Raw genomic sequence first — 55,954 nt, 5'->3', positions numbered from 1 at the left:
CAGGAAGGCAGTACAACCCTTCGACAAGCTCAGGGTGAGCGGAATATTTTGAATTGACCACTATCCTCGGCCTTGACCCTTCGCTCAGCTGCACTGGCTGGGGCGTGCTGCGCAGTGAAGGCAGCCGGATCAGCCATATTGCCAATGGTCAGATTAAGACGGATGCCAAAGCGCCAATGGCGGCGCGCTTGTCGCATCTGATCACGGCGCTGGATGCGGTGATTGCAGAGCATGATCCAGACCGTGCGGCGGCGGAAGAGATTTTCGTCAACAAAAACCCCCAATCAACTTTGAAACTAGCGCAGGCGCGCGGCGCTGTGCTGGCCGCATGCGGGGCGCGGGGCCTCGATGTGCGCGAGCATGCGGCGCGCTCGGTCAAAAAGGCTGTGGTCGGGACGGGCGCGGCGGACAAAGAGCAGGTTCAGGCTATGCTCAAGGTTTTGCTCCCAAATGCGGTTCTGGTAGGCGCGGATGCGGCCGATGCGCTGGCGGTGGCAATTGCCGATGCGCATCTGTCCTACACGCCAAATGGCAGGTAAGAGTGCGAACTATGATGCGACATTGGGCCAGCCATTGTGATTGTTACGATGCGGAATGCGGGCCAAATGGACGTGTTCCAAAACGTGAAATGTGTTCCAAGAATATGGGTAAGGATTGGGCATGAAACTGCAGATTTACGGGATTCCGAACTGCGATACGGTCAAGAAAGCGCGCAAATGGCTCGATGACAAAGGTCACACTTTCGACTTTCATGATTACAAGAAGGTCGGCGCTGATCCAGCCAAACTGGAGGCATGGATCGCGGACAAGGGCGTTGATGTGGTGCTCAACCGGCGCGGCACGACATTCCGCAAACTGTCCGATGCTGACAAGGCCGACATCACCCCTGCAAAGGCTGTCACATTGCTGCAAGAGCACCCGTCCATGATCAAGCGACCCGTCGCCGAGTATGAGGGCGGCTTGCTGATTGGGTTTAAGGAGGAAGAATGGTCCGCGGCTCTGTCTTAGGTCTGCTCGCATGCGCGCTCTCAGTCATTTCGCCGATCTTGATGTCTGCCTCTGCGGCGGCGCAGTCGGGGTCAGTGCGCGTGGCTGATCGGCCGCTCATCATCGCCCATCGCGGGGCCAGCGGCGACCGTCCGGAACACACGCTTGCCGCCTATGAACTCGCGATCGATCTGGGCGCTGACTACATCGAGCCCGATCTGGTCGCGACCAAGGACCTGGTGCTGGTTGCGCGGCATGAAAACGAACTCTCTGGCACCACGGATGTGGCGAGCCGCGAGGAGTTTGAGGATCGCCGCCGCGACAAGATGATCGATGGCCAATTGGTCGCCGGCTGGTTTGCAGAGGACTTCACCCTCGCTGAAATCCGCACCCTGCGCGCCCGCGAACGCGTGCCGAGCGCGCGGCCCAGCAATACGGCGTACAACGGGCTCTATCAGGTCCCAACCTTTGAAGAAGTGGTCCAGCTGGTGCGGGCCAAAGAGGCGGAGACCGGGCGCAGCATTGGTCTCTATCCAGAACTCAAGCACCCGACCTTCATGCTGCAAGAGGCCGGCATTGATATGGTCGACCTGCTCGTGCGCGATCTGCGCGCCTTGGGTCTGGATAAGGCGGACAGCCGCATCTTTGTGCAGATCTTCGAGGTCGGTCCGCTGCAGCGACTCAATCAGCGCGTGGATGTGCCGCTGGTGCTGCTGATCCATCCAGAAGGCGGCCCCTATGATGAGCCCGAGCTGCGCTGGGCGGACATGGTCACGCCTTCAGGTCTCGCAGAGATCGCTGAGTACGCCGACGGAATTGGGCCGGGGCTGAGCTACATCGTCAACGAAGATGGCTCGCTTACCGATCTGGTCGCCACTGCTCATGCGGCCGGCCTTACGGTGCATCCCTGGACCCTGCGCAAGGAGAACGGCTTTCTGCCTGCCGCTTTGAAGGGGACCGGCGGACCGGCGGGCGATGGGCGCTATCAATGGCTGTGGGGCCGCGCGATAGAGAGCGGGGCAGACGGGTTCTTCACTGACAATGTTGGTGAGCTAATAGAAGTGCTTGAGCAGCAGAAACGCTAGATCCGGCGCGCTGAGAGGATGTAGTTGAGTGCCTCATCATCGGAAAGGTGCAGGCCTTTGCCTGGCCAGTAGGCGATGCCTTGTTGATCGATCAGCTCTAATCCGACGTCTGAGAGCAAGTCTGCGAGCTCCTCAGGTGTGATGAAGTCGGACCAGTTGTGCGTGCCCTTCGGCACATAGCCGATGGCTTCGGCAGCACCGACGAGCAGCAAGCGGCTGGCAGCGGTGCGGTTGGGTGTGGACATGACCAGCAATCCGCCCGGCGCAATCCGTTCGGCCACATTGGCGAGAAACGCGGGCTTGTCCGCGACGTGCTCCACAACCTCGAGGCAGGTAACGAGGTCGAACTGGCCGATATCAAGCCCCGCCAGCTCGCCAGCCATATAGCGAATGTCGAGCCCGACAGCCTCGGCATGTGCTGCAGCGGCTGACACGTTCTCAGCGGCAGCATCGACGCCTGTTACTGCCGCGCCCAATCGGGCCATGGGTTCGCAAACGAGGCCAGCGCCGCAGCCGATGTCGAGCGCGGTCTTGCCTGCAAGAGGCTTGGCATTGCTGGCTGAGCCGCTCCAATGCGCATCGATCGCGCCGCGAATGAACTCCAGCCTCACCGGGTTCACTTGGTGCAAAGAGGCCATCGGCCCTTTCGGGTTCCACCAGTCGCGCGCCAAAGAGGCGAAGTGTTCGGCCTCCTCTGGGCGGATAGTTACACTTGTGACATTTGCCTTTGTCATTCACCGCCCTTAACAGCGCGCAGCACAGTGAACCAGCAGGAGCGAAAATAAATTGGCCAAGAGCGGGCCCAAGAGCGGGCAACGGATCGTGATGAAGTTCGGCGGCACATCAATGGCCGGAACCGAGCGCATTCGCCGCGTCGCCAATCTTGTGCGGGCGCAGGCGGCTGCTGGCAATCAAGTCGCGGTGGTTGTGTCGGCCATGGCCGGCGAGACTGACCGGCTGATCAACTTCTGCCGCGAAGCCAATGCGCTGTATGATCCGGCTGAGTTTGACGTGGTTGTCTCCAGCGGAGAGCAAGTGACCAGCGGACTGCTCGCGCTCACGCTCCAATCATTGGGCACAAAGGCGCGCAGCTGGCTGGGCTGGCAATTGCCGGTGCGCACAATTGAGGCGCACTCAAAAGCGCGGATCGAAACGATCGACGCGCCCGGCCTGATCGAAGCGCTGGAAGATGGTGAGATCGCTGTCATTCCAGGTTTTCAAGGCGTCTCTGAGGAAGGCCGCATCACCACAATGGGGCGCGGCGGCTCAGACACCTCTGCGGTTGGCATTGCTGCTGCGATCAACGCCGATCGCTGCGACATCTACACCGATGTTGACGGCGTCTACACCACCGACCCGCGGATTGTCGCCAAAGCGCGCAAGCTTAAGGCGGTGACTTACGAAGAAATGCTCGAACTCGCGTCGGTCGGGGCCAAAGTGCTGCAAACCAGATCAGTCGGGCTGGCGATGAAAGCCGGGGTGCGCATTCAAGTGCTCTCCAGCTTTGGCGATGATGATGCGGCGAGCGCAGATGAACTGCCGGGAACGCTGATCGTCTCGGATATGGAAATGGATCAATTGGTGGAGAACGGCGATATGGAACGCCAGCTGGTAACCGGTATTGCACACGATAAGAATGAGGCGAAAATCATCCTTACCCGTGTGCCCGATAAGCCTGGCGCTGTGGCCCACATTTTTGAGCCGCTCGCCGATGCCAGCATCAACGTCGACATGATCATTCAAAACGTCGGCCGCGATAAGGGTGAGACCGACGTGACCTTCACCGTGCCTCAAGCGGATCTCGCCCGCGCGCAGGCAATGCTGGAAGACCGGCTTGAGGATATTGGGTTCAACCGGATCATCACGGACAGCCATATTGCGAAGATCAGTGTTGTCGGCGTTGGCATGAAAAGCCATGCCGGTGTCGCCAGCACCATGTTCCGCGCTCTGTCAGATCGCGGGATTAACATTCAGGCGATCTCAACCTCAGAAATTAAGGTCAGCGTGCTGATTGATGAGGATGAAACAGAGCTTGCTGTGCGCGTTTTGCACACCGCCTATGGGCTTGATGCGGTGGAAGAAGCCGTCTGATCGCGCGCTTTTGCGGCGTCTAACTGGTTAAGGTCTCGCTTCATCGGGTTAGGCGTTAGCCGCTAACTACTTCTTAACTCTGCTCGGCAAGATTTGCGGCTCGCAAAGGAGTCGCGACTATGGTGTTGAGAGCACATCTGGGCCCAATTGAGCCTGCCTACAGTTCTGATGGACAACGCGATGAGCCAAGGCGCGAGCTGCGCCTAGAGACCAGCGGCGTGCTGCCTGGCGGTGTGAACGCGAATGTTACCGTCCACAATATTTCGGCAACGGGCTTGCTGGTCGAAACAGGCTTGCCAGTCGTGCGCGGAGAGACGCTGGCTGTGGAGCTGCCACAGATTGGCGAAGTGGTCGCTGAGATCGTCTGGGTCAGCGGTTCTTTGTTTGGATGCGCCTTCGCGAAAGCCCTTAGTCCAGCGGCCTTGGCAGCGGCTGAATTGCGCTCTGACGCACCGCTGCCAGAAGCCATCGGGAGCACTCCCGCAATTCCCGTGATGACCCCCATCACCAATGAGACCCTTGGCCTCAAATTGTCACGCTTGCGCAAAGAGCGCAGCCTCACCCTTGCTCAAGTTGCTGAATATCTTGGGGTTAGCAAACCGACCGTGTGGGCCTGGGAAAAAGGCAAAGCGCGCCCGCTGCCAGATCGGCTTGATGCGATCGCTCAGGTTTTGGGTGTTTCAACCGATGATTTGTCAGGCGCAGCCACCCCAGATGACAGCACTGCGATCATCAATGAGAGCCGTTTACGTATTGCTACCAGCCTCGGAACGACACCCGATAAGGTGCGTATCATGATCGAGCTTTGAGAATATTGTTTTACAAACACAAGACACAGATTGCGGTAGAAGAAGCTCAACATTGATTCGCACATGGCATGCCAAGTGGCGGATTGTTTGAAAATCTTGCGAGTGCATATGAATAGGTATGAATATGATTCTCAATAAATTTTCAGATTGTGGTAAGTATATCTGAGGTTGATTCGTTTTTTAGGTAAGTTAATTTACTAAACTAACAAAACTTCAGAAAAGTAATGCAAGTCTGCGCTTTCTAATAGCGATTACTGGCATTCGTTAGTTTATTTGTTGATCTTAACTATAGAACGGTTTGACCCGGGGGGTGTCAAAGCCGGGGGCAATACGGCAATGGAAATTGGTTTAAGCGCTACAGAGGGTGCCGAGCTGCACGGTCTACTGGCCGAAGCTGCCGGTGACATCGTCGTCAAATTGGATGCGAATGGTTTCATTCAGCATGCATCACCGAACATCAAAACAATGGGGCTTGAGCTCAGTCAGCTCTTGTTCTTGCCGCATATCGCGGATTTGGCCTGTGCCAATTACGTGGATGGCCTGCGCATATTTGTTGCGGCTGCCATGGACGGCAATGCGACAGAGGGACCTTTCGAGTTTCCGATTGCGATACCCGGCGAAACCGGTCTGGCCGACCAAGGCAAATGGCATTCGCTGAGCCTGCGTCCTGTCCTCAATGATGACGGCACGGCCTGCGGCGCTCTTGGCCTGCTGCGTTCGATCGAGCATCGCCGCATGCTTGAAGGCGAGCTTTATGCCAGCGCCACCACCGACCATTTGACTGGCCTGTGCAACAGCAAAGTCTTTGCCGCGAAGTTGCGGCGCGCCAAGAAGAGTGATGAGGGCGGGGCGCTCGCCCTGTTCGAACTCGACCGGTTCCGGGCGATTTTCATGCAGTATGGCCAGAGCGCGGCTGAAGAGGTGCTGTGGGCCTTTGCACAATTCCTCGAAGCAATGTCGCAGCCGGATTATGATCTCGCGCATCTCGATGGCGGCCGCTTTGCCGTCTGCTTGCCCGGCATGTCGTCCGAAGATGCTCGGGTTTGGTGCGAAGATGTGCTCGAAACCTTCGCAGCGCTCGCAATTGGCGCGACGCCAGGCGAACCGCGCCTTTCGGCCAGTGTTGGCCTGACCACACTCAGCTCCAGCGTTAATGAAGCTTTTAAGCAGGCTGAGCTTGCTTTGGTGATGGCGCGCGCAAGCGGCGGTATGCGTGTCGGCGTGAGCGGGGATACCCGCGGGCCAATCGTCTTTCGTGAACGGCCAATGGTCGGCGAGCTTGGAGTCAGCTTCGCAGCCCGCTAAGGGCTAGCCATGGCGTTTACAGCAACAATACTTCTGCTTGGCTCAGGCGAATTGGGCCGCGAGTTTGTCATCTCAGCAAAAAGATTGGGCGCGCGCGTGATTGCCTGCGATGCCTATGACAACGCGCCGGCGATGCAGGTCGCAGACGAGCGTGAGGTTTTTTCTATGCTGGATGGAGAAACACTGAGAGAAGTGGCGACCCGGCACAAGCCCGACTTTATCGTCCCAGAAATCGAAGCGATCCGAACCGAGGTCTTGGCCGAATTGGAAGCAGAGGGCTTCAACATCGTGCCCTCGGCGCGCGCCGCGCTGCTGACTATGAACCGCGATGCCATCCGGGATCTGGCCGCTGATCAACTCGGCCTTACAACCTCGCGCTATCGCTATGCTGAGAGCTTGGATGAAGTGCGCGAAGGCGCCGCCCATGCGGGCTTTCCATGCGTTATTAAGCCAGTGATGTCCTCGTCAGGCAAAGGCCAAAGCAAGGTCGACGATGCGGCTGGATTGGAGGCTGCTTGGAATTATGCAGTGGATAATATGCGCGGCGATAGGCGGCGCGTGATTGTCGAGCAATTCATCGACTTCGACTATGAAATCACCTTGTTGACCGTGCGCCATGCTGGCGGGATCAGCTTCTGCCCGCCCATCGGCCACCGCCAGGAACGCGGCGACTACCAGGAAAGCTGGCAGCCCGCCGCAATGAGCCCAGCTGCGCTCGCCAAAGCACAAGAGATGGCATCAAGGGTGGTGACAGAGCTTGGCGGCAAGGGACGCGGCCTTGGCCTGTTCGGGGTCGAGTTCTTCGTGCGCGGCGAAGAAGTAATCTTCTCGGAGCTGAGCCCGCGCCCGCATGACACCGGCATGGTGACGCTCATCTCGCAAGATCTCAGCGAATTTGACCTGCATGCCCGCGCGATTTTGGGCATGCCTGTTCCGCAAGAAATCACCGCGCGTCCCTCCGCCTCTGCGGTGGTCTTGGCCGACCGCGACAGTTCCGATTTTGACTTTGAGGGCGTTGCTGAGGCGCTCGCTCTCAGCGATGAAAATGTGGATATTCGCATCTTTGGAAAGCCGGTCACGCGGCCCTACCGCCGGATGGCGGTTGCGCTTGCCAAAGCGGACGACACCGATGACGCTCGAAAGCTAGCCGGCGAGGCCGCGAGCAAGGTGCGCATTGCCTATCGCGATTGAGGCCTCTAATCGCCTCAAACATGAGTGATTATTCAAAGAGCGCCGCCCTGATGCAGCGCGGAACCGATTTTCTTGGCTGTGAAACCGCGATCCTTTGCGGCGCGATGAGCTGGGTGTCTGAGCGCAATCTCGTTTCAGCAATTTCGAACGCTGGCGGATTCGGCGTGATCGCCTGCGGCGCGATGACGCCTGATCTGCTCGATGCTGAGATCGCAGCGACGAAAGCGATGACCAGCAAGCCTTTCGGCGTGAACCTGATCACCATGCATCCGCAATTGTTCGATCTGATCGCAGTGTGCGGCAAGCATGGCGTTACGCATGTCGTGCTGGCTGGCGGTATCCCGCCCAAGGGCAGCGTAGAGGCGATCAAGGAATTCGGCGCGAAAGTCATCGTATTCGCCCCGACTTTGGCTCTGGCGAAGAAGCTGCTGCGTTCTGGCGGCGATGCTTTGGTGATCGAAGGCATGGAAGCGGGCGGCCATATCGGTCCCGTTTCAACCAGCGTTCTGGCGCAGGAATTCCTGCCCGAGCTGGCCGAGGATCACCTCGTGTTTGTCGCGGGCGGCATTGGCCGCGGCGAGGCGATTGCGAGCTATCTTGAGATGGGCGCTTGCGGTGTCCAACTGGGCACGCGTTTTGCTTGCGCGACTGAGAGCATTGCGCACCCCGAATTCAAGAAAGCCTTCTTCCGGGCCAAGGCGCGCGATGCCGATGCCAGCGTTCAGATCGATCCGCGCTTGCCCGTGATCCCGGTGCGAGCGCTCAAGAACAAGGGCACGGAAGAATTCACCGCCAAGCAGATCGAGGTTGCCGGCATGCTCGACCGGGAAGAGGTCGATATGGGCGAGGCGCAATTGCAGATCGAGCATTATTGGGCCGGCGCATTGCGCCGCGCTGTTATTGACGGCGATATCGAGAATGGCAGCCTTATGGCCGGTCAGAGCGTCGGCATGGTGAAGGCGGAAGAACCTGCAGCAGATATCATCGCGTCCCTGATGCGCGAATGCGAGGCCGCGCTGGAGGGCAGATAGAATGGCTGCTGCAGGCGATCAGTCTGGCGGTAACGCCTTGATCCTTACGCTTGATTGCGCTGACCAACCCGGCATCACCGCGCGGGTCACGGCGTTTCTGTTTGAGCGCGGCTGTAATATCCTTGAAGCGCAGCAGTTCAACGACCGCACCAGCGATCGTTTTTTCATGCGTGTCGCGTTTGATCCGACTGATCGTTCAAGTGAAGAGCTGCGCGAAGAGTTCAGCGCATTTGCCAGCGACTATGGCATGCACTGGAAGCTTGCGCTGCGCGATCGGCCACGCCGCGTGCTCATCATGGTCAGCAAGTTTGATCATTGCCTCGCCGATTTGCTCTATCGCTGGCGCACGGGCGAGCTGAATATCGAACCGGTTGCGATTGTCTCGAACCACCCGCGCGAAGCGGTGTCGCATAGTGAAATCGGCGATGTGCCGTTTTTCCATCTGCCGATCACCAAAGAGACCAAGCCCAAGCAAGAGGCGCAGATGCGCCAGATTGCTGACGATGTGGGCGCCGAATTGGTGGTCTTGGCGCGCTACATGCAGATTTTTTCAGACGAACAGTCGCTGCATTTTGCCGGGCGCTGCATCAATATCCACCACAGTTTCCTGCCTGGGTTTAAGGGAGCGCGACCCTATTATCAGGCGCATGCGCGCGGCGTAAAGATGATTGGAGCGACCGCACATTTCGTCACGCCAGACCTCGATGAGGGACCGATCATTCACCAAGATGTCGAGCCGATCAGTCATGCCGATCAGCCCGATGATCTGGTGCGTAAGGGACGCGATATTGAGCGCCGCGTTCTGGCTGAGGCCATCCGCTTGTTTGTTGAGGAGCGAGTGCTGCTAAACGACAGTCGGACAGTTGTGTTTAGGGGGTAAGCTCAAAGGGAATCGAATGATGATTGTAGAGCGCCTTGATCACATAAATATCATCACTGACAAGCTGTCTGAGACGGCGCAATTCTATGCCAATCTTCTCGACCTAGAGGAGCGCGACGGACCGCCTCATATGAAGCCGGATCAAGTGCGCTGGATCTATGATCGCAATGATATTGCCATTCTGCATCTCAATTCCGTTGAGTTCCCGCGCGTCTATGACCGCGCGGTTGCCACAGGGCAGGAAACCGGTTCGATCCATCATGTTGCGCTGAGGTGCAGCGATTTTGATCAGGTGAGGGCCCGCCTCGACAAGAACGGCGCCGATTATCAGATCAACGAGGTCCCCTCGATTGGCTTGCGGCAGATCTTCACCGCCGATCCAAACAACGTGCTGCTAGAGCTGAATTTCTTCGGCACATGAGCGGGACGAGTTTGGAGGGGCTATTGTAGACCTCCTGCCTTATCCTCGTTGGCGCGGTGGATCACATAAGCGCGGACGGCTTCGATCTCTTCGGGTGAAAGAGATTCGGCAAAGCTCACCATGCCGTTATCTTTTAATATCCCGTCGCCGACGACCGCCATCCAGCTTTGCTTGTTGCCGAGCGTTCCCGAGCGCCTGAGATCAGGCAGCACGGTAGAACCAACCGCTGCGGGCGCGTGACATACAGCGCAATAGCGAGCGTATTTTTCCGCGCCCAGTGCAATAGTCTGCTCGTCCGCGCGGCTTGCAGGAGGATCAAGCGGCAGCGCGGCGAGTTCGGGCTCCGGTGGCAGCTCCGCTTCACCGCCAAGCTTGAAGACCAACAGCTGCAGCTGATGTTTCGCACAGGCGCAAGATCATTGAGGAGCCCGCCATCAACTGTGATCGCATAAGCGCCGCCCCAACCGGCCAGAACAGCCACATATTGCTCGCCATCAACGGTGTAGGTGATGGGCGGGGCGACCACGCCAGTCTGCGCGCCAAAGCTCCAGACTTTGTCGCCCGTCGCTGCGCTGTAGGCGTTGAACTCGCTGCCCGCTGTGCCTTGGAAGACTAGGCCGCCGCCTGTTGCGAGTAGACCGCCATTCCAGGGGCCGGGATGATCGACGGTCCATTTCGCCTTTTGGCTAACCGGATCCCATGCGACCAGTTTGCCCTTGAGCGTGCCGACAACTTCGCGGCGAATGCCCAAATCGGGCGGCAAGTCGCCTGCCCCTAGATTAAAGCCGACGTTGAAACCGCGCGCGCGGTCTGGCTTCCAATTTGCCTCAGGCGCGTAGACCATCGCGGCCTCGAAAGCCGGGATGTAAACCAGATTTTCGCCCGGGTGATAGGCCATTGGATGCCAATTGTGTCCGCCCAGTGCACCCGGCGTAACAATCGCCGGCTTACCCGTTTTATCGACGCGGGTTTCGGGGTTTTCAATCGGGCGGCCATCTTCACCAATGCCGCTTGCCCAGTTCACTGCAACATAGGGTTCGGCAGAGATAAACTCCCCAGTTGCCCGGTCGATCACGTAGAAAAACCCGTTCTTGGGCGCTTGCATCAGAACCTGACGCTCGCTGCCATCGATCTCCATGTCGGCCAGGATGATGTGCTGGGTCGCGGTGTAATCCCAGGTCTCGCCCGGAGTGGTCTGATAGTGCCAGACATATTCGCCGGTGCTCGGTCGGATCGCCACGATTGACGATAGGTAGAGGTTGTCGCCTTCGCCCGTCCCGTCTTCGCCGGGTGAGCGATAGGCCCGGTTCCAGGGCGATCCATTGCCAACGCCAATATAGAGCAAGTCTAAATCCGGGTCATACGCCATCGAATCCCAGACTGTGCCGCCGCCGCCGATCGCGTCTTCACCGACCAGAGCATCGCCGCTCCAGGTTTCGGCTGCCGCTTTCAGATATTCGGGCGAAGCCTCGTCTTCGTTGCCTTCTGGGACAGTGTAGAAACGCCACAGCTCCTCGCCATCCTCCACATCATAGGCCGCCACATATCCGCGCACGCCAAATTCGGCGCCTCCATTGCCGATGATAACCTTGCCATCGATGATCCGCGGCGCGCCTGTAACAGTGTAGGACTGCGACTGGTCAACAGTTATTGTCTCCCACTCCACTTCGCCGCTGTCGCGGTTGAGCGCGATCAGACGTCCATCAAGCGTGCCAAGGAACAGTTTGTCCCCCCAAGCGGCGAGGCCCCGGTTCACGACATCGCAGCAGGCTTTGACCGCAGTCTCGCCAGGCACCTCGGGGTCGTAGTCCCACAAGGGCTCGCCAGAAGCGGCATCAAAGGCGCGGACTTTGCTCCAAGCGGTAGTAAGGTAGAGCTTGCCATCCATCACCAGCGGGGTGGCTTCCTGACCACGCGCGGTGTCCATATCGGCGAACCATTCGAGCCCCAGATCGCCTATGGTCTCTGCATTGATTTGCTCAAGCGGAGAGAAGCGCTGCTCTGAATAGGTGCGGCCATGGGTGATCCAATCCGCATCATTATCGCCGGCATTGACCAACGAGGCGTGCGTGATCCCGCCTTCTGCCTCGCCCTCTTCGAGCATCCCGCAACTCGCCAAAGCGATCGATGCCGCCAGCGCAAACCCTGTTCTTATCATTCTCGTGCCTCTCCCTCAGTGCAGCATGTTGCCGCGCATTCCTCCGCTTGTCCATCTTGGGAGTATGCTGAGGCAGGTTCGGTTGGGAATGCGGGCCTTTGCTATTGCGCATAGCTGGGTTAGGCTGCGGTAAAGGCAATCCAATGGTTGCCAAGATCAGATCGTAGGGGAGTTTGAGCTCATGGAATACGTACTTGGCGCATTGCTGCTGGTACTAATTGTGTTTCTGGTCATGGGTGTTCTCGTGGTCAAACAAGGCTTCGTCTACACAATCGAGACATTCGGCAAATACACCAAGGCTGCCGAGCCTGGTTTTCACATCATCTATCCGTTCGTGCAGCGAGTAGGGCAAAAGGTGAATGTGATGGAGCAGGTGCTCGACATTCCCGGCCAAGAGATCATCACCAAGGACAACGCCATGGTTGGCGTCGATGCGGTGGTGTTTTTCCAAGTGCTCGACGCTGGTAAGGCAGCCTATGAGGTGGCCAACCTTTACAATGCGATCATGGCGCTGACGACGACCAACTTACGTACAGTGATGGGGTCTATGGACCTTGATGAGACACTTTCTAAGCGTGATGAAATCAATGCACGCCTACTAAGCGTCGTGGATCATGCCACCTCGCCATGGGGCATCAAGATCACGCGCGTAGAGATCAAAGACATTCGCCCGCCACGTGATATTTCAGAGGCCATGGCGCGGCAGATGAAGGCAGAGCGCGTCAAACGTGCAGAAATCCTCGAAGCTGAGGGCGACCGTGCATCGAACATCCTGCGCGCTGAAGGCGACAAGCAATCCGCCATCCTGCAGGCGGAAGGCACGAAAGAAGCCGCATTCCGCGATGCCGAAGCGCGCGAACGCGCTGCTGAGGCAGAGGCGAAAGCTACCCAGATGGTGTCGGATGCAATCGCTTCGTCTGGCAGTCAGGCAATCAACTACTTTATCGCGCAAGAATATACGAAAGCCGTCGGCAAGTTTGCGGACAGCCCCAACGCCAAGACGATCCTGTTCCCGGTTGAGGCAACCCAGCTTATCGGTTCGCTCGGCGGGATTGGCGAATTGGTGCGCGAGGCTGTTACACCTGCTGAAGGCGATGTTACCACCCGGGCGGGGACGCCCTTGCCGCAATCGCGCGCTCGCGCCAGCGTGCCGCGCACAGGCGACCAATAATGGACGATTGGGGTTCTTTCGATCCGCATTGGATCTGGGTCGCTTTCGGCTTGGTCTTGGCCACGCTCGAAATGCTGGTGCCGGGCGTTTATCTCATCTGGCTGGCCGTTGCCGCGATCATCACCGGTCTGCTGACATTCGGTCTTGATCTCGGCCTACCAAGCCAAGTTGTGATCTTCGTATCGCTCTCCTTGATCGCCGTGTTCAGCGCGCGGCGTTTTCTCCGTGATCAACCGATCAAGAGCGCTGATCCGATGCTCAACCATCGCGGTGCGCAATTGGTCGGTCAAAGCGCAGTCGTGACGCAAGCGTTTGAGGGCGGCTCTGGCCGGATCAAGCACGGCGACAGCGAATGGCTCGCCCGCGGGCCTGATTTGGATGTCGGGCAGCGTGTCCGTATTTCTGGCAGCGAGGGAGCTGTGCTGCTCGTTGAGATCGCTCATGCAATCGAAAACGGTTCGCCATCTGAAGCCGATGGAGAGCCCAGCTGACTAGCTGGAAGCGCGCTCATTGCTAAGGCCAAATCGGCCAAACTTCCGGTAACGAACCATCCATTTGTCCAGAAACAGCCCAAGTGGCTTGGGTTCGATGCCCAGCTCTTTGAAACCTGGATGGTCGCCAGAGGTAACAGATCCAAGTTTGAGCAATGTCCACTGGTCCCGGCTCATCGGTGTGCCGGGCAGGGCCGCAAACAGCGCCGAGGCACCATCCGGCATGGCGATGAATTTGCGGGACCGACCCTGAGCAGCGGCAATGCGCTGATTAATTTCCATCATGCTGAGCTGTTCCGGGCCGCCAAGCTCAAAGGTCTTGCCGCCATGCTTGGCCGGATCCTCAAGCGTGCGCAGGACCGCCTCGGCCACGTCATCGACGAACACCAATTGCAGTTTCGCCTCAGGCGCAAAGACGGGGAGCGCCGGCAGGTTCGCAATCATTGAGCCAAACATGTTGAGGAAGTTGTCGTCTTTACCGAAGACAATCGATGGGCGCAGGATGGTAGCCTTGGGAAACGCAGCTGCCACACTCTCTTCACCCTGCGCCTTGGCGCGCGCATATTCGGCGCTGGAATTGGCATCGGGGCCAATCGCGCTGACATGCACAAAGGCTTTTACATCTGCCTGTGCGGCGAGCTTGGCCATGGTGCTAGGTGCCTCGCCCATGACCTTGGACTGGTCGCCATCAAACGTACCAACCAAATTGACCACATAGCTCGCGCCATCAATCGCGGCGGCCACGCTGGCCTCATTGGTGATGTCGCACCGGGCGAACTGAAGCTGACCAAGATTGGCGAGCGGTTTCAGCGAGAACCCATTTTCAGGATTACGGCTCGCAATGCGCAGGCGCGCGCCGCGCTCCAGCAGGCTTTGCGCGACGTAATTGCCGATAAAGCCGCCGCCACCAAATACAGTAACGAGTTTGTCTTGAAAGAGGTCTGATTTGGCCATTTGCCTGTGCTTTCCCAGCCTTAAGTAGTCTCGCTTCCCCATGTCCTAAGCCGCGCAGCACTGCAAGCGTCACGATCACTAAGCGGCTCCGGTATGCGTATTGGCGTTGACAGCAGGGCGCGCACATCGCTATTGGCCCGCCCTCACCGCGAGTACGCTGTTGCAGCGCCGCGAGCAGGTGTGCCCAGATGGCGGAATTGGTAGACGCGCTAGCTTCAGGTGCTAGTATTCGCAAGGATGTGGAGGTTCGAGTCCTCTTCTGGGCACCATTTGTTCTTCCCTTGTTCTCTCAGATAATCTATAAAAACCGCAGAAATCCAAGGGGTTTGGCCCTTGGATCGTCTCGGAATGTTCCGCCCAATCTCGGTCGTTCCAGACAATTTTGCGGGCCTTTTGTGGGCCTTTTGCAAAAGGCCCAAATGAAAAGGCCCACACATGCCTCTGACGGATACCAGACTCCGAGCCCTCAAACCGAAGGCAAAGCCGTACAAGGTCGCTGACGAGCGCGGCCTATATATCGAGGTCACACCCGCTGGTGGCAAACATTGGCGGTTTCGATATCGAATTGGAAAAGCGCAAAAGAAGGTGTCGCTCGGCAGCTACCCTGTGGTTAGCCTCAAGGATGCGCGAGAAGCAGCAATGGAAGCGAGGCAGACCATAGCTTCTGGCGGCGACCCAGCGGTGGAGAAGCGCAAACAGAGGATTAGGGATGAGTTTCTTTCGGCAAGTACTTTCGAGGCGGTCGCCCGCGAGTACATAGAGCAGATCATGGTTCAGAATGGCCGCGCTGAAGCGACTATCGTCAAGGCGAACTACTTTCTTGATAAGCTGACACCAGCGATCGGAAATCGGCCAATCCACGAGATCGAACCTTTCGAAGTGCTTGCGCCTCTGAAGCGTCTTGAAGCTACTGGGAAACACGAGACGGCAAAAAAATGTCGATCGTTTGCAGGACGGGTATTTCGGTATGGGGTGGCGACAACTCGGTGCAAATCTGATCCAACTTCGCTGTTGAAGGGAGCGCTCATCACTCCAAAGCCGACGCACTACGCCGCCATTCTTGATCCAGAGAAGCTAGGCGGGCTGTTGAGAGCTATCGACGACTTTGAAGGTTACACTCTCACAAAGTTTGCGTTGAAGATTGCCCCGCATGTTTTTGTGCGTCCTGGTGAACTGAGGCATGCTGATTGGGCGGAGTTTGACCTTGATGAAGGCGTCTGGCGGATCCCAGCAGGCAAGATGAAAGCGCGGCGCGCGCACGCGGTTCCGCTCTCAAAGCAGGTCATCAGCCTTTTCGAAGAGCTCGGCACCATGATGGGTAAATCAGGTTATGTGTTTCCATCAGCCCGGTCCGGTCTACGTCCCATGAGTGAAAACGCTTTGAACGCAGCCTTTAGAAGGATGGGGTTTAGCAAGGAGGAGGTCACCGCGCATGGGTTGAGGGCGACCGCATCTACCCTGCTCAATGAAAGCGGAAAATGGAGCTCAGACGCGATTGAGCGCGCGCTCGCGCATGGAGACAGTAATGCGATTCGCGGTGTTTATCATCGAGGTAAGCACTGGTCTGAGCGCGTAAAGATGTCGCAGTGGTGGAGTGACTATCTTGATAGCCTCAAGTTGGGCGGTGACTTGGTATTGCTGAAAGCGAGCTAACTCTTGAGCTCCTTCAAGATCGCGCTCATTGTTTGGCGTATGCCATCCATCGCCGGATAACGTTTCTCACATATCCTGGGGTTTCTCGATTTTTCGGAATGCCTCCTGCTCGCGATACGGCACCTGGGCCAGCATTGTAGGCTGCCAATGCGAGATGGATCGCACCGAACTGATCGAGCATCTGCCGTAAATATCTTGCGCCGCCATCGATGTTTTGAGCGGGGTCATGCCGATTGGTAACCCCGAGCTCCCGTGCTGTTGCTGGCATGAGCTGGGCTAATCCAGCCGCCCCTGCTGGGCTGATTGCCATCGGATTGAACCGTGATTCTTGCCAGGCTAACGCTTGGAGGAGCCTTGGCGGCAAGCGGTGACGAGCTTCCGCTTGACGGATCAGAGGCTCGTAGAGCGCCTCTTTGAAGCTTCGTTCAATCTGCGAATTCTGACTTCTAGGATCGTGTTGAACGTCCGCTCGTCGGTCTGACGCGCTTTCAACCGACCCCATATCGTGATCGAAAATCTGGAATTCTTGCGCGATTGCGCAGCTTGGGACTGCCAGTCCTAGCGTACCTATCCCGATCGCTATTTTCGAACTTTTCACTGAGCAATCTCTCAATCTTGATAATTCTGGCGTGAGAACATATTATGAACGCATGGGTGTAGGAAACCATATGATTGGTTGCACCAACAAGAGGAGAGGGAAGCGACAGAAGGGGCAATTGAGCAACTAAGGAGCTCGCATGTCCTTTTCGAATTCCCATCAGTCTCGCGTGTCGTTTGAGGCAACCGCTCGCAAGCTCTGCGAGAGCCGCGGCGGGAAGTGGTCTGGCACCAAGGGCATGGCCCGTTGTCCAGCGCACGATGACCGCACGCCTTCGCTCGGTGTCACGCTTGGCCGAAAGGCGATCCTCCTACATTGTTTCGCAGGGTGTGATCAGGCGCGCGTGCTCGCTGCCCTCGCCCGTGAAGGGATCGAGACCTCAGCTCTATTCTCAGGCTCTTCTGACGAATTTCCGTTCCAGCCGAGGTATTCCAGCAAGCCATCAGCTGCAGCACTCCGCATCTGGCGCGATGCCCGACCCCTGCAGCGAAGTCCTGCCAAGGCATATCTCGAAGAGCGCGGCATCCTCGCAACCTCCCATGCGCTGAGGTTTCATCCGCGCACACCGCTTGGACCGAAAGGTCGCGCGCGCTTCTTGCCGGCGATGATCGCTTCGGTCAGCCTCGACGAGGGGCCGATTGCCGTTCACCGGACTTTCCTGTCGCATTCCGGCGATACGCAGGCATCGTTTGCCAAGCCGAAACGTGCTCTGGGGTCTCTCGGCAAGGCGGCAGTCCGTCTGTTCGCACCCGCCGACGGAAGGCTCGGTCTCGCCGAAGGCATTGAAAGCGCGATGTCGGCCTATGCGCTCACCGGTATCCCAACTTGGGCAACGCTGGGCAATGAACGCTTCGGTTTGGTTAGTATCCCTGAGAGCATCACAGAGCTTCATCTGTTCGTCGACCACGATGCAGGTGGAGAACTCGCGGCAACTCGCGGACTGGAAGCCTACGTTTCATCCAATCGCAAAATCCTGATCCGCAAGGTCAGATCGCGAGGCGCAGACTGGAACGATGAACTGCAGACGTGGCTGCTCCGAAAGAGCAAGACTTAGAGGAGAGAGAGCTCCTGGGTCTTTGGCCGCACGGTTGTCGTGAGGCGCAACAAAGACAGGAGACTACTCATGATCCAATCCATTCCTCTCAAGAAACTAATCTCAAGCCCTCGCAACGTACGCAAAGCAAGCGACGTTCTTGCCGATTTGCAATTGCGGGCTGATATCGCGGCACGGGGGCTTCTCCAAAATCTGGTAGTTCGCAAAGCCACCCGAGGGAAATTTGAAGTCGAAGCTGGTGGGCGCCGCCTCGCTGCATTGCAAGCGTTGGTAGAGGAAGGCACGCTTCCCAAGAACCATGAGGTCACTTGCCTTGTCATCGAAGGCGAGGAAAGCGAAGTGCGCGAAGCGAGCCTTGCCGAGAACTTCCAGCGCCTCGCAATGAACCCGGCCGACGAGGCGCAGGCATTCGCTACGATCATCGACGCGGGAGCCAGCACTGAAGACGTGGCTCGCCGGTTCGGTCTCACAGTCCGTTTTGTCGAAGGACGCCTACGCATAGCGGGGCTCGCACCTTGTGTCTTCGAAGCGCTCGCCGAAGGAACGATCACGCTCGACATGGCCAAGGCCTATGGAGCGATCTCCTACATCGACCGTCAAGCACACGTCTACGCCGAGCTGCAGGATGCTTGGTACCAGATCACGCCTGACACGATCCGGCGCATGGTGCTCGATGCCACTGTTCGAGGCTCCGACCCGCGCGCTGTTCTGGTCGGGCGCGATGCCTACCTCGCTGCAGGCGGCCGCATCGAACGCGAACTGTTCGACGACGAAGCCAGCGAGAGCTGGATCGATGTCGCGCTGCTCGAAGGCCTTGCCCAGAAAGCGATGGAAGACGCTGCGAAGAGGGCTGCTGAAGAACACGGACTTGCCTGGGTTCGACCCACCCTTGGCAACTATGTTAGCCACGATCTTGTCGAGGGCCTCAATCGGCTTCCATTCGAGCTGGCTCCACTCTCCGAAGAGGAAGCCCGCGAGCTCAGCGACCTCGAAGCCGACTACGACCGGACGGCGGCCATCCTCGAAGATGAAGACAGCGATGAAAGCGAGATCGCCAAGGCGGAAGAAGAACTTGTCTCGATCGACAGAGCGATGCGCGATCTCAACGATCGTCCGCCGGTGCTTGCAGACGAGCTTAAGGCAGAGACTGGAGCGTTCCTTGTGCTTTCGCGGAATGGTGAACCCGCAATGGTGCCGCAGTACTACACGGAGGCAGAAGTCATCGACGATGATGACGGAGCTGTCGAACCGGTGGACGCAGGTGCTGATACCAAGCGCAGAAGCGGCGCGCTTTCGCAGCGCCTGCTCGACGAGCTCGCGATGCAACGTCGCGATATACTGGCTATCCATCTCGCCAACAATCCCGCGCTTGCGCTCGACTTCATGATCTTCACGCTCGCGGATGCCGATGGGCATGACTGGCGCGCGAAGAAAGCATCGACGCTCGTAGGATCGGTCGCATCGGGACCGGTGGCCGGTTTCGAGGCCAAGGATGCGCCCGCAAGCGCAGCGCTTGCTGAATTCGCCGCTACGCTCGACGAAAGCTGGCGCTCCGGTGAGACCGATGTCGAACGGTTCGAACGCTTCCGCGCGTTGAGCGATGAGGCACGTTCGGGCTGGCTCGGCCATGTCGTATCCCGAACGCTGGTCGCAAGCCTTGCCTGCGAAGGCGATCGCTCGGCGCCGCTGCACGAGATCCTCGGGTCGTTGCTCAAGATCGAAACCGCGCATTGGTGGCGGCCAACGGCGGCGAACTTCTTCGATCGTGTGGCCAAAGCGCGCACACTCGAAGCGCTCGATGCAGCAGGCGGCGCTGAACTCGTCAGCCGCTATGCAGGTTCGAAGAAAGCAGAACTGGCGAGCGCAGCTGAACGCATCTTCTCCGGCAATTTCATCGGAGAGGCGGATGTGAAGATGCGAGCGGGAGAGTGGGTGCCGGAGATCATGCGCTTCGGGTCACCTGAGGAACCAGTCGAGGATGAAACTGCGGACCCGGCTGAGGACGAGACCGCGAACGAAATTGCCGAGCAGGCTGCCTGACCCCTCCTGACAGGTCCAGGTCACTCGGCGGGCGGTCCGTCCCTCTCGGGACGGGCCGCCTTTCTTCATGTCAATTTTTGGGCCGAAACCCGACAGTCCGCTGGTCTGAGGCTGAAGTCAAAAAGCGGACCGTTGAGCACACGATCCCGCTACGGTCATTCGGCCTTACGCTCGATGTTCAAGAGCGCAGGCGAACGTCCCGTCAGGCTTCGCAGATCGTTGATCATGTGTGCCTGATCAAAGAACCCGTATTGATACGATAATGCAGCCCAGTCCGGTATTTTGGTCTGATCCGCCTGAGCGATGACGGCATTCGCCCGAACGATGCGGCTGTAAGCTTTCGCCGATACACCCACTCGCTTCTTGAAGCCTGTTCGAAACTGGCGCTCGCTCAGACCAATCCGCTCCCGGATCGCACGTAGAGATGCTGTCCCTCGCATTCGGCGGATCATAGCCACTGCGAGGTCGATGTTCCCGTTGACTACGTCGGTGGTCATATCCAGAACTGGCCGAGCCATTGCCTCCGCAATCGCGTCGACCTGCGCACCGCGGTTCGCCAAATGGAGCGCGTTGTCGAAATTGTCATTTTGCCACTCCACAATCTGGCTAAGCGCAGTCTTCGTTTGAAATGCCCAATGCATTTTGAGCAAGCTCGGGGGCGATGGCTATACCGATGAGCTCGGTCGGTCTTTGCGGTGCATAGAAATATGGATTTGGCTGCGGCCCATGCAGCCGAAGTTTCACATCTGCAATTTCGCCGCTCACAGTCCATTCGCGCCAGATGACAAGCGAGAGATACCAAAACGGCACCATACGATGAGGGGCTGCGGTGGCATTTGGAACGCCGTGACACCAGAGTCGAACTTGGTGTCCGGCTTGGAGCAGGGGCAAGAGGCGAAACGTCCCAACCATACGCAGTGTCTAAAGCAAGAGTGGCTGTAGGAACAGAGCGGGCAAGCGTCGCCGCCGGTTTTTCCAATACGCTTGCGATAATCCGTGTCAGATATGGGTGCCCTATCAATTCGGACAGACAGGAAGATAGCCAAATGTCAAAGTCACTGAGACGTCGCTTCACAACACCAGCCGCAGCCCTCTTTGCGGCCCAGGCTATCGGCGGGTTTGGCGCGAGTACGGTGTCGGCGGCGACAACTGATTGGCGACCAATCCCTCTCGACGAACAAGCCTTTGATTTTTCTGAAGCCTCGTCTTTCCGCGTTGAGAATGTGCAAGGACGCGAGGCGCTATGCCTTGATGGCGAAGCCTTTGCGCGCGGTGTCAGTCTCCAAAATGGCTCGATTGCCGTCGACATCGCGAATGATGACCGCCGACGTTTTGCCAATGTCATTTTTCGCGCTGGCACTCGCGACAATTACGAGACAGCTTATTTCAGGATGCACAAATCGGGCCAGTTTGATGCGGTGCAATACACGCCGCATTTGAATGGTGAGACAAATTGGCAGCTTTTCCGAGAAGCTCAATTGCGTGCGGATTTCGGGAATGATCCATGGATCACTTTGCGCGTCGATTTTGTAGGGGATCGCGCAAAAGTGTCCTTGGGCGGTGATGGTGCTGGACCCGCTTTGACCACTGATTTGACGCTTCCTGCTGAACGCGGCGCGATCGGCCTTCGCACCCTGTTCGAAGGCTGTTTTTCAAACTTCCGATATTCTTCGGCGAGGCCCTCATTCGATACAGAGGCCGAAGAGGGAGGCATGTCTCCCACTCTTGAACAATCAGCACCCGGCCATATCGAGCAATGGGCATTGTCCGATCCATTCCCGCTTGAAGACTGGGCTGGCATCGCTGCGAGGCTTCCTCAAAACCCACAATGGAGCACCGCTGACGTGGAGCGCAACGGGCGCCTGTTGATCTCACGCTATATCCAAAAGCAATCGTCGGGCAGCTTTGAAAGGAACCGCCTCGACGCCGTCTATGCAGGCGTGGCAATTCATTCAGACGATGATCAAGTCGCCGAATTGCAGATCGATGCAAGCGACATGGCGACGGTCTGGCTTAATGGATCGGTGCTCTATTCCTTCGACAACAGCTTTCGCGCCAAAGGGCCGCTATTTCGCGGGGATTTTGATGCAACGAAACAATCGCTGAGTTTGAGGTTAAATGAAGGCCGAAATGAGCTGATAGTCCTAGTCGCCGAACGCGCGAATGGATGGGGTCTTGCCGGTCGTGTATTGGTAGAGAATCCAGTGAGCATTGAAGCGATTGACGCAGACCAATGACGTTTGCGCAGGAGCATAATTCAGCTCCGTTGCCCAAACACCCGGAGGCAACAAATGCTTCGCTGGCTTGAGAAGACGATCAACCAAAGCCGGACAACTGTAATGACAGCGCCGGGCGTACTGAAAATTCACAACGTGGAGGCCAAGTTTCACAGCGCATCCAATAATCGCCGATCACCATATGGTAAGCTCTCACAAGATCGTTGGAGCGATGGGCAGGAACGCTTTAGTCTGACCCTACGCAACCTGCCCGATAGTCATGGTGGCAAAGTGCGCCTCCTGAGCGAAGGTAATCTTGTCGCTGAGTTTAATGTGTCGGGCTCAACACTCAAATTTCAATGGAAGGGCTATTCCAGCGAGGATATCCCGCTCATCGCCATTGGTGACTGCGTCACGATTGAAGCTGGCTCAACAGTTCTCAACGCCATCGTGGAAGCTGACTGATCGTATGGCGACGAGAGAGCACCTCGGATTTGGGTCTAGCGTGTGGCCAAAGGTGTAGTCGGTGTGGCCGATGAGGTCGTGATCAGGTAATCGAAACCGAGCACCAGAAAACGCGTCATGGGTTCAAGCTCGGCAAGCCCTGCATTGCCAAGTCTGCGCTTGACAGGATCGAGATCGATGACGAAGTGACCTTCGCTGATATCGATCATCTCAAGATCTATTCCGCTATCTGCTAGCAGCGTTCGCAATTCATCTGCACTTACCGGCCTTTCGCTAAAGGCTCCTTCGGGTGAAGGCATGATTGCCGTAGCCGTCCCACCAATCGGGAGATAGGCGACATGCAGTGCCTCCAACCCGTTGGACGCCGCCATCCCTTCGATCAGCGATCCCAGATCGAATGTCGACATTGAAGATGTTGCTCGGCCACCATGCGTCAATCCGAATTTCATCAATACGCGTGGTGCAGCTTCGTTGCCTTGTAAAGCAGATTGATAATGGCGCAGGAAATTGCGGCGGATCAGCTCCACTCGGTCGAGATTATTATCGAGTCCTCGCCCCATGACGAAAGACTGATAGATCAATTGGCTGCGCTCCATCGCCGCGATCCTATCCAGCGCATCGGAATTGCCTGCGAAAGCGTTGCGCAGTTCCTGCCATCCATCGGCGTCGATCTTGGCGAAGAGAACGGCCCCCTGGTTCCCGCTGGCAAAAGCCTCACGCTCGTTCTGTTCAAGACGTTTAACCAGCGCAGGATTTTTCGATTCCATGTTGCTGAGGATTTCTAGATGGATAAGCGGTGACCCGATAAATTCTTGGTCCACGCCCCATAACCTGCCACTTTGAGCAAAGGCAGTCGCGGCGCGCGCTTCTTCGACAGAGTTCAGGAACGGTATAGCCAAGGGCCGCCCACTCAATTCTTCTGCGAGACCAGCCTCGCCGCCCTCAAGCAAAGTCTGCTGCAACCATTCGGCTGAATATGGACCGACTTCGATTGCATAGTAGCGGAAATCATAGGCCCGCGTCTCAGATGCAAATGCGGACAAGAGCAGGGGCGCATCAGCATGTCCATGGGCTTCGCCTATCATTACAAATTGCGCTTGTTGCAATTCTTCACGCAGGAGACTCGCCCCCGCCCCTTCAAAGCCGCTTTCGGAAAATGCCAGTGGTAAAGCAGCAATTTCGGCAGTCTGCACTACGGTCGCCTCGGCTTGAGATGGCTCATCCGCTAGAGCCGCGGAATTGGCAAATAGCGCCGCGGCGCTGGTCGCAGCAAGAAGTGGACGCAATATTCTCATAAGTGCTCTCCGTCTTGGATGCCTAAGTGTATCACATTGGTAATGCGGCAAGTCACTCGGAAAATTTCATCCAAAGTTCTAGGAACGCGTCAGCGATCGGTGCTCCCTGACGCTATTCAGCGCCGCGAGGCTCAATCTTGCGGAGTCATTCCGACACTGGGTCGACAAACAGGTTAGGGCGGCTTTCTCCGCCTTCCCAGGCATCGGCTGACAAGGCGTTGGGATAGATCCTCAATCCATGGCCCGCTTGGGGAATTTCCACCCAGGTCGCCGTACCGGGTCGCAGCCGATTCACCGTATCAACAATCACGCGGTGCCCATGGCGGCTCTCAAACTGCTCATATTCCGCATAGACCACCATCACGGGGACATTCAGCGTCGCCCATGCGGACAGCCAGTCCTTCTCGGCCGCTTGCCAATGCCATCTGTAAGGACGTCCATAATGCGGTGCTTCGCTTGTTCCGAACAAGGATTCCCATACACCAGCCAAGGCCGGGATTTGCGCTTCAATCTGCGCAGGCTCCATTTTGCCGAGAAGATAATGCCGATGAAACTCCATTCGGCGGCGCATTTCAGCGTCAATCTCTTCCGGGCGGAACTCCGGCTGGCGTTCGAGTTGCAAACGATCGAAATGCAGCATCCGCTCGAAATAGGTGAGTGCCCCGCCGCCCTGAACGACCACGCCAGCGATCGGTTTACCTTGAGCGACGAGTGGGGCAGTTGTTGACCCTAGGCTTGATCCCATGATTACAATTCGGTCTTGATCAATCCATGGGTGAGTGGACAACTGATCGAACGCCTCACGGTAGTGGCGGACCTCGGTATCGTAATCGAGCGCGTCACATCCGGGACCTTCGCTTTCCCCGGTCCCAGATCGTTCCAGCCGGATCAGCGCATGATTAGAATCGGCCGCGACGCGTTCTTCCATAGCAACTCGGGCAGAATTCGGAGCAATCGAATAGCAAGCGACCGCCTGCGTGAAAAAGACCGCCGGTAAGGGCGCGCTCGCGGTCGCAGGCTTCGAGACATAAGCTGCAAGTTGCAGCCCCTCGGACATCGTCACCGTTACACGTTCATGCACCAATGCATCCGACGCATCCTCTGCGTACGCTGAACATGGCACGCATAGTATTAGCGCTCCGATTGCGAGAATAGAATTTGAGTAGGTCATGCCGCTTTTTTGCGAAAGCGCTGCGGCCCGATCAAGTTGTTTGGGACGAAGGGACGAGCGAGTTGCCTTTGACGACTTTAGCCCGGTACCGGTTACCAATTGGAAGCCGAGTTCCATCGAGCAGCAGGACATGTTTTCGCTCAAACTGCCGGACCGCCGCTGGATGGACCGCATATTGGCGGTGCACTCTGATGAAGCATGAGCCGGTATCCCTCAGGAACTGCGTCAACGAAGATCGTTTAAGCACGGGTGGACAGCTTGCTCGGTGCATTTCGATGTAATTGCCTGCGGACATAACCCAATCGCAATCGCTTCCGCGTTCCGCGCCTAGCCATATCCGGGTTGAACGCGCCGTGCTCAGTGTTGCGGTTCCGAGCTTCCAGAAAGGCAAAAAGCCCCAAGCCCATGGCGATGAGAGTGGCAGCCGGGATGCGCCTGATGAGGTCAAAGCCGGTTAGCAAAGAGCTGTGTAAAGCTGCCTCGAGCAGAAGAGACGCGCTCGTAGCCGCCAAGAAGATAGCGATCAGCACGAACCAGTTGCGCGATGTTCGACCCAATTCGAATGCGGCAATCCAGGGGGCAATGTTGATAATGCCCCACGAAAATGCCTCAAACAAAGTGGCCGGGTTGCCGGATGCATAGCGATAAGCGAGGCAATATATCGAGTTCAGAACAACCGCGGCCGCGATACCCAATAACATTCTTTTCCCCAGTGAAGCTGCCCGATATTGTTTTGCCAACGACATAATTCTTCGAACAACTCATCACATTTCATCGCTCACAACGCAGCGGCGCGAACGCATCCTACACCTTAAGCAGATTCCGCAAAATGCATTTTTTCGAGTTTCCAAGCGCGCTTCGCAAGAGTTCTTCGTATGAATAGTTGCACGAAATTTCTATCCTCACCCTCAATCTAAGACCTCGCGCGGCAGCTTGAACTATTTGGACCGGCAGAAGATTGTCCGCTTTCACTCCCAGATACCGCCCTTGAACGGTGGCTTAAACTGGGCCGTAAGCAGACTGTTTGGTTCTGTCCACGAATCAACACAATCCCACCCCAGCTTACCGTCAAAATGTCGCTGTACCGATTCGAACAGATTCTGACCTGGGTTTCAAATTAGGGACAGGGTTGTGCACTCCATTGGCCCGCTCGTTTGCCGCGTGCGCACATGAATTGGCGCCACAATCCGGTAACTTTCCAGCCACCTGTCTGTTGGTCCTGGCGCGCAGAAGCAAAGGTTCGGCGGCCTGAAATGCTGTCATCCAGATAGCCATGCTCCTCTATCCGAATGGCCATGAAGCGGCGGTCGGCGAGCTTCTGCATCGGTTCTCTCCGCCACTGCGCAGATCCGAATGAAATGCTGGCGCTCGGCCGACCTTCCCCACTTCCTGGATGCTCCCCTAGCAATTGCGCCGCCAGTTCACCGAGTGTGGGTGCCTTGATCGGGTCAGATTTCTTTCCTTGACGCTTGATCCAGTCGGAAAATTGGCGCTTTGAATAGGTGGTCATCGTCTCGGACGAAGGGATCTGTCGTTGGTTGGGCCCAGCAAAACAGCGACGGGCCGCACGACTTCCGAATTGGGTTTCACTCGCATCGAGGACGCCGAGATAGCGATCGTTGACGATCACCGAATAGCGTCGCGGTCCGGCGGCCTCCACCTCTTGTTCCAAAACTCGCGAGCCCATGCAGTCAGCGGTTCCAATCCGGGCCTCGCCAATCTGCTTGAACCCACCATTCACAGTGATGCTCGCTGTGTCGCCATCGATCTGAATATCGAAAGCACCTTCGTGGCGAGGTGAGGTGGGCAGGCAACCGCTCGCTATTTCTGCTTTTAGGGTATTTGTCCCTGTGGCAAGCTCAAGACAGATTTGCCCGACCCTCGCCTGGGCCTGCGTTGTCATTAGGCTAGTAGCTAGAACGCCGAGCGCAACGCTTTGTGCAATTGTCTGGTGGGTCACAATATTTCTCCGTCCAAAAACTGTGTTCTGATGGCCTGATATTAGTCCAGAACACGAGCGGCTCGATGGGGTGAAGCCCCCAACCGGATTTCTGTCTCCTGAACGCAAAGCCCCTCCAGTTGGGGGATCGCCCCCATTCATTCGAAGCAAGTCTGCTGCGACAACGTCCCCACATTCGAGATACAAACGAGGAGACCATTTATGACCTGCATAACTGCCAAGCGATTGAGTTTCGCCGCAGCCGCTGCTTTGGCACTAGGCAGCGTGACAGCGCCCGCCGCGGCTCAGATGCGCGCCATTCTACCAACCATTGATCAGGTCGAGCCGCTTGGCTCCCTGCCGATCGACGGTGTCTGGGAAATCCGCGAAATCGGCGAGCGTATCGTGATCGACAATGGTCATGCCTATGCCGAAGATGGCTGGGTGCACATGATGCTGTTCCAGATTGAGCCGGAGCAGGTCGTGCTTCAGAATATCCGCGAGCTCGCCGATGGCGATTTTATAGCGCAGGATTTGCCGTTGATGTCGGCGGTGAAGTTTGAGTGGATCGATGAAGACACGCTGCGTGCTCGCACCGAAGCGCTGATCCCTATGACCTATCACCTGGAGCGTGTGTCTGGCGGCCCGCGATCTGATTGGACCGATCCTGATGATGATGGGCGGGATGATCGTGACGACGATGATTCTCGATCAACCTCCATCCAACGATGATGATGACGATTACGTGTCACCGTGGTGACGCTGCCAAGACTCAACGAAATGCGAATAGAGGATAAGCCAATGTTTAAAGCCATAGCTCAAGTAACCGCTGTCATGGGTCTAGCCCTGGGAGCCACATTCATCGCCCCTGTCGAACGCGCCGAAGCCCGAAGTTTTGGCAGCAGCGATTGCGGCGGCCTGAACCAGAAAACCTGTTTCAGCCTGAGCAGCAGCAAACGCTGCGATTCAGGGCTTGTTGAGAAACGACAGAGCGGTCGTAACATCTGCGTTCGCCCCAGCACACCCGGCGATACAACAGGCGGATGCGGCGCGCTTGACCAGAAGACTTGTATCACTCCGATCGCCTCGAAACGGTGCGATGCAGGGCTTGTCGAACAACGCCAAAGCGGCCGCAACATCTGCGTTCGCCCCAGCACACCCGGTGATACAACCGGCGGATGCGGCGCGCTTAACCAGGTGACCTGCATCAACGTGATCGCGTCAAAGCGGTGTGATGCGGGGCTCATCGAGGTCAAGCAGCGAGGCCGCAACATTTGCATAAAAGATGAAATCGGCGCCGATACGACTCCGGATTGCGGCGGGTTGGACCAGAAAAGCTGCTGGAGCAGGCGCGTTAGCGAATGGTGCGACGCTGGTCTGATCTACAAGCCTGGTGCTTTGCTTGGCAAAGGCCGGTGCGATGCTCCTGAAACTGACAATATGATCCAATACACGCGTTCGGTCGCCTCTCGGTTCAATGCGCTGGGGTCAAACAACGAGTTCACCAAATTGCGCAACTGCCTGATTTCGCCATCACGCCTGTCACGGCTCAAACGCGAAATGGAAGCTCAGGATACCAATGGTATCAATGCCATCATTCGTGAATGCAATGTCGACATCCGCAAATTGCAGGAGGTTGCAAGCTACATGTTCTCGCAGTCTCAAAGCACTCAAGCACTGACAGCAGCGCGCAATGCCGGTGTTCCCATCACGCCTCCAGCGGATGAGGAGGAATGGGACGATGCACTTCACAAGAAGTTTCGCTTGACCATCGAATTTTCGATTGGAGCTGCGGCGGGTAGCAATGATATTGGTGGAACAATCGGTTATGCGATCCCGCTCCACGAAAAGCCGCTTGGTTCGCGCTGGTACAAAGGCAGCGACGATTATTCGAAAGGTTTCGACCTGGGAGCTGGTGCAGATATTTTATTCGGCCTTGGCTTTCCCGGTGTTCCCGGTGGTGACGATGCAACCGAAAGCGGAAGTGCTGGGATCATCGCCGCTGCTGTGATCGGAAAAGTCGGCATGTTGACCCGGATAACCGACGAAGGCGACCCGATGTTTGCCGTATTTGGCGGCGCAGGAGCAGGCCTCACAGTTGCAACCTTCGAATACGAAAACGAATTCTTCACTGACAAATAGAGAAACGTAGGCCGGGACGGTGTCTTGCTCTCAATATGGGCATGCACAATCCCGGCCTATCCTTCAATCCGACACCTTGGCTGACAAGACTTTGAGACGAGCGACCATTATGCTCTACGCTTTGAAAACACTGGCCCTCTTGGCGCTCACCGACCCGTCTATAGCTGACGGAACCACCCCTTCTTTTCATTGTATGGAAAGCGAAACGACTGTCATCTCTGGCCAAGTCCAGGATGACTTTGGCCTTGATGTTGCAGTGTGCCTATCAGGCGAAGCCACTGCGCAAACCATCACCATCCGTTGGTCGGGTGAAGGAGGCGGGTCGGAGGTTTCTTGCGGCTTTGGCGAGTGCGACGGACACATTGAGTATTCGCGCTACACCAGCCCGCATCTGACAATCCTTCAGCTTGCCTGGCGCAAGGACGGCAGCATTCAACGGCTTTACCAGACGCTTGAGAGAGCCGGGCCCGGCGAAGTTGCAACACACACGACAAGCCATTCTTGGGAAAGCGCTGGCGCAGCCAGTTCGGACGTTAGCACATACGAAGTCGTTAGTGACGCCGAGCCCTTGCATCTGATGCGCCTTGAAGGGGTTTTGTCGCCGCGTGACTGGGCCGCACCGCTCCTATCTAAAGCGCCGCAATGAGGCGCATTGTCCCGCTCTTGGTCGCAGGTTTAGCTAGCGTTGGGGTCGATCAGCCCTTCACGCAAGGCATAGGCGATCAGCTCAGCGGCGTTATGCGAGCCGGTCTTGCCCATCACGCTGGTGCGGTGGCGATCAACGGTCTTAATGCTGATGCCCAGCGCTTCGCCTATCTCGCGATTGGTGCGTCCGGTGACGACCTGGCTGAGCACTTGTCTTTCGCGATCGGTCAAATGTTCGAGATCGGCTCCATCTTGCAGCATGCGTGTGAAGCGACTGCACACGATCCTGCCTCCCTCGAGTATGCGCGGGATTGCACGGATGACTTCACCTATGTCATCACCTTTGCAAAAGACGCCGTCGGCACCGATTTCGACCATCTCAGCGATCTTACCACGCGCTTCGATACCAGTGAAGATGATAACGCGGGTCTCAGGCGACCAGCGCCGCGCTTCGAGCAGCACCTCGGTCCCTCCTGCATGGGGCATCGTGACATCGAGCATCAACAGTCCCGGCCGATGCTTGCGCACGGCGACAATGGCATCAATCCCGTTTCCGACCGCCTCGACAATCTCGATCTTTTGACCCTGAAGCGCGTCTTCATCGTTCAACGCGGCACCGAGAGCATCGCGGATAATTGCATGGTCATCCGCGATGACCGCGCTGCACACAGTCCCAAATCCCCCAGTGCGTCGCACTTTGAAAGCCCCCCAAGCCATTCGCCTTTTGGCGCTTACATCGTATACGATTGTATCAAGGGGGAAGTGCGTTTTGAATAAGCACCTTTCGGCGCTGTTGACACTCTTGGTCTTCGGGGCGGCGTTTCTAGCTGGTCCGGCCACCGCGCAAGAACATGCGCCTGTGCAGCTCGAACCAGGCCGCAGTCATGAAATGGTTGAGGGATCAGCACGCTATCTGGTCACACCACAGGGAACTGAGATCGATTTTGACGAAGCGCTCGTACGCTATCGTGCGGGCGCATTCAGTCCTAAACTCGATGCGGCAAATAGGGGTGAGTTCCATGATTGGCGCGTATGGATCGCGCTCCCCTTTGAGAGTGTGGCGTCTGAAGGCGCATATCCTATGCGCCGGGTTATTGGCATTGGTGGCATATTTGTGCGTGTACCGCGCGTTCACCTCGCCTGCGACGGCGAACCATCAAGTGAAATCCTTGCAAGCCAAACCCGCCAGGGTGGTCCGTTGAGCGCGCGCTACTTCACCTATTCCCGCTCCCAAAGCTTCACGATCGAACCTGGGCAAAGCTGCTTAGCGCTTATCAACACGGCGAGCTCGGACAACCCCAACATTGGCATTTTTCGCGAAGGAGAGCTAGGCACCCGGCAGGTGGTGGCCGTCCTCCTCAAGGGCGGATTTACCGCGACTCTGCTGATCATTGGGTTGATCCTTGCGATCGTTTCCTATCTGACATCGCGCCCGCTTGGCGTGCTAATCGGCATGGCTTACTCGCTGACGATGCTTCAAAACGAAGCGTCGCTTTTCACAACAACCTTCATTCCAGATCCGCTTGCTGCTCGTGAGGCTTGGGAGAACATCACACTCGTCACAATATTCACAATGCTGAACGTTTTCCTATTCGGTTTCCGACGCAAATTGCGGCTTGAAAACGGAATCTTGCGGATGGGTCTTGCTGCTCTCGCGATTCTCCCGGTGATCGCCATTGCACGCAATTCCAACGCCACGCCGGACATCATCTGGGCATTTTATCTCGCTCTGTTTCTCTTTGCGATCACAATTGCTTGGCGTTTCCCGATTGCTCCGCGCTTGCGTGCAGTGGCAGGCTTGATCCTGTTCAGCAGCGCTATCGGTGCTGTGGCTATCGAGCCTTATTATCTTGGTCGTGACCTTTCTGACCTCACGATTGAATGGTTCCGTGATGCAATCCGCCTTGTCGCCGGATTGGGTATGCTCCTCCTCCTACTCGTCGACGTGCTTCAAACGAGGCGAGAGCGTGCGCGAATGTTTGCCGAGCGCATCGAAGCCTTGGAAATGCAGGCTGAAACCGATCGCCGCCTGCTTGAAGCCGAGCGCGAATATGCGAGGGCTCGTGAAGCCGCGATGCGCACCAAAGCCCAACTTGCAGCCGCCAGTCACGATATTCGCCAGCCGATTGTAGGCCTACGTGCAGCGGTCGCCAGCGAAGCAGAGCGCCTGTCACCCGGCTTGCAATCGCGGCTTGGCCAAGCGATCGACTATCTCGAACATCTGACCCGCGAGTATTCGGATCGGGAAGAACCAAACCCCACTGTACAGCTCGAACAGCAGGACAAACCCTATCCGATCGAACTTGTCACCGCAGCCGTCGGAAACATGTTTGAAGGCGAAGCAAAAGAGGCTGGAGTGGAACTGGAAGTGTCTGGTTGCGGTTGTGAAACACGCGTGCCAGCCTTGGCGCTCATCCGCGCCACGAGCAATCTAGTCGCCAATGCGCTCCGCCATGCGGATCCAAGCGCGGTAATGGTCACGGCGAACAGCGAGGAAGGCCGCTGTGAGATTCGGGTCAGCGATGACGGGCGCGGGATGGACCCTAGCACGCTGGCCGCAGCGCGCGTTCCAGGAGCGAAGTCAGACTCTTCTGATGGAGACGGACTGGGGCTTGCGATCGTCAACGATCTTGCAGCGCGGCACGAGTTTGAGTTTTCTCTATCGTCACAACCGGGGGCTGGAACTTTGGCTGTGATCTCGTTCATTCAGGACAATGGTTGACGCCCCATTTATCACAAAGCACGTTCCACAATTAGCGAAATGTTTCTATGCGCAAGTCGGCAGATTTACTGTTAGCTTGCATTGGGCAGATCAATCCCAAGCTTCGTAAGACCAGCCTCTGAAAGAATTTTCGGCTGCAAATCGATCAGGTGCATATGTCCGCTATTGGGTGCCAAGATTTTGGATGGCTATGTCTTAGATTGGGGCGCATATCCGACATAACTGAAGGAGAGGAGAGAGAGCTTTGTCTTTCCTGAGCCGGGAAATCTGTGTCCCGGTCATCAGGAGACCTCCAATGATTAAGTCCCGCCGCACAGCTTCGACATCGCCAGCTCAGCGCATCACTGCCGCCATTATTGAAAAGCTTGAAGAGGGAACCAAGCCCTGGGTCAAGCCGTGGCGCGGCGTGCCGCTTTCTCGCCCGCTGCGATCCTGCGGGACACCGTATCGCGGCATGAATACATTCTGGCTCTGGATGGTGGCCGATGCCTGCGCATACGCCTCTCCATACTGGATGACATACCGCCAGTGCCAGAAGCTTGGTGGTCAGGTCAGAAAAGGCGAAAAATCGACCATGGCGATTTTCTACAAAAGCTACACCAAGGAAGTCGAAAACGCTGAAGGTGGGCAGGATACGGAGAGCCGGCGCGTGCTTAAGGCCTATTCAGTCTTCAATGCCGACCAGTGCGATGGCCTCCCCGAATTCTACCATCCCAAGCCACTGGTTGCCGCGCTTGAGCCCGAAGGCCGCGAAGAGCGGCTAGATGCCTTCTTCGCTGAGATCGACGCAGAGCTACGCCATCGTGGCGCGCAAGCCTACTACGAGCCACTGCGTGATCGCGTCACCATGCCGCCAGCCGAACTCTTCGAAGCCTATGACCATTACTATGCAACACTTGCGCATGAGCTGTCGCACTGGACTGGACATTCTTCGCGACTCGATCGAGGCCTCAAGAACCGCTTCGGCAGTGATGCCTATGCCGTCGAAGAACTTATCGCCGAGCTGTCCTCCGCCATTCTTGGTGCCGAATTGGGGTTGCCCGTCTCGCATCTCGATCATCATGCTAGCTACATCGCGTCCTGGCTCAAGATTCTTAAACAGGACGAGCGCGCAATCCTGACCGCGGCCGCAAAGGCCGAGGAGGCAGCCACTTTGCTACTCGAAATGGGCGGTCACCAATCGAGTGCCACTGAGGCTGATGTCGAACTTTCTGACGCGGCCTGAATAGGAGACTGAACTTGAGCAACTCCGTCAGCCAGCCCGCACGTACTGGCACTTGCCTTCACACCGAGTCAGTTCGGTCTAGCCGAGCGCTCCCGAACCGATCCTGGATCACTCCCAAACAACTCCTGCGCCACTCCGACACGATCCCGCACAGCCCGTTCGCTGGTCCTCGTGCCCTGGACCGGTCAGGTCCCACAGCAACCCGCGCAAGGCTGCGGCCCGTGTGGCCCGCGCCAGCCTTGCCTTGCGGGGTTTCCCGCTAACGCGGTGCGGTGGTCCCTTGTCCCGGTCCTTTTCGGACACGGCGAACAGGCCCGAGCGGAAATTCCTCCGTCGGCATTCGCCGGTCTCAGGAGGACTAAAGATATGTATGACAGTTTCGCCACCCAGCTTGCTAGGCCTCGATCTATCCGGCTTCTCGATCACGCCTGCCCCATTCAACGAATCCGACTTTCCTTGCGAGGACGCCATGTCTCACACGCTCGGAGCAGTCTGGTCCGATCTGTTCGCGCTGTTTGCCGACACCGCGCTCGAGGCCGACGCCGAGGATCTTGCTTGGGGCTTCGTCAATCTCTTTCACCGTGCAGCCAGCCGCAGGTCGACCCAAGTAGATCGGGCCTCGGACGAAATCCGCGCCCTATTGGCATCCGCCGACGGGTCCGAAGTGCATTCGTCAAACCTCGAGGAACAAACCCTGCGTGCCCAGTCTGCTGAAGCCAGCATGCAGGTGTTCGAGCAGATGCGTGAGGTTGCTGCAGGTCTCTATCGCGACGAAACCGGTTCCTCGTGGAAGCCCGTATCGGGATCGCGTGCGCGCCACTCGAAAAACATGACATCGGCCGTGATTGATGCCCGCGACTTTTTGCGCGTACGCAAGGAATGTCGTCAGGCTGCACATTCTCCCGAGGGTACTCCGGTGGTCTTTGCCGGTGGTCGCAACCGCTTCGAATGCGAGGCCGACGCCAAGACTTACGCGGCAAACATCTGGGCTACACTCGACAGGGTGCGCGAGGTCGTTCCTGACCTGTTTCTCGTACACGGCGGCGACGGTAAGGGAGCCGACAGACTGGCCGCATCTTGGGCCGAGCGCAATGAGGTGCAGCAGCTGACATTCGGGCTTGAGCGTCGTCTGGGCGCTCGTGCAGGGTTCAAGCGCAATGAGCAAATGCTTGGTCTCAGGCCTCGCTATGTGGTGGCATTTCCCGGCAATGGCGTGACCGAACGCTTAGTGATTGAGGCCAAGAGGCAACGCATCACGGTTGTTGATCGTCGCGGGCCGTTGGGCACTAGTCCCGCTTGACGGGGAAAGAGCAACTAGACCTTTCGGGTGACAAATTCCCAATCGCCGAAGACGGGCGGCCCTGTTCAAGGCCGCCCACGAGGCAAAGAACTCATTGCTGCTCCGAGGCCTACGGGTCGCAATGGCAGGGGAGTACCGAACGCAATCAATTCGATTGTAGGGTTATGAAATGCCCGAATAGATACGCCTCTGAACAGCTTCATTGCTAATCACGCGTAACCAGCGCGCCTGTGCAGCAATCTTCCGGGACGGACGCGGTTGCTGAAAACTGCGGCGCAGCACTTATCGTTCCCGCATCCGATTTTCCAAGCTACAAGATCGGCAATGCAACTCGATGATCTTCTTCTTCGCTACTTTGCCTCGACCAATTTGTCTAACGTGGCGCCAGACACTTTGGCGGCCGGGATCGAGCATTGCCGGGTCGACCTCGGTCTCGAGCAAGACAGGGGCAAGCGCTTTGCACTGTGGTCGTTCTTGCACATGTTCGGGTCCGCCCCCGACCTCGACGTGGCGTTCGACAACGAGGAAGACCGGGAGGCTGCGCGCAACTTCATGGATCTCCTGGCGGCATCGGGAGGCGATGGTGTAGGTTGATTGAAGCGGGGTCACGCGAGCCTTCAGACCCGCACCCGATACCCATCCGGCTTTCTTCGCGAACAGTCCTGAACCAGGTCAGCTGAGGAGCCGCAACCCGTTCCTTTCCGGCCGTGTTGGCAGCTGCGCTGCCTGCCCGCACCACCCGTCATGAACAGGTTCCCCTTAGAGCTTCGCTCCTGCGGTGCAGTCCTCCCATGCCCTGCTTCTTCTGGATGTTCGCAAGCCGGAGATGGTCTCCGGTTTGAGGAACTGAAGGAACTAAGATCATGACCAATATCGCAATCCTCACCGGCCGCATCGCCCGCGATCCGGACACCCGCGAGACCAAGGGCGGCACCCATGTCACCGGGATCACTGTCGTCACCGATCGCCCTGCAAGGGACAAGGACGGGAAGACCTACAAAGACGAGAACGGCTACACCGCAAAAGAAAGCGAATTCCACCGTGTGACCTGCTTCAATGGCCTCGCCAAGACCGTCGGACAGTTCTGCTCCAAGGGCCAGCTGGTTTCCGTCCAAGGCCGCATCCACTACACCCAATGGGAAGACAAGGACGGGGTCACACGCTACGGCACAGAGATCCTCGCCGACAAGGTCGACTTCCTCTCAAGGGGCAATGGCTCCGGCGAGAACGACGAGAACAAGGATGCTCCCGAAATCGACTGATCTCAGCCATCCAGCCGCCCAAGAAAGGGCTCTGTCCAAGCGGGACAGGGCCCTTTCTCGTATTCACTTTCAGTGGCTTTGAGCTGTGCGTGATGCGGAGGCTGGCTTTTGAAACAGCCGCTTTATGGCTTCTTCTTCGCCTAGTTTTCCGAGCTCATTTGCAACTTCGGATAGGCCCCTCTTTGAGAAGGTCTCTATCCCCGTTCCAAGAATAACCTGGCCCAGTTCAATGGCAGCCTGTTTCTCGAGTTCTTTCTGACGTTGGTCGAGTGCCAGCCTGTCGGCCTCCAGTTTCTGGAGTGCGGCTACAGCGCTTCGTTTCGATGGCATTGAGGATACTTCTTTCTTCCCCTCCGATGACCCTCTCCTCGGCTGACGTGGACTATCACCCGTCCTGTAGGAAAGCGATTTCCCCTTGGTTTTCGCGAACACCTGAGATCGAACGGGAGGGGAGTTTGGCTCACGGACTTTCAAGGATGATGGGCGTGCAGCTGGCGCGTCAAGGACGGCGGGGCCCCACCATTTTGCCGTCCCTTCGCTTCGCTGCAGTCCGACAAAATCGTTGCCCCCACCGCCGCTTGGCGGTCGCCCAGCCGGGCGATCCCTGACCCGCCAGCCACACACCCATCTGCCTTCCTCCTGTCGTCTTACCGACAGATATCAGGAGGATTTCATGACTGCGCTTGCATCGATTCAATCAAACTCGAACAGCTACTTCGAAGCACTGGCCACTGCCGAACGGCGGGCCTTGCACAGCTTCTTCGACCAGCACGTCGTGGAAGATAATGACCTAGGATACTTCGCCCTGGACGAGGGTGACTACAACGCCTTGCCGGCGCATCTGGCCAGCCGGGTTGTGCACACGGTGCACGGCGCAATGCTCGACGAGTTCTGAACGTCCAATGGGGCGGGAGCCGGTGACGGTTCCTGCCCCTTTTTTGTGTTCGCTGCTGGAAGAAGAGAGAGTAGTAAGGAGCGGTGCTGGTGACGCGCTCGGTCCCGCACCACCTGCGGCGGCGCTCCTGCGGGCGCGGCGTATTTGGTCTGGGCCCCGCATGCACTCCTGAGCGCCAACGGGTCGAAGCGGCGCGAGGCTGACGGGAGCGACAAACCCCGCTCCCTTATCTCGCACGCGCTTCTTTTGCCGTCAGCTTATCAGGGGTGCGTCTTGGTTGGGATGCTTGCTTCCGAACTGGCGCTTGCGGTTCGCTTCAGCGTCCCGGGCTGTTGCTTTCGCTCGATCGGCACGGCTGCCAATGCCCGTTCAAAACCCATTCCCTGTCGTTTCTGGATTTAGACCTCGCAGTGGGAAAACGGTAGCACACCGTACGCAGCGGTAGCTGCATGGGATGGCAAAAAAGCGCGAAGAAACAAAGATATTGCTTGTTGGCAGCGGTGAGCAATCAGGTGGTAGCCAAGGCACAGCAGTATCCCGCCGCAGGCAGTCCCATCGCCTCAAACTGACCGGCCATGTTGCCCGGCGAAAGTCGCTTCCTATCGGTATCACATGGGATACAGAGCTTCCCGGTTTCGGACTTCGGAAGCGCAAGTCGGGACACCTCACCTGGATTGTGAAGCATAGGCCGCGAGGCGTGCAGCGATTGGTGACGTTAGGAAGCGCGGGAGTGGCGGCAGGTGCGCTGAGCGCTCCAGCCGCGCGCGCTGCTGCGCGCAGATTGCTCATCAAGGCAACTCTTGTCGGCCTTCCGACCGCTCCCGAGAAACTAAGGGCCCCACTCTTTTCAGAATACGCTGAGGAGTTCTGGCTCGACTATTCGCCGCATTGGAAGCCTTCGACGCGCGATGCCTCGCGGGCTTGCATCGACAAGCGGCTGATCCCAAGGTTTGGAACACTCTCTGTCGACGCGATTGAACGGGCTGACATCAATCGCTGGCGAGACAGCATGGCTGACGTGGGAGGAGCCTTCAATCGCAGCATCCCGGTCATGTCGGTCATGATGCAATATGCCGAAAAACTCGGCTATCGCGAGAAGAACACCAACCCCTGTCGCGGCGTCTCTCGCTTTAAGCGGGACCTGCCGGAACGCTATCTGTCAGCTGATGAATATCGAAGGCTCGGTAAGGTGCTGGCAGAGCACGACGGTACCAATGCGTTCGTAGTCCCAGCTCTCCTGATGCTGATCTATACAGGCGCACGGGTTTCAGAGATTGCGACATTGCGCTGGCGCTACGTCCAGATACCCCGCCTCGCATTGCCTGACAGCAAGACCGGCCCAAAGACGATCTATCTCAACCCGCAGGCAATCGCTGTGCTCAATGGGCTACAACGGCGCGGAGACGATCAGCTCGTCTTCCTGGCAATGTATCGCGAAGTGCCGATCAACCTGGGCCAGCACTGGGCGACAATCAGGCGCAAGGCCGCCTTGCCCGATGTGCGCCTGCATGATCTCCGTCACAGCTTTGCCTCTGTGGCCATCGCGAAAGGGATACCGCTTGCGACGATTGGCAAGCTGCTCGGTCACGCGCTTCCCGAAACGACGGCACGATACGCGCATCTCGCGGACGAGGTCATTTCCAGAAGCGCCGACCGTATCTGTTCCAGCCTCGCAAACTCAATGGGGATGACCGCATGACCAGCTATGACCTTAAACGTATCCTCGCCGAAGAGCTCGCGCGCAACGTTCCGGGTGATGCAGGTAAGCGCCGCACGAAGTTCGATTACGTCCTTCCCGGTTTTCGCGAGCGTATCCATCCGTCTGGCAGGAAGAGTTACGTCCTGCAGCGCACGATGGGCGGCAAGCAGAGGCTCATTACAATCGGCGATGCTGCCATTCTAACCGAGCGTATCGCCAAGGATGTTGCACGCCGCCTAATCTTGAGGATCGAGCTGGGCCAGAATCCGGCGGACAAGAAGCAACGGGCGAAGAAGACGCCGACTTACGCTTCCTTCCTTCGACACTATTGGGAGGTGGCGGCTCCGACCTGGAAGCCATCCACGCTTGAGATACACGACATCTATCGGCGAACGCACTTGGAACATGCGTTCGCCGGAAAGTTCATCGACGAGATCAGGCACGCTGATGCCGTGCGCTGGCACGCAACGCTGACGCGCTCGGCAGGACCGGGCGCGGCCAACCGCGCTATGGAAATCCTAAAAGCCATGTTCGGCAAGGCTGAAGCATGGGGCTATCTCCCAGAGCATTCCAATCCCTTTCGTGGCGTAAAGCGCAACAAAGGGCGGAAGATCGAACGTTTTCTGAGCAAAGCCGAGATGGCCCGTCTTGGAGAAGCCCTGTCACAGCATCGAGCCGACAAGCCCAATGAGGTGGCGGTCATTTCGCTTCTCGCTTTGACAGGATGTCGGCGCGGCGAAATCCTCAATCTCACTTGGGGCGAGGTTCAGGGACGCAAACTCAAGCTGATCGATTCAAAGACTGGGTCCCGTATCATTTGGCTTGGTGAAGAGGCCAAGGCGATACTTGACGGTTTCCCTCGCTCGAAGAAACACGAGCGAGTTTTCCGCTTCGATATTCTGCCTGTCTCTAAAATCGAAGGGTTTTGGCGCATGCTGAGGGTCGAAGCAGGCATCGAGGATGTCAGATTGCACGACCTGAGACACAACTATGCGAGCCTCGCTGCAAGATCATCAGAAACTCTCCCGATAATTGGCAGCTTGCTTGGTCATAGCAACGTTAGAACCACCGCCAGATACGCGCATCTGGATGATGCTTACCTACGAGAAACCGTTGAGTCAGTGGGAACCGAGATAAAGAGTCAGCTCTTCGAGACGTAGCGCTAGAAGCCGACATTCTGCTAACGACCCAGAATCCGATCTAAGCAAAAGCATAATTGCTAATGCGACAGATTCTCATTTACAATAAGGGTAGAGATGATAGGTCGACTGCATATTGCTTTTCATGTGAGGGTTTATGCGTTCGATTCTACTTCTTGGCGTAAGCCTCTTGCCTTTCTCCGCCCCGGCTATTGCGCAAGATGCCGACGAAACAGCTCCTTCTCAGTCGAGCTCGATCATTGTTTCTGGCGAACGTATCGACCGCACCGTTTTTGAGACCTCATCGAGTGTCTCAGTCACAACGAGCCAGACACTCGATCAGTTTGCGGGGCCAGATACGCTTGACCGCATCTTTCTCCAGGCCGCTAACGTCACGGTTACGGGGGCTGGCAACCAGACACCGACCATCCGCGGCACAAACACAAGCGGCATCCTGACCAGCCTTGAATCGTTCTTCGGCGGTTCGCAGCCTAGAACAACCGTTCAAGTCGACGGACGCCAGCTGAGTTTCAATGAATTCGTCTATTCCGGCGAGTCAGCTTGGGACATTGAGCGCGTTGAGATTTTTCGTGGTCCGCAAACTACGACACAAGGGCGCAACGCGATTTCAGGTGCGATCTTCATCGAGACCGCCGCCCCCAACTTTGACGAATTTGAAGGGCGAGTGCGCGGCATAATTGGCGACGATGAGACGCGCCAAGTCTCTGGCGTCGTCAGTGGCCCACTTATAGGCGGACAAGTCGCCTTTCGACTGTCGGGAGATTACCGCGAGCAAGAAACGTTCATTACCCCGCTCGGCGCGGTCGAGGACATTGGTGCGGACATTCGCCAGATTGAGACCCTGAACGTTCGCGGCAAGATTGGCATCCGCCCAGCCTCACTACCCGGCTTTGAAGCACTGCTAACTTACACCCATGCTAAAACCGCGCGCCCACAGACGGATAGTGTCGACGCACCATTTGAGGAACTGGAGCGTTTCAACCCGGGTTTCTCGGTTTTCGAGACCCGTTCGGACGCGGCAATTGCGAAGCTTGAGTACGCAGACGACAGTGGCATCACAGTTACAAATACGACCACGTTTTCAGACGTCGGCGTGATCCGCCGCGCTCCGCTTGGAACGGGCAATGCTGATATTGATAGCGAGGAATTCACCAACGAGTTTGTTCTTGCGCTCGATCAGGGCAGTGGCGCGTCCGGTTTCTTCGGATCGTACTATTCCAACCTTCAATCTGATGAGACGCTGGATTTGTCTGGCTTCGGCATTGGAAGCGGGCTCTTTACCGATGAGCGCGAGAGCTTTGGTGTCTTCGCAGAAGGAACCATATCATTAGCCGATGGTCTGAGCGCCACGGCAGGAGTGCGCTACCAGCACGATAGCCAAGACCGCGATGGCGGGTTTGCAGGCATCATTCCTGTCGACTTTGACAATAGCTTCGACGCCGTCCTGCCAAAGCTCGAGTTGGTCTATCAAGCCAGTGATAATGTTAGGTTTGGGGTGAGCGCAAAGCGCGGCTACAATGCTGGCGGCTTCACGTTTAATTTCGACACATTTGCAACTGAACTGTTCGACGAAGAGACGCTTTGGAATTATGAGGCATTCGTGCGGACGCAGGCACTGGGTGGCCGCCTAACGGCAAACGCAAACTTCTTCTACACCGACTTCGACAACCTGCAGATTGCGACGCTGGTTGAACTGGGGCCTGGCTTTTTCGCCAATGTGTTCAGCAACGTGCCAGATGCACGTTCCATTGGTGCAGAGCTGGACTTGCGTTTCCAGGCCAATGATCAGTTGAGCTTGCAGGCAGGCCTCGGGATTGCGGATACAAAACTGCAAAGCAACTCAAGTGCTTAAGCGCGCTGATCACAGGCAATGAGTTCCAGCGCGCTCCTGGAGTAACGGCAGTTGGCGGGATCGTGTGGGAGCCTTTGCCGGGTTTCGAGCTGAGCGGCTTTGGCCGGTATAGTGATGGCTACTTTAGCGATGATGCGAATATCGCGGGGAACAGTGTCAGATCCTATTTCGTCGCCGATTTCCAAGTGAGCTACGAATGGCAAAGCACGCGCATTTTTGTCGATGTCACCAATGCGTTCGACAATTTCTATCCTGTATCAGTTTTTGACAATGGAGCCTTGGCCAGCGTTGGCAATCCGCGACAAGTGAGCCTCGGACTTGAATACAGTTTCTAAATCCAAGCTGCTTCGGCGTGAGGCGAGCAAAGGCCGAAAGATGAGGCGTGTGCGCGATTTGATCGTCGACTTGCACGCTTGGTTAGGGGCAATTGCGGCGCTGTTTATCCTCGCAGCCGCACTGTCAGGCATTGCTATCGCCTTTTCCGGTCCTTTGATGCAGGCAGAGACGGGGGCGTTTGGCGCAAGTAGAGGTGCCCCTCAGCAGGTCGATGCGGCAGCGCTAGACGAGATGCTTGATAAGGCACAGGTTGAGGCTGGTCCGACGTTTATGCCCCTCGGCTATCTTGGCCCCAACGCCGAAATCGTAACTGATGCGGCGATGATCTACGGCATGTCCGATATGCCTGAAAACGGGGGCGAAGTTCAAATCGTTACCTTCGATCCTGCCACGGGCGAAGTGCTTGGGCAGTTGTTCTTAGATCGAACAATCACCCATGAATTGATTGAGTTTCACGCGAACCTATTGATGGGAGATATCGGCGCGATTTGGGTTGCACTCATTGGGATCGTGATGGCGGCATTGGCTTTGGCCGGGCTCTACCAATGGTGGCCAATTCGTGGTTCGGCTCTCAAGAAAGCGGCCGTTTTTCGGCTTGGTAAGGGCCTTCCTCGGCAAAGCTGCAAGTTGCACAGCCTTTCTGGGTTCTGGCTATCGATTGCGATTATGGTTTGGGCGCTCACCGGCGTTTACTGGTCGCAGCCTCAATGGTCATCCGCCTTTATACCTGAAACCTCGGCTTTGCCTGCAGAGTTGGAGCAGGAATGGAGCAAACGCCAATGCTCCGAAAATGTATCGGCCGCGAGCGCACTGTCTGCGGCCATTGGGCAGTTTCCGGGCGCAAAGTTGTTTGAAGCTGAGTTCGCAGCGCCGTGGCAGGAATACCATGCGATCCACATGACGAGAGGCAATGACTTCGACCTGACAGATGGCGATATCCGCGTCTGGGTTCACGCATCTTGTGATGGCCTAATTCACTCAAGCGATGCCGCTCAAGGTTCGGTGCTGCAGAAAGCTGGCGCATCAAGTGCGGCAATCCACTCAGGCCGGTCATTCGGTTGGCTCCGAGTGCCATTTGTAACCTTGGTAGGATTGGCGCTGATTCTGCTGTCAGTTACTGGCCTGCACCAATGGTGGCGACGGATACGGCGAAACTAACGGTCACAGACGGCCAGTATCGGTCCATTGAATTGCGACAAAGGTGAAAATTCCTTGGAGTCAGGTACTCCAAATACGCTCGATAGGATTTACAATGAAAACGACTTTGAAAGTTTGGACTGGCCTTGGCATTGCGACCGCATTGGTTGGGGTCGGTCTCACTGGCTGCTCTGAGGAAGCGAATACTGGCGCAACGAGTTACAGCGATGATGCGGCGCAAACAGGCGAAGCTGGCGAAGGCGACGGTGAAGGTGGCGAAAGCGGTGAAGGAGGCGTCGAGGTAGGCGCTGCTAGCAGTGACCCTATCGTTTACGGCACGGCACTTGCCATTGTTGAAGCGCATGTGATTGCTGCCCGCGACGCTTTCGCAGTTGGTCAGACAGATGCCGCCGCTGAGATGTTCGCACACCCAGTGTCAGAAGTCTTAGTCGATATGGACCCTGTCTTTGCCGAGCTGGGCGTGAGCGATTTCAAACAAGCTCTAATGAACGCGTCAGCTGGCGTTTCGAATGGTGAGAGTGCCGAGCAGATAAATGCGCACTACGACATCGTTATCGAAGCTTTGCGCGCAGCTGCAGAAAAAGCTCCGAATGACGGATCGAGCGAAGCTTCGATTGTCGGCGGCATCTCTGCCGAAATGGTCGAACGAGCAATCGCAATGTACGGCGAGGCGGCGAGTTCAGGTAGGTACGAACCATACCTCGACGGCTACGGTTTTTACAAAGCTGCGGAGACAGCTTTCAATACATCAGCCACTGTTGTTGAAGGGGAGAATGGAGCGCTTCATAGTAGCATGGCTGAAGCCATGGCTTTGCTCGAAGCAGCATACCCAAGCGCGGAACGTCCAGTTAATCTTGATGCCAACCAGAGCCAGCTGAAAGCGGCGGGTTCAAAGGTGCTTCTCCACCGAGCTTCGTCCTAGTGCTAGGGTTAGCACTTGCTTGTCAGTTGTGTTCCCATGGCAATCTGCCGTCAGATTGGGCGCTGTGGAGCTGGCTAACGCAATCGGATGAGCGGCATTCGGACTGTCCGCTTCAATTCCCAATTCAAGACAGCGTGCAGCGGCTAGAACTGGGCCGTCCGCGGAATTGCTGCTTTTAGCATCTGAATCTTCGGAATCCGACAGTCAGCAGTCGACCCATTTGCAGACTAACTAACACTCACCCAAGAGCTCAGCTGAGTCACAGGCCGCATCTTACCGAGGTCTTAGATCGCAGAGCTGAAGCGCCGCTGTGAGACTTCTCTAAACTGATCAAATTGCGCCGCTATGGCCCTCGCATATGGCAGGCCTGCTGGTTGAATTACAAAGGTCATCCCATCGAACCGGGCCAGGCCGCGTTCGATGAAACGGTCCAGTTTCATCCCGCTTGCAGCGTAAACGCATGGCGGTAGCACCGCTGAACCCTTGCACAGCAAGTCTTCTATCACCTTGCCTCGCATCTGATCTTCGCGATTTCTCACCACGCCAACATTTGACGTGAGCATGCCTTGCGACGCCATCATGCGGTAGCGGCCGTTGTTCTTCTCGTTTTGAGCGATGAGATGTGGAAAGCCGCTGATTGAGCTTGCCCCAAGCCCGATCAGCACCTCGCCGGGGTCATCGCTGAAACCTTGAAAGTTGCGGCGCAATTGGCCTGTTCGGGCTGCTATTGCCATTGGGTCCATGCGGCAAGGCAAAATGGTCAAAGCCTATCGCGTCATACCCTTCATCGGTCAGAAAATCATGCGCCATCGCCGCCATCTCAAAGCGTGCCTGCGCGCCCGGCAAGGCAGCCTCATCAATCACTTTTTGGCGGGCGATCAGATGCGGCACATGGGCATAGCCAAAGACGGCAATACGGTCCGCGCCAAGCAGCTTTGTATATTCAAGGCTATCTGCAAGATCTTCTTTGCTTTGATGGGGCAAGCCATACATCAGATCAAAGTTGAGCGAAGTTACGCCCGCACCGCGCAGCCAATCAATGCTGCGGCAGATCATTGCATCACTCTGCTCGCGTCCGATTGCCTTTTGGCACCGCGCTGAAAAGGTCTGCACGCCCATGCTTGCGCGGGTTATCCCGGCCTCGGCAATGGCTTCAGCCCAGACGCTGCTCATGGAGCGCGGATCGAGCTCTATCGACCACTCGAATTCGCTGAGCCAAAAATTGCGGGCCAAGGCATCGACCAAATCGATAAACTGCCCGGGTTCAATCGCATTCGGGCTGCCGCCACCAAAGGCAATGCGGCGAACCTTGGCATCGCGCGGCAAAAGCGCGGACACCGTTTCGATCTCGGTATGGATCGCGGCAAGGTAACTTTCGACCCGCTGTTTGCGATTGGCCTTGCTCGTATTGCAGCCGCAATAATGGCAAATGCTCTCGCAAAATGGGATATGAAGGTAGAGCGAGATGTCCCCGCTGGCGCCCTCAATCGCATGCGATAGCGCGGTGTTGGGAAGCTCGCCAAAGTCGGCGGCGGTCGGATAGCTCGTGTAACGCGGCACGGGCGTTTCGAGCAGTTCAGGATGATAAGGCCACATGAGCGGACATAGAGCTGCTCAAAGACAATGCGTCTTTGAGCTAGATCAAACTGCGCTCAATTGTCCGGCAGTTTCCCGGTGGGTTTTGCCTTTTCGCGGCATGTGCCCGCATGGCAGGCCTGTTGATGACAATCGCGTTCAGGCTTTTCATCCTCATCACCCAGCGGAATGACGATTTGCCCGCCATCGCACAGCCCCATGGTGAGAGTGCGTTGTTCGTCAGGCATGGGCAAGGGTCCGGTCGCCATTGGAATGATCGCCGCGAGCGTAATGATGATGCCGGCGTTCATTGTTCCGTATCCTCTTCATCAATCAAAATGCGCGCAGCCGCGCCGTCCATATCCTCGTATTGCCCCGAACGCATGGCCCAGAAGAACGCAGCTAAACCTGCGGCCCCCATCAAGAGCGCGATGGGGATCAAAAAAGCAAGATTGGTCATCGCGCATCTCCGTTCGCGCTGCGGGCTAGACGAAGGGAGTTGGCGACTACGACCAGCGAGCTGATCGACATCGCGATAGCTGCAATCAGCGGCGTGACGTAGCCAAACAGGGCCAATGGCACTGCAAGTGCATTGTAACCGATCGCAAAGCCGAAATTCTGCCGCACGATCACCATCGTTCGCCGGGCGACTTGGATTGCAAGGGCAACGGGAAACAATTTCTCACCGATAAACACCGCATCTGCCGCCTGCTGGCTCGCATCGCTGGCGGTGCCCGGCGCAATCGACGCGTGAGCGGCGGCAAGAGCGGGACCGTCATTGAGACCATCGCCCACCATGAGTGGCCGCCCCCTGCATCTTTCAGGGTATTCAGAGCCGAGAGTTTGTCTTGCGGAGACGCTTCGGCTGCGAACGGGATCGAAAGCTGGTTGGCCACGCGCTGGACCGGCGCACTGCGGTCACCCGATAATATGCTCGCATCAACGCCGTGCTTGGCCAGATGTGAAAGCGTTGGCGCACAATCGCTGCGCATAGGATCGGTGAAGTGCAAGACGTGCTGATCATCGCCGATCAATAGCGCCGTGGCTAGGGCGTGCCCTGCATCGTTAGGCCGTTCAAGCGCGACAGTGACGCCGTTCCACTGTCCCCGAATGCCTTGCCCGCTCTGTTCTGAGATATCAGAGAGGGCTGCCGGAGCAGCGCCTGCTTCGCGCAAGGTTAGCGCTAGTCCTTTGCTCAAGGGGTGCCTGCTCGATTGAGCCAGCGCCAAGGCGATGCCGCGCGCCTCTTCATCAAGCGCTGCGATGTCAGCGCGCGGCTTCCCCAAGGTCAGCGTGCCGGTCTTGTCGAAGAGCGCCACGTCCACCTCTGCAAGGCGTTCCAGGGCGCTGCCATCCTTCACCAACAGGCCGCGTTTGAGAAGCGCGCCTGAGGCCACAACCTGAGCGGTGGGCACCGCAAGGCCCATTGCGCAAGGGCAGGTGATGATAAGCACGGCAATGGCAATGACCAGCGATTGGTGCCAGCCAGCCCCAGCGATCATCCATCCGACAAAAGCCAATGCTGCGAGCGCGTGAACCACGGGGGCATACAGCCGCGATGCGCGGTCCGCGATGCGGACATATTGGCTGCGCGATTGACCTGCTTCATCCATTAGTCGCGCGATTTCGGCGATGGCGGTATCATCGGCAGTTCGGGTCAATCGAATTTGGATGGGCGCTGCGATGTTGATTGCGCCTGCGTGTATTTCGGAACCCACGCCGATGCGCTCTGGTGCGCTTTCCCCGGTTAGCATCGAGTTGTCGATTGAGCTTGCGCCGTCTTCAACCTCGCCATCGGCAGCCAAAGCCTCGCCAGCGGCCACCAACACCAGCATTCCAGGCTCCAGTTCACGAGCAGGCACACGGCGCGCGGTGCCATCGGGTCCGATCACGCTGGCTGATTTGCCCATCCGCCCGAGCAAAGCGCCGATTTCGGCCCGCGTGCGTGTGCGCATCTCTGCATCAAGTGCGCGGCCCGCAAGCAGGAAGAACAGCAGCATCACCGCGCTTTCGAAATAGGCGTGCGGACCGCCGGTAATGGTCTCATATAGGCTCAATGCAGTGGCCAGAACGACGCCAATAGAAATCGGCACGTCCATGTTGGTGCGGCCATGTTTGATCGCCATCCACGCCGATGCAAAGAACGGCCGCCCGGCATAGGCGATAACGGGCATAGCGATGAGAGCAGAAAGCCAATGGAACAGATCGCGGGTCGCACCCTCGGCCCCTGACCATATGCTCACGGAAAGCAGCATGACATTCATCATGCCAAAGCCCGCAACGCCCAAAGCGCGCATCAACCTTTTGCGTTCGCCCGCCTCTTGGCCAAGCGGGTTGTCCTCAACCTGTTGCGCCTCAAAACCTAAGTTTAAGAGCGCTTCGGTGAGATCCTCTTCATGCAATCCTACATCATGTTCAATCGCCACGCGTTTGGCCGAAAAGTTGACGCGCGCTGCATTGACACCGGCAACCTTAGGCAGCTCGCGTTCAAGCTTGGCGATGCATCCAGCACAGCGCATGCCCGGCACGGTAAAGCGCGTCGTGCTGGTTGCCTCCTCGGCGATTGTAGGGGTGGCGACCAGCGTGTTCATCTAAGTTCCGCTTCGCTCGACCAATTCTCGCCCGCAGCTTCGATTGTGATGCGAATGGTCCATCGCCCTTCAGCCACAGGATCGGTTGAGCGGTAGGCATCGCCGCTCGCAGATTCGCCCATAGCTTCGAATGCCAAAGTGGCATAGTCGCGCACCCCGATGGGGCGGCGCAGCTCAGCGGTGATGGCCGCACCCGCAGGTACGCCATTGGTGGTGAGGTCAACATACCCGTCTGCAGTGCGTCTGGCATCGACTTCCCACCCCAATGCGCGGTCCGCTTCGGCCTCTTCCAGCCAGGTGTTGAATCGCTGGCTGGCGACGTAGGAATTTTTGACCACCACGCCGTGGAAACCGCCTGTGGCAAAGCTCGCCATGGTGAAATTGACCGCTGCTACAATCCCAAATCCAACGACAAGGATCACGGCCATATGACGGCCAGTGAACTGGGTTCTGGTGGGCTTCGCGCTCATCAATTGCCTCCTGGCATGGCGAATGTGGTGGGTACGGTGTCTTTTTCGCGCTGCTCATCCAGCGATGTCAGCTCAAAGCTGAATTGATCCGCTGCGCTGCCTGCGGGCACGGTGACATAAGCGCGAACAACGCGGGTTTCGTCCGCTGGCACGGCGATGGTCTGCGCGGGTGCGGCCGCATCACTGCCGATCCCGTCGGTCCACAAGACGGCGCCCTCAGGCAGACCTGCCAAAGCGATTTCCATATCGCGCGGCCGCCCCTCCATATTGCGGAGGCGCAAGGTGTAGGCATTGCGAACCGATCCATCCTTTAAGAGCATAAAGGCAGGGTTACGGTCCGGAGAAACGGTCAGATCGGTGTGCGAGCGGGTGCCCAGCGCAAACAGCATCGCAGCACCAATCGCGCCCCAAATGCCGAAATAGATGAAGGTGCGCGGCCGTAGCAGCGCTTTCCAAGCCGGGGTCGCTGGCGCACCCGCCGCCTCTGCCTCGCATTGATCCAGCGTCGCATAATCGATGAGGCCGCGCGGACGCCCGATATCCTTCATCACGCGGTCGCAGGCATCAATACACAGCGCACAGGTGATGCAGCCGACCTGTTGGCCTTCGCGGATATCGATACCGGTCGGGCACACCGCAACACATTCGCGGCAATCGATGCAATCGCCGAATTTCTCAGGTTCTTTTTGCGCTTTCTTGAGGCTACCGCGCTGCTCCCCGCGCCAATCCTTATAGGTCACGATCAAGGACTGCTCATCGAGCATAGCAGCCTGGATACGCGGCCATGGGCACATGTAGATGCACACCTGCTCGCGCATAAAGCCGCCCAGCCAGAAGGTGGTTCCGGTAAGCACTGCGACGGTCATATATGCAACAGGCGAGGCGGTGCCGGAAAAGAACTCGGCGAACAAAGTGGGCGCATCGGCAAAGTACAAGATCCAGGCCCCGCCAGTGACCAGGCTTATAAGAAGATAAATACCCCATTTGCCGCCTCGCCGGGCAATTTTTGAAGGTCCCCAAGGAGCCTTATCCAGACGCATGCGGGCATTGCGGTCTCCGTCGATAAACCGGTCGACATGCTGGAAGAGATCGGTCCACACGGTTTGCGGACAGGCATAGCCGCACCAAGCGCGTCCAACCGCACTCGTCACAAGGAACAGACCGATGCCCGCCATGATCAGCAGGCCTGCGACGAAGTAAAACTCGTGCGGCCAGATCTCGATATCGAACATATAGAACCGGCGGTTCGCAAGATCGATCAGCACTGCTTGATCAGGCGCATAGGGGCCGCGATCCCAGCGCAGCCATGGCGTCACATAATAGATCGCCAGCGTGACCACCATGACCAGCCATTTGAAACGGCGAAACGGACCATCGATCCGTTTGTTATGGACGCTTTTGCGTTTTTCATAGAGCGGGCCATCAACCGGAGGACCGCCGGTTGGGCCCCCGCTTGAATCGGTGCGAGTGACCCCGGTCTTATCAAGCGCATCGGCCCATTTGCCAGGCTGTTGGAGTTGGTCAGAGGCGGTCATTGCCCTCCGCTCCCGATACCTCTGCCTGAGCCACATCTGGCTCGTCAGGTTCTGCCGCTGGCCTGTCTGGGGCGGTTTCTTCCCCGCCCCCGCGTGAGTGGACATAAGCCGCCAGCATACGGATTGTGACTGGGTCGAGCTTGTCGCTCCAGCCGGGCATCACGCCATGGCGCGGGGCAAGGATTTGCTGGCGAATGCTCGCCTCGCTTTTCCCATAAAGCCAGATCGCATCGTTGAGCGCTGGTGCACCTTGTGCGTGGTCTCCTGCCCCCGATGGTTGGTGGCAGGCCGCGCAGTTCGCTGCATACAGTTCAGCGCCCGCGGCATTGCTGGAGCCATTCCCGCTGAGCGAGAGGACATGATCGACCAGAGCATCAACTTGGGCGCGATCAAAGATGCCCTCAAAGGCGGGCATATAAGTGATCCGGGTTTCGTCCGATCCATCCCAGCGGATGCCGTGGGTTAGAGTGTATTCAATCTCACCAATCTCACCGCCCCAAATCCAGTCGTCATCATTGAGGTTGGGATAGCCATATTGCTCATACCCAGCCGCGCCCGCGCCATGGCATTGGATACAATGCTGTTTGAACGCCGCGGCGCCCCCGGCGATGGCTTGGCCCATCAGTTCAGGGGATGCCTGTAAATCCTCTGCATCGGTTGCCGCGATGAGAGCAAAAGTCTCTGCTCGCGCCGCCTCTGCCGCCTCCATTTCGCGGGCCAATTCGCCGCGAGAGGACCAGCCGAGCGTGCCTTCTGTCGCTTGTTCAACCAGAGGCCAGGCGGGATACAGCACGACATAGACCACGCTCCACGCAATCGTTGCGTAGAACGTCCAGAGCCACCAGCGAGGGAGGGGCGTGTTGAGCTCCTCAATCCCATCCCATTCATGGCCGACCAGCTCTGTGCCTGTGGGTTCATCAACACGATTTTTATCAGCCATCATGATCGTCCTTGAAAATCGAGTGCTTGGCTTCCTCTACTCCCGCCTTGGAGCGTGGGAGAAAGCTCCAGCCGCACAGCACAAGATAGAGCGCGAAGATCACCACTAGACCATAACTGTCGGCAAGGTGACGCAGCGTTTCGTAGAAGCTCATCGGCCAAGCTCCTCTGCCAGCTCAGTCTGAGCGGCGGCTTTTTCGACATCGACCAAAGTGCCGAGCATTTGCAGATAAGCGACCAGCGCATCCATTTCTGTCACGCGCGTGGGATCACCATCGTAGTCGCGGATTTGTGCTTTGGGATAGCGCTCTTCGAGGTCGCCGGGATCAAGTTCCGGAGTGGCTTGAGCGAAAAGGTCGCTCTCTGCCATTTCAATATCAATGTCAGAATACGGCACGCCGACACGGCTGAGGGCTGTCAGCTTGGCTGATGCATCGGGAACTTTCAGCGTTGTCTCAGCGAGGAAGGAATAGCTCGGCATAATGCTCTGCGGCACCATGCTTTGCGGGTTCTTCAGATGCTGGACGTGCCAGATGTCTGAATAGCGGCCGCCAACTCGTGCAAGATCTGGCCCAGTGCGTTTTGATCCCCATTGGAACGGGTGATCATACATGCTTTCAGCCGCGAGCGAGTAGTGGCCATAACGTTCCACTTCATCGCGAAATGGCCGGATCATCTGGCTGTGGCAGGTGTAGCAACCCTCACGGATATAGATATCGCGCCCGGCTTGCTCGAGCGGAGTGTAGGGCCGCATCCCTTCGACTTCCTCGATCGTATTGTCGATCCAGAACAACGGGGCGATTTCGACGATCCCGCCGATCGCCACGACGATAAGAGTCCCCGCCGCCAGCAGTGTGACGTTCTTCTCAATTGTCTTATGGCCCTCGAACGTGCCTTTTGAGGAAGTGGGTTTTGGTGAGTTGGTGCTCATCTTCATAAGCTCCTTATTCAGCAGGTTCTGTTTGAGGGCGCGCGGTGATCGGGCGATCAACGGCTTCGTCGTAAGACATATCGCCCATTGGCGCCTCTTCGCGGCGGTATCCGGCGATTGTCATCCAGATATTGTACGCCATGATGATTGCTCCAGCGAGGTAGAGCAGCCCGCCAAAGGCGCGCATGAGATACATCGGATGCAGCGCAGAGACGGTGTCAACAAAGCTGTTCACCAGGAACCCGTCAGAGCCATATTCGCGCCACATCAGGCCTTGAGTGATCCCGGCGACCCACATGCTGGCGGCGTAAAAAACGATGCCCAGCGTCGCGAGCCAGAAGTGCCAGTTGATCATCCTCAGGGAATAGAGCCGATCCTTCTTCCAGAGCTTAGGCACGAGGAAATAGACACAGGCAAAGGTGATCATTCCGTTCCATCCCAGCGCGCCGGAATGGACATGGCCGATGGTCCAGTCAGTGTAGTGCGACAGGCTATTCACCGCCTTGATCGACAGCATTGGCCCTTCAAATGTGCTCATCCCGTAAAAGGCGAGCGCCATAACCATCATGCGAATAATCGGATCGGTGCGGACTTTGTCCCATGCACCATTGAGCGTCATGAGCCCGTTGATCATCCCGCCCCAGCTGGGCATCCACAGCATGATCGAGAAGACCATACCCAGTGTCTGCGCCCAATCGGGCAGCGCGGTGTAGTGCAAGTGGTGCGGACCTGCCCAGATATAGAGGAAGATCAGCGACCAGAAGTGGATGATCGACAGCCGGTACGAATAGACCGGGCGATTGGCCTGCTTTGGTACGAAGTAATACATCATCGCAAGGAAGCCTGCGGTCAGGAAAAAGCCGACCGCATTATGACCGTACCACCACTGGGTCAGCGCATCCTGCACGCCAGCAAACGCGCTATAGCTTTGCGAGCCAAGCAAGCTGACCGGCATCGCCAGATTGTTCACCACATGCAGCATCGCCACCGTGATGATGAAGGCGAGGTAGAACCAGTTTGCGACGTAAATATGCGGCTCATTCCGGCGCAGCAAAGTTGCCACGAACACGGCCAAATACGCGACCCAGACAATGGTCAGCCACAGATCGACATACCATTCCGGTTCGGCGTATTCTTTGGATTGGGTAACGCCCAGCAAATAGCCGGTCGCCGCCAGCACGATGAAAAGCTGGTAGCCCCAGAAAACAAAGCGCGCGAGCCCAGGCAGCGCCAACGTCGTGCGGCATGTGCGCTGCACCACATAAAAACTCGTCGCCAGAAGCGCGTTCCCGCCAAAGGCAAAGATCACCGCAGAGGTGTGCAACGGACGAACGCGGCCAAAGGTAAGGAACGGTTCAACATTCAGAATGGGGAACGCCAATTGCAGCGCGATGAAAAGCCCTGCCAGCAGCCCGGCAAGGCCCCAGAACATTGTGGCGATTACGCCCCAGCGAACAACATCATCGTCATAACGCGATGGACCGGGGGGCATTTTGAAGATGCTCTGCGCTTTGGCAAGTGGATCGAACGACCCCATCGTTGCCATGATCATTATGGCAAGAACCACGCCGATGATGCCCATATGGACGGCAAAACCTGTGTCTTGCGCGCCAGCAATTGCAGCGATCACTGCCATTAGAGCGATTGCATAGAGGCCTACGCGGCCTAACACAGCTTCCATAGTGTCGATCCCCTTTGTTCCTGACCCGGTTAAGAGGTCAGGACAGTGCAGTATTTGATGCAGATCAAACTGGCGCGAAAATCGCTTGAGGCGCATTGCCGCAATGCACGACAATCGGTCCCGTCACCGGCAAGATCCCAACAAAACTACTGTATTATCCCATCCCGCAAGCACACGCTGTGTCCGCCTGCATTGACATCATCTATTCTGGACACAGCCATTACGCATTGATCTGCATCAATTTTTGAAAATAAATTAGGCGGCGGCCTTAAGGTGGCCAGCTCGGCTGTGCAGGCTTTCTACATCCAACAGACGGAAGTGGGAGCGGCCGCTCGTTTCGATTAAACCGGCATTGCGTAACTCGCTGAGCTGGCGGCTCACGGTTTCGACTGTGAGGCCAAGGCTATCACCAATATCACGGCGCGACATAATCAGCTCAAGCTCCACAGCATCCTCGCTGGACCAGCCAATCCGCTCTGCCATCGTCACCAGAAAACTCGCTAAGCGCTCACCTGCTGTCTTGCGTCCAAGCGCAACGGCCTTTTCGCGGCTCCTGGCAAGCGAACGCAGGGCTCTTTCAAGAATTTTGACAATCAGTTGTGCTTCTTGCTTGGCAATCTGGAGAAAGTCCTCTGCTGGAAAAAAGACCAATTCGCAGTCCTCAAGCGCGCACAATGTATAGGCATGCGCCACGGTTGCCGGGACCGAGACCAAATCGCCTTTGAAGTGGAACGCCACCACTTGCTCTCTTCCGTGCGAAACATGAGCGACCAATTTGGTGCTGCCACTGGCGATAAAGACGATCTGATCAACGCCATTGCCTTTGAAGGGAGCATCGCCTTCGCGCGCACTGGTGTAGCGCGCCACCGCTTTCGAGGCTCGAGAGCGTCGGACCAGAAGCACCTCCGGGCAAAATTGCCCTGCGGAACTCATCGAAAAGGTCGGGGAAGGTCATCGCATTCTTTCCTCTTTTGATCAGCCAAGCATGATCAGGATGAGTGCGTGATGGTCCATAATTCTACGTTCCACATTGATCTGGATCAAAGTGTCATGGCTCAAGCGGAACTATCGAGCCATCAGCAGCAAACATCCTGGGCCATTCCTGTGGCCACTGCTGCTTAAGAAGGAAGGACAATGAAATATCTTCTCGCCTCAGCCTGCGCCGCAATTGCGCTGGCTTCTTCTCCCGCTGCCGCACAGGACGAAAGTGGGGACGTCCAGATCAAACTGCTCGCGACCGGCGTTTTGCCTGACGGAGAAATTGACCAGGTCAACGTTGATTTGGTCGGCTTACCTGCCGGCACTGATACCGCCGCCAACGACAATTTTGTGCCCACCGTGGCTGCGGAGTACTTCTTCTCCGATAGCTTCTCAATCGAGACGATCGCGGGCACGACGCAGCATGATGTTGATGCGATCTCGGGATTTGCGCCAGGAACTGAGCTTGTATCCGACGGGGTCCTATTGCCAGCAACGGTCACTGCAAAACTGCATTTCGAGACTGGCGGAGTGAAGCCCTATGTCGGCGCTGGAGCGGCCTATTTCATCTGGCTCGATGTCGATCCCGGCGCAGCTGTGATCCCATTAGGCGTTACAAAGACGACGCTGTCGGATGAATTCGGTCTTGTCCTGCAAGCGGGCGTGGACGTGCCAGTTGGCGATTCTGGTTTTGGCGTTACTCTGGACGCCAAACGCTATTTCATCGGAACAACCGCAAGGTGGTTTGCAGGCGATACACTGGTGATTGAAAACGAGCACAATCTCGATCCATGGGTTGTGAGCGCAGGTGTAAGCTATCGGTTCTAGATGAGCTGGATGTGCCGCAGGAGGGCAAGTGAATGACATGACAGACGCGGCACAGAGCTCTCCTGTTCCCTTCAAGGTCGCGGGCGATCTGCAGCTATCAGAT

At 57.2% G+C, this 55,954-nt stretch carries 55 protein-coding genes, 1 tRNA gene and 3 pseudogenes (1 of these 59 running past the window's edge); 35 read left to right on the top strand and 24 right to left on the bottom strand.

The genetic code is table 11. The features are described 5' to 3' along the window. Positions 1-53 precede the first annotated feature (53 nt). The 3 genes from ruvC (at position 54) to AC0V6U_RS12560 (ending at position 2,072) form a co-directional block, all read left to right on the top strand. On the top strand, positions 54-539 hold the full coding sequence (gene ruvC / locus AC0V6U_RS12570; protein ID WP_472643504.1) for a crossover junction endodeoxyribonuclease RuvC: 486 nt from the start codon (positions 54-56) through the stop codon (positions 537-539). Between the two features lie 121 nt (positions 540-660). Then, positions 661-1,008, top strand: coding sequence for an arsenate reductase (locus AC0V6U_RS12565; protein WP_472643503.1), 348 nt, complete (start codon positions 661-663; stop codon positions 1,006-1,008). Beyond that, positions 987-2,072 (top strand): glycerophosphodiester phosphodiesterase, encoded by a 1,086-nt coding sequence (locus tag AC0V6U_RS12560; protein ID WP_472643502.1) that lies wholly within the window; start codon positions 987-989, stop codon positions 2,070-2,072. Before AC0V6U_RS12565 ends, AC0V6U_RS12560 begins: the two co-directional genes overlap by 22 nt. On the opposite strand, the gene ubiG is transcribed toward AC0V6U_RS12560, so the two are convergent. Beyond that, the gene (ubiG, locus tag AC0V6U_RS12555) at positions 2,069-2,806 is read right to left on the bottom strand and encodes a bifunctional 2-polyprenyl-6-hydroxyphenol methylase/3-demethylubiquinol 3-O-methyltransferase UbiG (protein WP_472643501.1); all 738 of its coding nucleotides are present in this window, start codon (positions 2,804-2,806) and stop codon (positions 2,069-2,071) included. The genes AC0V6U_RS12560 and ubiG overlap by 4 nt on opposite strands. Before the next feature lie 91 nt (positions 2,807-2,897). On the opposite strand from ubiG, the gene AC0V6U_RS12550 reads away from it, so the two are divergent. The 7 genes from AC0V6U_RS12550 (at position 2,898) to AC0V6U_RS12520 (ending at position 9,800) form a co-directional block, all read left to right on the top strand. After that, positions 2,898-4,163: an aspartate kinase gene (locus AC0V6U_RS12550; protein ID WP_472645763.1), complete on the top strand. Its 1,266-nt coding sequence runs from the start codon at positions 2,898-2,900 to the stop codon at positions 4,161-4,163. Between the two features lie 119 nt (positions 4,164-4,282). After that, positions 4,283-4,972 carry a helix-turn-helix domain-containing protein gene (locus AC0V6U_RS12545; RefSeq protein ID WP_472643500.1) on the top strand — a complete coding sequence of 230 codons (690 nt, stop codon included), beginning with the start codon at positions 4,283-4,285 and terminating at the stop codon, positions 4,970-4,972. Positions 4,973-5,308: 336 nt separating this feature from the next. Next, positions 5,309-6,277 (top strand): sensor domain-containing diguanylate cyclase, encoded by a 969-nt coding sequence (locus tag AC0V6U_RS12540; protein WP_472643499.1) that lies wholly within the window; start codon positions 5,309-5,311, stop codon positions 6,275-6,277. Positions 6,278-6,286: 9 nt separating this feature from the next. After that, positions 6,287-7,468, top strand: a complete 1,182-nt coding sequence (gene purT, locus AC0V6U_RS12535) for a formate-dependent phosphoribosylglycinamide formyltransferase (RefSeq protein ID WP_472643498.1) — start codon at positions 6,287-6,289, stop codon at positions 7,466-7,468. A 20-nt stretch (positions 7,469-7,488) separates the two neighbouring features. Next, entirely contained in the window at positions 7,489-8,499 is a 1,011-nt protein-coding gene (locus tag AC0V6U_RS12530) for an NAD(P)H-dependent flavin oxidoreductase (protein WP_472643497.1), read from the top strand. Between the two features lies 1 nt (position 8,500). After that, positions 8,501-9,379 carry a formyltetrahydrofolate deformylase gene (purU, locus tag AC0V6U_RS12525; protein WP_472643496.1) on the top strand — a complete coding sequence of 293 codons (879 nt, stop codon included), beginning with the start codon at positions 8,501-8,503 and terminating at the stop codon, positions 9,377-9,379. A gap of 16 nt (positions 9,380-9,395) precedes the next feature. Next, positions 9,396-9,800: a VOC family protein gene (locus tag AC0V6U_RS12520; protein WP_472643495.1), complete on the top strand. Its 405-nt coding sequence runs from the start codon at positions 9,396-9,398 to the stop codon at positions 9,798-9,800. A 20-nt stretch (positions 9,801-9,820) separates the two neighbouring features. On the opposite strand, the pseudogene AC0V6U_RS12515 reads toward AC0V6U_RS12520, so the two are convergent. Then, positions 9,821-11,904, bottom strand: a pseudogene (locus tag AC0V6U_RS12515) (PQQ-dependent dehydrogenase, methanol/ethanol family). Between the two features lie 235 nt (positions 11,905-12,139). Between AC0V6U_RS12515 and AC0V6U_RS12510 the strand changes: the two are divergent. Together AC0V6U_RS12510 and AC0V6U_RS12505 are read left to right on the top strand one after the other, a co-directional pair. After that, positions 12,140-13,129: an SPFH domain-containing protein gene (locus AC0V6U_RS12510; protein WP_472643494.1), complete on the top strand. Its 990-nt coding sequence runs from the start codon at positions 12,140-12,142 to the stop codon at positions 13,127-13,129. Beyond that, positions 13,129-13,620, top strand: a complete 492-nt coding sequence (locus AC0V6U_RS12505; protein WP_472643493.1) for an NfeD family protein — start codon at positions 13,129-13,131, stop codon at positions 13,618-13,620. The genes AC0V6U_RS12510 and AC0V6U_RS12505 overlap by 1 nt, the downstream gene beginning before the upstream one ends. Here the strand turns inward: AC0V6U_RS12505 and AC0V6U_RS12500 are convergent, their stop codons facing one another. Continuing rightward, positions 13,621-14,574 (bottom strand): complex I NDUFA9 subunit family protein, encoded by a 954-nt coding sequence (locus AC0V6U_RS12500; protein ID WP_472643492.1) that lies wholly within the window; start codon positions 14,572-14,574, stop codon positions 13,621-13,623. A gap of 182 nt (positions 14,575-14,756) precedes the next feature. On the opposite strand from AC0V6U_RS12500, the gene AC0V6U_RS12495 reads away from it, so the two are divergent. Next, positions 14,757-14,843, top strand: a tRNA-Leu gene (locus tag AC0V6U_RS12495). 166 nt (positions 14,844-15,009) lie between these two features. After that, positions 15,010-16,227, top strand: a complete 1,218-nt coding sequence (locus tag AC0V6U_RS12490) for a tyrosine-type recombinase/integrase (protein ID WP_472643491.1) — start codon at positions 15,010-15,012, stop codon at positions 16,225-16,227. Between the two features lie 25 nt (positions 16,228-16,252). Here the strand turns inward: AC0V6U_RS12490 and AC0V6U_RS12485 are convergent, their stop codons facing one another. Next, positions 16,253-16,825: a transglycosylase SLT domain-containing protein gene (locus AC0V6U_RS12485; RefSeq protein WP_472643490.1), complete on the bottom strand. Its 573-nt coding sequence runs from the start codon at positions 16,823-16,825 to the stop codon at positions 16,253-16,255. 139 nt (positions 16,826-16,964) lie between these two features. On the opposite strand from AC0V6U_RS12485, the gene AC0V6U_RS12480 reads away from it, so the two are divergent. Next, the gene (locus AC0V6U_RS12480) at positions 16,965-17,879 is read left to right on the top strand and encodes a DUF7146 domain-containing protein (RefSeq protein ID WP_472643489.1); all 915 of its coding nucleotides are present in this window, start codon (positions 16,965-16,967) and stop codon (positions 17,877-17,879) included. Positions 17,880-17,948: 69 nt separating this feature from the next. Next, positions 17,949-19,919 (top strand): ParB/RepB/Spo0J family partition protein, encoded by a 1,971-nt coding sequence (locus tag AC0V6U_RS12475; protein WP_472643488.1) that lies wholly within the window; start codon positions 17,949-17,951, stop codon positions 19,917-19,919. A 155-nt stretch (positions 19,920-20,074) separates the two neighbouring features. Here the strand turns inward: AC0V6U_RS12475 and AC0V6U_RS12470 are convergent, their stop codons facing one another. After that, positions 20,075-20,560, bottom strand: a complete 486-nt coding sequence (locus AC0V6U_RS12470; RefSeq protein ID WP_472643487.1) for a helix-turn-helix domain-containing protein — start codon at positions 20,558-20,560, stop codon at positions 20,075-20,077. 405 nt (positions 20,561-20,965) lie between these two features. Between AC0V6U_RS12470 and AC0V6U_RS12465 the strand changes: the two genes are divergently transcribed. Continuing rightward, on the top strand, positions 20,966-22,156 hold the full coding sequence (locus AC0V6U_RS12465) for a hypothetical protein (RefSeq protein ID WP_472643486.1): 1,191 nt from the start codon (positions 20,966-20,968) through the stop codon (positions 22,154-22,156). Positions 22,157-22,210: 54 nt separating this feature from the next. Further along, the gene (locus AC0V6U_RS12460) at positions 22,211-22,600 is read left to right on the top strand and encodes a hypothetical protein (RefSeq protein WP_486169486.1); all 390 of its coding nucleotides are present in this window, start codon (positions 22,211-22,213) and stop codon (positions 22,598-22,600) included. Positions 22,601-22,635: 35 nt separating this feature from the next. On the opposite strand, the gene AC0V6U_RS12455 is transcribed toward AC0V6U_RS12460, so the two are convergent. From AC0V6U_RS12455 to AC0V6U_RS12435, 5 genes are all read right to left on the bottom strand, one after another. Then, a complete protein-coding gene (locus AC0V6U_RS12455; RefSeq protein WP_472643484.1) occupies positions 22,636-23,895 on the bottom strand; it encodes a hypothetical protein in 1,260 nt (419 codons plus the stop codon). A gap of 145 nt (positions 23,896-24,040) precedes the next feature. Beyond that, entirely contained in the window at positions 24,041-24,976 is a 936-nt protein-coding gene (locus tag AC0V6U_RS12450; protein ID WP_486169485.1) for an alpha/beta fold hydrolase, read from the bottom strand. A 121-nt stretch (positions 24,977-25,097) separates the two neighbouring features. After that, on the bottom strand, positions 25,098-25,337 hold the full coding sequence (locus tag AC0V6U_RS12445) for a LytTR family transcriptional regulator DNA-binding domain-containing protein (protein WP_472643482.1): 240 nt from the start codon (positions 25,335-25,337) through the stop codon (positions 25,098-25,100). Then, the gene (locus AC0V6U_RS12440; protein ID WP_472643481.1) at positions 25,306-25,806 is read right to left on the bottom strand and encodes a hypothetical protein; all 501 of its coding nucleotides are present in this window, start codon (positions 25,804-25,806) and stop codon (positions 25,306-25,308) included. The genes AC0V6U_RS12445 and AC0V6U_RS12440 overlap by 32 nt, the downstream gene beginning before the upstream one ends. 377 nt (positions 25,807-26,183) lie before the next feature. Then, on the bottom strand, positions 26,184-26,969 hold the full coding sequence (locus tag AC0V6U_RS12435) for a hypothetical protein (RefSeq protein WP_472643480.1): 786 nt from the start codon (positions 26,967-26,969) through the stop codon (positions 26,184-26,186). A gap of 258 nt (positions 26,970-27,227) precedes the next feature. Between AC0V6U_RS12435 and AC0V6U_RS12430 the strand changes: the two genes are divergently transcribed. From AC0V6U_RS12430 to AC0V6U_RS12420, 3 genes are all read left to right on the top strand, one after another. Beyond that, complete coding sequence (locus tag AC0V6U_RS12430) at positions 27,228-27,737, top strand: hypothetical protein (protein WP_472643479.1); 510 nt, start codon at positions 27,228-27,230, stop codon at positions 27,735-27,737. A gap of 69 nt (positions 27,738-27,806) precedes the next feature. Further along, positions 27,807-29,147 (top strand): hypothetical protein, encoded by a 1,341-nt coding sequence (locus AC0V6U_RS12425; RefSeq protein WP_472643478.1) that lies wholly within the window; start codon positions 27,807-27,809, stop codon positions 29,145-29,147. 193 nt (positions 29,148-29,340) lie between these two features. Further along, entirely contained in the window at positions 29,341-29,793 is a 453-nt protein-coding gene (locus AC0V6U_RS12420; protein WP_472643477.1) for a hypothetical protein, read from the top strand. Between the two features lie 29 nt (positions 29,794-29,822). On the opposite strand, the gene AC0V6U_RS12415 is transcribed toward AC0V6U_RS12420, so the two are convergent. Beyond that, the gene (locus AC0V6U_RS12415; protein ID WP_486169484.1) at positions 29,823-30,488 is read right to left on the bottom strand and encodes a LuxR C-terminal-related transcriptional regulator; all 666 of its coding nucleotides are present in this window, start codon (positions 30,486-30,488) and stop codon (positions 29,823-29,825) included. A 97-nt stretch (positions 30,489-30,585) separates the two neighbouring features. Here AC0V6U_RS12415 and AC0V6U_RS12410 point away from each other — a divergent pair, with 97 nt between their 5' ends. The 5 genes and pseudogenes from AC0V6U_RS12410 to AC0V6U_RS12390 all read left to right on the top strand — a co-directional run bounded on the left by AC0V6U_RS12410 (position 30,586) and on the right by AC0V6U_RS12390 (position 36,301). Then, positions 30,586-32,514 carry a sensor histidine kinase gene (locus tag AC0V6U_RS12410; protein WP_472643475.1) on the top strand — a complete coding sequence of 643 codons (1,929 nt, stop codon included), beginning with the start codon at positions 30,586-30,588 and terminating at the stop codon, positions 32,512-32,514. Between the two features lie 295 nt (positions 32,515-32,809). Then, positions 32,810-33,739 (top strand): ArdC family protein, encoded by a 930-nt coding sequence (locus AC0V6U_RS12405; RefSeq protein WP_472643474.1) that lies wholly within the window; start codon positions 32,810-32,812, stop codon positions 33,737-33,739. 366 nt (positions 33,740-34,105) lie between these two features. Continuing rightward, positions 34,106-35,039: pseudogene (locus AC0V6U_RS12400) on the top strand (DUF2493 domain-containing protein). Positions 35,040-35,363: 324 nt separating this feature from the next. Continuing rightward, on the top strand, positions 35,364-35,633 hold the full coding sequence (locus tag AC0V6U_RS12395; RefSeq protein ID WP_298336024.1) for a hypothetical protein: 270 nt from the start codon (positions 35,364-35,366) through the stop codon (positions 35,631-35,633). Between the two features lie 269 nt (positions 35,634-35,902). Continuing rightward, positions 35,903-36,301 (top strand): single-stranded DNA-binding protein, encoded by a 399-nt coding sequence (locus AC0V6U_RS12390; protein ID WP_472643473.1) that lies wholly within the window; start codon positions 35,903-35,905, stop codon positions 36,299-36,301. A gap of 69 nt (positions 36,302-36,370) precedes the next feature. On the opposite strand, the gene AC0V6U_RS12385 is transcribed toward AC0V6U_RS12390, so the two are convergent. Beyond that, positions 36,371-36,631, bottom strand: coding sequence for a DUF6437 family protein (locus AC0V6U_RS12385; RefSeq protein WP_298336028.1), 261 nt, complete (start codon positions 36,629-36,631; stop codon positions 36,371-36,373). A 343-nt stretch (positions 36,632-36,974) separates the two neighbouring features. On the opposite strand from AC0V6U_RS12385, the gene AC0V6U_RS12380 reads away from it, so the two are divergent. From AC0V6U_RS12380 to AC0V6U_RS12350, 7 genes are all read left to right on the top strand, one after another. Further along, entirely contained in the window at positions 36,975-37,196 is a 222-nt protein-coding gene (locus AC0V6U_RS12380) for a hypothetical protein (protein WP_298336030.1), read from the top strand. Positions 37,197-37,926: 730 nt separating this feature from the next. Continuing rightward, positions 37,927-38,895: a tyrosine-type recombinase/integrase gene (locus tag AC0V6U_RS12375; protein ID WP_486169483.1), complete on the top strand. Its 969-nt coding sequence runs from the start codon at positions 37,927-37,929 to the stop codon at positions 38,893-38,895. Further along, the gene (locus AC0V6U_RS12370; RefSeq protein WP_472643470.1) at positions 38,892-40,055 is read left to right on the top strand and encodes a tyrosine-type recombinase/integrase; all 1,164 of its coding nucleotides are present in this window, start codon (positions 38,892-38,894) and stop codon (positions 40,053-40,055) included. Before AC0V6U_RS12375 ends, AC0V6U_RS12370 begins: the two co-directional genes overlap by 4 nt. Before the next feature lie 136 nt (positions 40,056-40,191). Continuing rightward, positions 40,192-41,907, top strand: coding sequence for a TonB-dependent receptor (locus AC0V6U_RS12365; protein ID WP_472643469.1), 1,716 nt, complete (start codon positions 40,192-40,194; stop codon positions 41,905-41,907). A gap of 62 nt (positions 41,908-41,969) precedes the next feature. Then, positions 41,970-42,242, top strand: coding sequence for a hypothetical protein (locus tag AC0V6U_RS12360; protein WP_486169482.1), 273 nt, complete (start codon positions 41,970-41,972; stop codon positions 42,240-42,242). Positions 42,243-42,282: 40 nt separating this feature from the next. Then, positions 42,283-43,401: a PepSY-associated TM helix domain-containing protein gene (locus tag AC0V6U_RS12355; protein ID WP_472643467.1), complete on the top strand. Its 1,119-nt coding sequence runs from the start codon at positions 42,283-42,285 to the stop codon at positions 43,399-43,401. 94 nt (positions 43,402-43,495) lie between these two features. Next, complete coding sequence (locus AC0V6U_RS12350; protein WP_472643466.1) at positions 43,496-44,323, top strand: hypothetical protein; 828 nt, start codon at positions 43,496-43,498, stop codon at positions 44,321-44,323. Between the two features lie 284 nt (positions 44,324-44,607). Here the strand turns inward: AC0V6U_RS12350 and AC0V6U_RS12345 are convergent, their stop codons facing one another. The 12 genes and pseudogenes from AC0V6U_RS12345 to AC0V6U_RS12290 form a co-directional block, all read right to left on the bottom strand. Then, positions 44,608-45,030, bottom strand: a complete 423-nt coding sequence (locus AC0V6U_RS12345) for an oxygen-independent coproporphyrinogen III oxidase (RefSeq protein ID WP_472643465.1) — start codon at positions 45,028-45,030, stop codon at positions 44,608-44,610. Continuing rightward, the gene (locus tag AC0V6U_RS12340; protein WP_472643464.1) at positions 44,999-45,919 is read right to left on the bottom strand and encodes a radical SAM protein; all 921 of its coding nucleotides are present in this window, start codon (positions 45,917-45,919) and stop codon (positions 44,999-45,001) included. The genes AC0V6U_RS12345 and AC0V6U_RS12340 overlap by 32 nt, the downstream gene beginning before the upstream one ends. 56 nt (positions 45,920-45,975) lie before the next feature. After that, complete coding sequence (locus AC0V6U_RS12335; protein ID WP_472643463.1) at positions 45,976-46,209, bottom strand: hypothetical protein; 234 nt, start codon at positions 46,207-46,209, stop codon at positions 45,976-45,978. Next, positions 46,206-46,358: a cbb3-type cytochrome oxidase assembly protein CcoS gene (ccoS, locus tag AC0V6U_RS12330; RefSeq protein WP_472643462.1), complete on the bottom strand. Its 153-nt coding sequence runs from the start codon at positions 46,356-46,358 to the stop codon at positions 46,206-46,208. The genes AC0V6U_RS12335 and ccoS overlap by 4 nt, the downstream gene beginning before the upstream one ends. Continuing rightward, a pseudogene (locus tag AC0V6U_RS12325) lies at positions 46,355-48,489 on the bottom strand (heavy metal translocating P-type ATPase). The gene ccoS and the pseudogene AC0V6U_RS12325 overlap by 4 nt, the downstream one beginning before the upstream one ends. Further along, the gene (locus tag AC0V6U_RS12320) at positions 48,486-48,959 is read right to left on the bottom strand and encodes a FixH family protein (RefSeq protein WP_472643461.1); all 474 of its coding nucleotides are present in this window, start codon (positions 48,957-48,959) and stop codon (positions 48,486-48,488) included. Before AC0V6U_RS12320 ends, AC0V6U_RS12325 begins: the two are co-directional and overlap by 4 nt. Continuing rightward, positions 48,959-50,494 carry a cytochrome c oxidase accessory protein CcoG gene (gene ccoG, locus AC0V6U_RS12315; RefSeq protein ID WP_472643460.1) on the bottom strand — a complete coding sequence of 512 codons (1,536 nt, stop codon included), beginning with the start codon at positions 50,492-50,494 and terminating at the stop codon, positions 48,959-48,961. The genes AC0V6U_RS12320 and ccoG overlap by 1 nt, the downstream gene beginning before the upstream one ends. Beyond that, complete coding sequence (gene ccoP / locus AC0V6U_RS12310; RefSeq protein ID WP_472645762.1) at positions 50,481-51,434, bottom strand: cytochrome-c oxidase, cbb3-type subunit III; 954 nt, start codon at positions 51,432-51,434, stop codon at positions 50,481-50,483. The genes ccoG and ccoP overlap by 14 nt, the downstream gene beginning before the upstream one ends. Continuing rightward, positions 51,427-51,588: a cbb3-type cytochrome oxidase subunit 3 gene (locus tag AC0V6U_RS12305; protein ID WP_472643459.1), complete on the bottom strand. Its 162-nt coding sequence runs from the start codon at positions 51,586-51,588 to the stop codon at positions 51,427-51,429. The genes ccoP and AC0V6U_RS12305 overlap by 8 nt, the downstream gene beginning before the upstream one ends. After that, positions 51,585-52,364 carry a cytochrome-c oxidase, cbb3-type subunit II gene (gene ccoO / locus AC0V6U_RS12300; protein ID WP_472643458.1) on the bottom strand — a complete coding sequence of 260 codons (780 nt, stop codon included), beginning with the start codon at positions 52,362-52,364 and terminating at the stop codon, positions 51,585-51,587. Before ccoO ends, AC0V6U_RS12305 begins: the two co-directional genes overlap by 4 nt. Positions 52,365-52,377: 13 nt before the next feature. Further along, the gene (ccoN, locus tag AC0V6U_RS12295; protein WP_472643457.1) at positions 52,378-54,045 is read right to left on the bottom strand and encodes a cytochrome-c oxidase, cbb3-type subunit I; all 1,668 of its coding nucleotides are present in this window, start codon (positions 54,043-54,045) and stop codon (positions 52,378-52,380) included. Positions 54,046-54,300: 255 nt separating this feature from the next. After that, positions 54,301-54,912 carry a Crp/Fnr family transcriptional regulator gene (locus AC0V6U_RS12290; RefSeq protein WP_486169481.1) on the bottom strand — a complete coding sequence of 204 codons (612 nt, stop codon included), beginning with the start codon at positions 54,910-54,912 and terminating at the stop codon, positions 54,301-54,303. A 267-nt stretch (positions 54,913-55,179) separates the two neighbouring features. Here AC0V6U_RS12290 and AC0V6U_RS12285 point away from each other — a divergent pair, with 267 nt between their 5' ends. Together AC0V6U_RS12285 and AC0V6U_RS12280 are read left to right on the top strand one after the other, a co-directional pair. Continuing rightward, positions 55,180-55,851 carry an OmpW/AlkL family protein gene (locus AC0V6U_RS12285; protein ID WP_472643455.1) on the top strand — a complete coding sequence of 224 codons (672 nt, stop codon included), beginning with the start codon at positions 55,180-55,182 and terminating at the stop codon, positions 55,849-55,851. A 37-nt stretch (positions 55,852-55,888) separates the two neighbouring features. Beyond that, positions 55,889-55,954, top strand: the start of a protein-coding gene (locus AC0V6U_RS12280; protein ID WP_472643454.1) for a DUF2189 domain-containing protein. Its footprint extends 732 nt past the window's final position; only the first 66 of its 798 coding nucleotides appear in the window; the start codon lies at positions 55,889-55,891; its stop codon lies beyond the right edge, outside the window.

Source organism: Erythrobacter sp. W36, assembly GCF_057364935.1.
Note: the sequence above shows the minus strand (reverse complement) of the source record. Positions and strands in the feature narration are given on the sequence as shown.

What these genes read in the sequence shown, in the direction of transcription:
- AC0V6U_RS12390 (WP_472643473.1), top strand. Translation starts at nt 35,903, where the DNA reads ATGACCAATATCGCAATCCTCACCGGCCGCATCGCCCGCGATCCGGAC.
- AC0V6U_RS12380 (WP_298336030.1), top strand. Translation starts at nt 36,975, where the DNA reads ATGACTGCGCTTGCATCGATTCAATCAAACTCGAACAGCTACTTCGAA.
- AC0V6U_RS12465 (WP_472643486.1), top strand. Translation starts at nt 20,966, where the DNA reads ATGTCAAAGTCACTGAGACGTCGCTTCACAACACCAGCCGCAGCCCTC.
- ccoN (WP_472643457.1), bottom strand. Translation starts at nt 54,045, where the DNA reads ATGGAAGCTGTGTTAGGCCGCGTAGGCCTCTATGCAATCGCTCTAATG.
- AC0V6U_RS12475 (WP_472643488.1), top strand. Translation starts at nt 17,949, where the DNA reads ATGATCCAATCCATTCCTCTCAAGAAACTAATCTCAAGCCCTCGCAAC.
- AC0V6U_RS12550 (WP_472645763.1), top strand. Translation starts at nt 2,898, where the DNA reads ATGAAGTTCGGCGGCACATCAATGGCCGGAACCGAGCGCATTCGCCGC.
- ccoP (WP_472645762.1), bottom strand. Translation starts at nt 51,434, where the DNA reads ATGGCTGATAAAAATCGTGTTGATGAACCCACAGGCACAGAGCTGGTC.
- AC0V6U_RS12560 (WP_472643502.1), top strand. Translation starts at nt 987, where the DNA reads ATGGTCCGCGGCTCTGTCTTAGGTCTGCTCGCATGCGCGCTCTCAGTC.
- AC0V6U_RS12385 (WP_298336028.1), bottom strand. Translation starts at nt 36,631, where the DNA reads ATGCCATCGAAACGAAGCGCTGTAGCCGCACTCCAGAAACTGGAGGCC.
- AC0V6U_RS12350 (WP_472643466.1), top strand. Translation starts at nt 43,496, where the DNA reads ATGAAAACGACTTTGAAAGTTTGGACTGGCCTTGGCATTGCGACCGCA.
- AC0V6U_RS12305 (WP_472643459.1), bottom strand. Translation starts at nt 51,588, where the DNA reads ATGAGCTTCTACGAAACGCTGCGTCACCTTGCCGACAGTTATGGTCTA.
- AC0V6U_RS12420 (WP_472643477.1), top strand. Translation starts at nt 29,341, where the DNA reads ATGGAAAGCGAAACGACTGTCATCTCTGGCCAAGTCCAGGATGACTTT.
- AC0V6U_RS12370 (WP_472643470.1), top strand. Translation starts at nt 38,892, where the DNA reads ATGACCAGCTATGACCTTAAACGTATCCTCGCCGAAGAGCTCGCGCGC.
- AC0V6U_RS12460 (WP_486169486.1), top strand. Translation starts at nt 22,211, where the DNA reads ATGCTTCGCTGGCTTGAGAAGACGATCAACCAAAGCCGGACAACTGTA.
- ubiG (WP_472643501.1), bottom strand. Translation starts at nt 2,806, where the DNA reads ATGACAAAGGCAAATGTCACAAGTGTAACTATCCGCCCAGAGGAGGCC.
- AC0V6U_RS12435 (WP_472643480.1), bottom strand. Translation starts at nt 26,969, where the DNA reads ATGACAACGCAGGCCCAGGCGAGGGTCGGGCAAATCTGTCTTGAGCTT.
- AC0V6U_RS12510 (WP_472643494.1), top strand. Translation starts at nt 12,140, where the DNA reads ATGGAATACGTACTTGGCGCATTGCTGCTGGTACTAATTGTGTTTCTG.
- AC0V6U_RS12490 (WP_472643491.1), top strand. Translation starts at nt 15,010, where the DNA reads ATGCCTCTGACGGATACCAGACTCCGAGCCCTCAAACCGAAGGCAAAG.
- AC0V6U_RS12285 (WP_472643455.1), top strand. Translation starts at nt 55,180, where the DNA reads ATGAAATATCTTCTCGCCTCAGCCTGCGCCGCAATTGCGCTGGCTTCT.
- purT (WP_472643498.1), top strand. Translation starts at nt 6,287, where the DNA reads ATGGCGTTTACAGCAACAATACTTCTGCTTGGCTCAGGCGAATTGGGC.
- AC0V6U_RS12500 (WP_472643492.1), bottom strand. Translation starts at nt 14,574, where the DNA reads ATGGCCAAATCAGACCTCTTTCAAGACAAACTCGTTACTGTATTTGGT.
- ccoO (WP_472643458.1), bottom strand. Translation starts at nt 52,364, where the DNA reads ATGAGCACCAACTCACCAAAACCCACTTCCTCAAAAGGCACGTTCGAG.
- AC0V6U_RS12540 (WP_472643499.1), top strand. Translation starts at nt 5,309, where the DNA reads ATGGAAATTGGTTTAAGCGCTACAGAGGGTGCCGAGCTGCACGGTCTA.
- ccoG (WP_472643460.1), bottom strand. Translation starts at nt 50,494, where the DNA reads ATGACCGCCTCTGACCAACTCCAACAGCCTGGCAAATGGGCCGATGCG.
- AC0V6U_RS12445 (WP_472643482.1), bottom strand. Translation starts at nt 25,337, where the DNA reads ATGCACCGAGCAAGCTGTCCACCCGTGCTTAAACGATCTTCGTTGACG.
- AC0V6U_RS12340 (WP_472643464.1), bottom strand. Translation starts at nt 45,919, where the DNA reads ATGTGGCCTTATCATCCTGAACTGCTCGAAACGCCCGTGCCGCGTTAC.
- AC0V6U_RS12365 (WP_472643469.1), top strand. Translation starts at nt 40,192, where the DNA reads ATGCGTTCGATTCTACTTCTTGGCGTAAGCCTCTTGCCTTTCTCCGCC.
- AC0V6U_RS12335 (WP_472643463.1), bottom strand. Translation starts at nt 46,209, where the DNA reads ATGAACGCCGGCATCATCATTACGCTCGCGGCGATCATTCCAATGGCG.
- AC0V6U_RS12545 (WP_472643500.1), top strand. Translation starts at nt 4,283, where the DNA reads ATGGTGTTGAGAGCACATCTGGGCCCAATTGAGCCTGCCTACAGTTCT.
- purU (WP_472643496.1), top strand. Translation starts at nt 8,501, where the DNA reads ATGGCTGCTGCAGGCGATCAGTCTGGCGGTAACGCCTTGATCCTTACG.
- AC0V6U_RS12505 (WP_472643493.1), top strand. Translation starts at nt 13,129, where the DNA reads ATGGACGATTGGGGTTCTTTCGATCCGCATTGGATCTGGGTCGCTTTC.
- AC0V6U_RS12470 (WP_472643487.1), bottom strand. Translation starts at nt 20,560, where the DNA reads ATGCATTGGGCATTTCAAACGAAGACTGCGCTTAGCCAGATTGTGGAG.
- AC0V6U_RS12480 (WP_472643489.1), top strand. Translation starts at nt 16,965, where the DNA reads ATGTCCTTTTCGAATTCCCATCAGTCTCGCGTGTCGTTTGAGGCAACC.
- AC0V6U_RS12520 (WP_472643495.1), top strand. Translation starts at nt 9,396, where the DNA reads ATGATGATTGTAGAGCGCCTTGATCACATAAATATCATCACTGACAAG.
- AC0V6U_RS12455 (WP_472643484.1), bottom strand. Translation starts at nt 23,895, where the DNA reads ATGAGAATATTGCGTCCACTTCTTGCTGCGACCAGCGCCGCGGCGCTA.
- AC0V6U_RS12355 (WP_472643467.1), top strand. Translation starts at nt 42,283, where the DNA reads ATGAGGCGTGTGCGCGATTTGATCGTCGACTTGCACGCTTGGTTAGGG.
- AC0V6U_RS12395 (WP_298336024.1), top strand. Translation starts at nt 35,364, where the DNA reads ATGCAACTCGATGATCTTCTTCTTCGCTACTTTGCCTCGACCAATTTG.
- AC0V6U_RS12530 (WP_472643497.1), top strand. Translation starts at nt 7,489, where the DNA reads ATGAGTGATTATTCAAAGAGCGCCGCCCTGATGCAGCGCGGAACCGAT.
- AC0V6U_RS12320 (WP_472643461.1), bottom strand. Translation starts at nt 48,959, where the DNA reads ATGAGCGCGAAGCCCACCAGAACCCAGTTCACTGGCCGTCATATGGCC.
- AC0V6U_RS12405 (WP_472643474.1), top strand. Translation starts at nt 32,810, where the DNA reads ATGATTAAGTCCCGCCGCACAGCTTCGACATCGCCAGCTCAGCGCATC.
- ccoS (WP_472643462.1), bottom strand. Translation starts at nt 46,358, where the DNA reads ATGACCAATCTTGCTTTTTTGATCCCCATCGCGCTCTTGATGGGGGCC.
- AC0V6U_RS12565 (WP_472643503.1), top strand. Translation starts at nt 661, where the DNA reads ATGAAACTGCAGATTTACGGGATTCCGAACTGCGATACGGTCAAGAAA.
- AC0V6U_RS12430 (WP_472643479.1), top strand. Translation starts at nt 27,228, where the DNA reads ATGACCTGCATAACTGCCAAGCGATTGAGTTTCGCCGCAGCCGCTGCT.
- AC0V6U_RS12425 (WP_472643478.1), top strand. Translation starts at nt 27,807, where the DNA reads ATGTTTAAAGCCATAGCTCAAGTAACCGCTGTCATGGGTCTAGCCCTG.